Annotated in this window: 59 protein-coding genes (1 of these 59 only partly in view); 32 read left to right on the forward strand and 27 right to left on the reverse strand. The window is 62.5% G+C overall.

The annotated features are described in order from the left end of the window. Positions 1–118 precede the first annotated feature (118 nt). The 3 genes from C0V76_RS10150 to C0V76_RS10160 form a co-directional block, all read right to left on the reverse strand. Complete coding sequence (locus C0V76_RS10150) at positions 119–1,333, reverse strand: 4Fe-4S binding protein (RefSeq protein WP_101942297.1); 1,215 nt, start codon at positions 1,331–1,333, stop codon at positions 119–121. A gap of 92 nt (positions 1,334–1,425) precedes the next feature. Further along, on the reverse strand, positions 1,426–1,974 hold the full coding sequence (locus C0V76_RS10155) for an EF-hand domain-containing protein (protein ID WP_158239206.1): 549 nt from the start codon (positions 1,972–1,974) through the stop codon (positions 1,426–1,428). Positions 1,975–2,310: 336 nt separating this feature from the next. Then, positions 2,311–2,904, reverse strand: coding sequence for a TetR/AcrR family transcriptional regulator (locus C0V76_RS10160; protein ID WP_101942299.1), 594 nt, complete (start codon positions 2,902–2,904; stop codon positions 2,311–2,313). 115 nt (positions 2,905–3,019) lie between these two features. Here C0V76_RS10160 and C0V76_RS10165 point away from each other — a divergent pair, with 115 nt between their 5' ends. The 3 genes from C0V76_RS10165 to C0V76_RS10175 are packed head-to-tail and all read left to right on the forward strand — an operon-like array spanning position 3,020 to position 5,003. Beyond that, complete coding sequence (locus C0V76_RS10165; protein WP_101942300.1) at positions 3,020–3,781, forward strand: electron transfer flavoprotein subunit beta/FixA family protein; 762 nt, start codon at positions 3,020–3,022, stop codon at positions 3,779–3,781. Next, positions 3,778–4,713, forward strand: a complete 936-nt coding sequence (locus tag C0V76_RS10170; protein ID WP_101942301.1) for an electron transfer flavoprotein subunit alpha/FixB family protein — start codon at positions 3,778–3,780, stop codon at positions 4,711–4,713. The genes C0V76_RS10165 and C0V76_RS10170 overlap by 4 nt, the downstream gene beginning before the upstream one ends. Beyond that, positions 4,710–5,003, forward strand: coding sequence for a hypothetical protein (locus tag C0V76_RS10175; protein WP_101942302.1), 294 nt, complete (start codon positions 4,710–4,712; stop codon positions 5,001–5,003). Before C0V76_RS10170 ends, C0V76_RS10175 begins: the two co-directional genes overlap by 4 nt. Positions 5,004–5,051: 48 nt before the next feature. On the opposite strand, the gene C0V76_RS10180 is transcribed toward C0V76_RS10175, so the two are convergent. After that, positions 5,052–7,967 (reverse strand): PAS domain-containing protein, encoded by a 2,916-nt coding sequence (locus C0V76_RS10180; RefSeq protein ID WP_158239207.1) that lies wholly within the window; start codon positions 7,965–7,967, stop codon positions 5,052–5,054. Between the two features lie 96 nt (positions 7,968–8,063). Beyond that, positions 8,064–8,504: a ferric iron uptake transcriptional regulator gene (gene fur, locus C0V76_RS10185; RefSeq protein ID WP_101942304.1), complete on the reverse strand. Its 441-nt coding sequence runs from the start codon at positions 8,502–8,504 to the stop codon at positions 8,064–8,066. Positions 8,505–8,621: 117 nt separating this feature from the next. On the opposite strand from fur, the gene C0V76_RS10190 reads away from it, so the two are divergent. The 3 genes from C0V76_RS10190 to motD all read left to right on the forward strand — a co-directional run bounded on the left by C0V76_RS10190 (position 8,622) and on the right by motD (position 10,881). Next, positions 8,622–9,014, forward strand: coding sequence for an outer membrane protein assembly factor BamE (locus C0V76_RS10190; RefSeq protein ID WP_101942305.1), 393 nt, complete (start codon positions 8,622–8,624; stop codon positions 9,012–9,014). A gap of 52 nt (positions 9,015–9,066) precedes the next feature. After that, positions 9,067–9,870: a 4-hydroxy-tetrahydrodipicolinate reductase gene (gene dapB, locus C0V76_RS10195; protein WP_101942306.1), complete on the forward strand. Its 804-nt coding sequence runs from the start codon at positions 9,067–9,069 to the stop codon at positions 9,868–9,870. 117 nt (positions 9,871–9,987) lie between these two features. Then, positions 9,988–10,881 (forward strand): flagellar motor protein MotD, encoded by an 894-nt coding sequence (motD, locus tag C0V76_RS10200; protein WP_101942307.1) that lies wholly within the window; start codon positions 9,988–9,990, stop codon positions 10,879–10,881. A 294-nt stretch (positions 10,882–11,175) separates the two neighbouring features. Here the strand turns inward: motD and C0V76_RS10205 are convergent, their stop codons facing one another. From C0V76_RS10205 to flgA, 3 genes are all read right to left on the reverse strand, one after another. After that, positions 11,176–11,655, reverse strand: coding sequence for a flagella synthesis protein FlgN (locus C0V76_RS10205; RefSeq protein ID WP_101942308.1), 480 nt, complete (start codon positions 11,653–11,655; stop codon positions 11,176–11,178). Then, a complete protein-coding gene (gene flgM, locus C0V76_RS10210) occupies positions 11,652–11,957 on the reverse strand; it encodes a flagellar biosynthesis anti-sigma factor FlgM (RefSeq protein ID WP_101942309.1) in 306 nt (101 codons plus the stop codon). Before flgM ends, C0V76_RS10205 begins: the two co-directional genes overlap by 4 nt. Before the next feature lie 197 nt (positions 11,958–12,154). Then, a complete protein-coding gene (gene flgA, locus C0V76_RS10215; protein WP_101942310.1) occupies positions 12,155–12,835 on the reverse strand; it encodes a flagellar basal body P-ring formation chaperone FlgA in 681 nt (226 codons plus the stop codon). A gap of 294 nt (positions 12,836–13,129) precedes the next feature. On the opposite strand from flgA, the gene flgB reads away from it, so the two are divergent. The 9 genes from flgB (at position 13,130) to flgJ (ending at position 20,399) form a co-directional block, all read left to right on the forward strand. Beyond that, a complete protein-coding gene (flgB, locus tag C0V76_RS10220) occupies positions 13,130–13,534 on the forward strand; it encodes a flagellar basal body rod protein FlgB (RefSeq protein ID WP_101942753.1) in 405 nt (134 codons plus the stop codon). Positions 13,535–13,548: 14 nt separating this feature from the next. Further along, on the forward strand, positions 13,549–13,953 hold the full coding sequence (gene flgC / locus C0V76_RS10225; RefSeq protein WP_101942311.1) for a flagellar basal body rod protein FlgC: 405 nt from the start codon (positions 13,549–13,551) through the stop codon (positions 13,951–13,953). 30 nt (positions 13,954–13,983) lie between these two features. Continuing rightward, positions 13,984–14,673, forward strand: a complete 690-nt coding sequence (locus C0V76_RS10230; RefSeq protein ID WP_101942312.1) for a flagellar hook assembly protein FlgD — start codon at positions 13,984–13,986, stop codon at positions 14,671–14,673. A gap of 14 nt (positions 14,674–14,687) precedes the next feature. After that, the gene (flgE, locus tag C0V76_RS10235; RefSeq protein ID WP_101942313.1) at positions 14,688–15,911 is read left to right on the forward strand and encodes a flagellar hook protein FlgE; all 1,224 of its coding nucleotides are present in this window, start codon (positions 14,688–14,690) and stop codon (positions 15,909–15,911) included. A gap of 32 nt (positions 15,912–15,943) precedes the next feature. After that, positions 15,944–16,684: a flagellar basal-body rod protein FlgF gene (flgF, locus tag C0V76_RS10240; protein ID WP_101942314.1), complete on the forward strand. Its 741-nt coding sequence runs from the start codon at positions 15,944–15,946 to the stop codon at positions 16,682–16,684. 89 nt (positions 16,685–16,773) lie between these two features. After that, on the forward strand, positions 16,774–17,556 hold the full coding sequence (gene flgG, locus C0V76_RS10245; RefSeq protein ID WP_101942315.1) for a flagellar basal-body rod protein FlgG: 783 nt from the start codon (positions 16,774–16,776) through the stop codon (positions 17,554–17,556). A 24-nt stretch (positions 17,557–17,580) separates the two neighbouring features. Further along, positions 17,581–18,240 (forward strand): flagellar basal body L-ring protein FlgH, encoded by a 660-nt coding sequence (locus tag C0V76_RS10250; protein ID WP_101942316.1) that lies wholly within the window; start codon positions 17,581–17,583, stop codon positions 18,238–18,240. Between the two features lie 34 nt (positions 18,241–18,274). Then, on the forward strand, positions 18,275–19,399 hold the full coding sequence (locus tag C0V76_RS10255; RefSeq protein ID WP_173893994.1) for a flagellar basal body P-ring protein FlgI: 1,125 nt from the start codon (positions 18,275–18,277) through the stop codon (positions 19,397–19,399). Between the two features lie 124 nt (positions 19,400–19,523). Continuing rightward, the gene (flgJ, locus tag C0V76_RS10260; protein WP_101942318.1) at positions 19,524–20,399 is read left to right on the forward strand and encodes a flagellar assembly peptidoglycan hydrolase FlgJ; all 876 of its coding nucleotides are present in this window, start codon (positions 19,524–19,526) and stop codon (positions 20,397–20,399) included. Between the two features lie 29 nt (positions 20,400–20,428). Here the strand turns inward: flgJ and C0V76_RS10265 are convergent, their stop codons facing one another. Both C0V76_RS10265 and C0V76_RS10270 read right to left on the reverse strand, forming a co-directional pair. Then, on the reverse strand, positions 20,429–22,342 hold the full coding sequence (locus C0V76_RS10265; protein ID WP_101942319.1) for a diguanylate cyclase: 1,914 nt from the start codon (positions 22,340–22,342) through the stop codon (positions 20,429–20,431). Positions 22,343–22,386: 44 nt separating this feature from the next. Further along, on the reverse strand, positions 22,387–25,107 hold the full coding sequence (locus C0V76_RS10270) for a diguanylate cyclase (RefSeq protein WP_158239208.1): 2,721 nt from the start codon (positions 25,105–25,107) through the stop codon (positions 22,387–22,389). A gap of 121 nt (positions 25,108–25,228) precedes the next feature. On the opposite strand from C0V76_RS10270, the gene mobB reads away from it, so the two are divergent. The 4 genes from mobB (at position 25,229) to moaE (ending at position 27,773) form a co-directional block, all read left to right on the forward strand. Then, positions 25,229–25,732 carry a molybdopterin-guanine dinucleotide biosynthesis protein B gene (gene mobB, locus C0V76_RS10275; protein WP_101942321.1) on the forward strand — a complete coding sequence of 168 codons (504 nt, stop codon included), beginning with the start codon at positions 25,229–25,231 and terminating at the stop codon, positions 25,730–25,732. A 64-nt stretch (positions 25,733–25,796) separates the two neighbouring features. Then, positions 25,797–26,984: a gephyrin-like molybdotransferase Glp gene (glp, locus tag C0V76_RS10280; RefSeq protein ID WP_101942322.1), complete on the forward strand. Its 1,188-nt coding sequence runs from the start codon at positions 25,797–25,799 to the stop codon at positions 26,982–26,984. Beyond that, on the forward strand, positions 26,981–27,235 hold the full coding sequence (gene moaD, locus C0V76_RS10285; protein WP_101942323.1) for a molybdopterin converting factor subunit 1: 255 nt from the start codon (positions 26,981–26,983) through the stop codon (positions 27,233–27,235). Before glp ends, moaD begins: the two co-directional genes overlap by 4 nt. A gap of 97 nt (positions 27,236–27,332) precedes the next feature. After that, positions 27,333–27,773: a molybdopterin synthase catalytic subunit MoaE gene (gene moaE, locus C0V76_RS10290; RefSeq protein WP_101942324.1), complete on the forward strand. Its 441-nt coding sequence runs from the start codon at positions 27,333–27,335 to the stop codon at positions 27,771–27,773. A gap of 63 nt (positions 27,774–27,836) precedes the next feature. On the opposite strand, the gene C0V76_RS10295 is transcribed toward moaE, so the two are convergent. The 3 genes from C0V76_RS10295 to C0V76_RS10305 all read right to left on the reverse strand — a co-directional run bounded on the left by C0V76_RS10295 (position 27,837) and on the right by C0V76_RS10305 (position 30,454). Then, the gene (locus C0V76_RS10295) at positions 27,837–28,769 is read right to left on the reverse strand and encodes a dihydroorotate oxidase (RefSeq protein ID WP_101942754.1); all 933 of its coding nucleotides are present in this window, start codon (positions 28,767–28,769) and stop codon (positions 27,837–27,839) included. Positions 28,770–28,895: 126 nt separating this feature from the next. Beyond that, positions 28,896–29,570 (reverse strand): glutathione binding-like protein, encoded by a 675-nt coding sequence (locus tag C0V76_RS10300; protein WP_101942325.1) that lies wholly within the window; start codon positions 29,568–29,570, stop codon positions 28,896–28,898. A 140-nt stretch (positions 29,571–29,710) separates the two neighbouring features. Then, positions 29,711–30,454 (reverse strand): SDR family oxidoreductase, encoded by a 744-nt coding sequence (locus C0V76_RS10305; protein ID WP_101942326.1) that lies wholly within the window; start codon positions 30,452–30,454, stop codon positions 29,711–29,713. A 121-nt stretch (positions 30,455–30,575) separates the two neighbouring features. Here C0V76_RS10305 and C0V76_RS10310 point away from each other — a divergent pair, with 121 nt between their 5' ends. Further along, positions 30,576–31,514, forward strand: coding sequence for a LysR family transcriptional regulator (locus C0V76_RS10310; RefSeq protein WP_101942327.1), 939 nt, complete (start codon positions 30,576–30,578; stop codon positions 31,512–31,514). Positions 31,515–31,550: 36 nt separating this feature from the next. On the opposite strand, the gene pelA is transcribed toward C0V76_RS10310, so the two are convergent. After that, positions 31,551–33,134, reverse strand: a complete 1,584-nt coding sequence (gene pelA / locus C0V76_RS10315; protein WP_101942328.1) for a pectate lyase — start codon at positions 33,132–33,134, stop codon at positions 31,551–31,553. A gap of 209 nt (positions 33,135–33,343) precedes the next feature. Between pelA and C0V76_RS10320 the strand changes: the two genes are divergently transcribed. Next, positions 33,344–35,113 (forward strand): M61 family metallopeptidase, encoded by a 1,770-nt coding sequence (locus C0V76_RS10320; RefSeq protein ID WP_101942329.1) that lies wholly within the window; start codon positions 33,344–33,346, stop codon positions 35,111–35,113. 6 nt (positions 35,114–35,119) lie between these two features. Here the strand turns inward: C0V76_RS10320 and murJ are convergent, their stop codons facing one another. Then, entirely contained in the window at positions 35,120–36,658 is a 1,539-nt protein-coding gene (gene murJ, locus C0V76_RS10325; RefSeq protein ID WP_101942330.1) for a murein biosynthesis integral membrane protein MurJ, read from the reverse strand. A gap of 157 nt (positions 36,659–36,815) precedes the next feature. Between murJ and rpsT the strand changes: the two genes are divergently transcribed. Together rpsT and argF are read left to right on the forward strand one after the other, a co-directional pair. Next, entirely contained in the window at positions 36,816–37,088 is a 273-nt protein-coding gene (gene rpsT, locus C0V76_RS10330) for a 30S ribosomal protein S20 (RefSeq protein WP_101942331.1), read from the forward strand. Between the two features lie 148 nt (positions 37,089–37,236). Continuing rightward, positions 37,237–38,163: an ornithine carbamoyltransferase gene (argF, locus tag C0V76_RS10335; RefSeq protein WP_101942332.1), complete on the forward strand. Its 927-nt coding sequence runs from the start codon at positions 37,237–37,239 to the stop codon at positions 38,161–38,163. A 64-nt stretch (positions 38,164–38,227) separates the two neighbouring features. On the opposite strand, the gene C0V76_RS10340 is transcribed toward argF, so the two are convergent. Then, positions 38,228–38,992 (reverse strand): hypothetical protein, encoded by a 765-nt coding sequence (locus C0V76_RS10340; RefSeq protein ID WP_101942333.1) that lies wholly within the window; start codon positions 38,990–38,992, stop codon positions 38,228–38,230. A gap of 155 nt (positions 38,993–39,147) precedes the next feature. Here C0V76_RS10340 and C0V76_RS10345 point away from each other — a divergent pair, with 155 nt between their 5' ends. The 6 genes from C0V76_RS10345 to C0V76_RS10370 all read left to right on the forward strand — a co-directional run bounded on the left by C0V76_RS10345 (position 39,148) and on the right by C0V76_RS10370 (position 43,120). Continuing rightward, positions 39,148–39,372 (forward strand): DUF2788 domain-containing protein, encoded by a 225-nt coding sequence (locus C0V76_RS10345; protein WP_101942334.1) that lies wholly within the window; start codon positions 39,148–39,150, stop codon positions 39,370–39,372. Between the two features lie 75 nt (positions 39,373–39,447). Continuing rightward, the gene (locus C0V76_RS10350) at positions 39,448–39,768 is read left to right on the forward strand and encodes a pyrimidine/purine nucleoside phosphorylase (RefSeq protein WP_101942335.1); all 321 of its coding nucleotides are present in this window, start codon (positions 39,448–39,450) and stop codon (positions 39,766–39,768) included. Between the two features lie 145 nt (positions 39,769–39,913). Then, entirely contained in the window at positions 39,914–40,408 is a 495-nt protein-coding gene (locus C0V76_RS10355) for a YajQ family cyclic di-GMP-binding protein (RefSeq protein ID WP_101942336.1), read from the forward strand. A gap of 66 nt (positions 40,409–40,474) precedes the next feature. After that, on the forward strand, positions 40,475–41,614 hold the full coding sequence (locus C0V76_RS10360; protein WP_101942337.1) for a hypothetical protein: 1,140 nt from the start codon (positions 40,475–40,477) through the stop codon (positions 41,612–41,614). A gap of 1 nt (position 41,615) precedes the next feature. Next, on the forward strand, positions 41,616–42,851 hold the full coding sequence (locus C0V76_RS10365; RefSeq protein WP_101942338.1) for a nucleoside recognition domain-containing protein: 1,236 nt from the start codon (positions 41,616–41,618) through the stop codon (positions 42,849–42,851). 83 nt (positions 42,852–42,934) lie between these two features. After that, positions 42,935–43,120 (forward strand): putative motility protein, encoded by a 186-nt coding sequence (locus C0V76_RS10370; RefSeq protein ID WP_158239209.1) that lies wholly within the window; start codon positions 42,935–42,937, stop codon positions 43,118–43,120. A gap of 194 nt (positions 43,121–43,314) precedes the next feature. On the opposite strand, the gene C0V76_RS10375 is transcribed toward C0V76_RS10370, so the two are convergent. The 6 genes from C0V76_RS10375 to C0V76_RS10400 all read right to left on the reverse strand — a co-directional run bounded on the left by C0V76_RS10375 (position 43,315) and on the right by C0V76_RS10400 (position 47,476). Beyond that, positions 43,315–44,265 (reverse strand): hydrolase, encoded by a 951-nt coding sequence (locus C0V76_RS10375; RefSeq protein ID WP_101942340.1) that lies wholly within the window; start codon positions 44,263–44,265, stop codon positions 43,315–43,317. Positions 44,266–44,312: 47 nt separating this feature from the next. Next, positions 44,313–44,765, reverse strand: a complete 453-nt coding sequence (locus C0V76_RS10380) for a nuclear transport factor 2 family protein (RefSeq protein WP_254048220.1) — start codon at positions 44,763–44,765, stop codon at positions 44,313–44,315. A 13-nt stretch (positions 44,766–44,778) separates the two neighbouring features. Beyond that, a complete protein-coding gene (locus C0V76_RS10385) occupies positions 44,779–45,222 on the reverse strand; it encodes a YiiD C-terminal domain-containing protein (RefSeq protein ID WP_101942341.1) in 444 nt (147 codons plus the stop codon). Next, entirely contained in the window at positions 45,219–46,211 is a 993-nt protein-coding gene (gene waaF / locus C0V76_RS10390; protein ID WP_101942342.1) for a lipopolysaccharide heptosyltransferase II, read from the reverse strand. The genes C0V76_RS10385 and waaF overlap by 4 nt, the downstream gene beginning before the upstream one ends. Before the next feature lie 47 nt (positions 46,212–46,258). After that, positions 46,259–46,456 carry a zinc-finger domain-containing protein gene (locus C0V76_RS10395; protein WP_101942343.1) on the reverse strand — a complete coding sequence of 66 codons (198 nt, stop codon included), beginning with the start codon at positions 46,454–46,456 and terminating at the stop codon, positions 46,259–46,261. Positions 46,457–46,555: 99 nt separating this feature from the next. Beyond that, positions 46,556–47,476, reverse strand: coding sequence for a branched-chain amino acid transaminase (locus C0V76_RS10400; RefSeq protein ID WP_101942344.1), 921 nt, complete (start codon positions 47,474–47,476; stop codon positions 46,556–46,558). Between the two features lie 133 nt (positions 47,477–47,609). Here C0V76_RS10400 and C0V76_RS10405 point away from each other — a divergent pair, with 133 nt between their 5' ends. The 3 genes from C0V76_RS10405 (at position 47,610) to C0V76_RS10415 (ending at position 50,272) form a co-directional block, all read left to right on the forward strand. Further along, entirely contained in the window at positions 47,610–48,059 is a 450-nt protein-coding gene (locus C0V76_RS10405; protein ID WP_101942345.1) for an NUDIX hydrolase, read from the forward strand. Between the two features lie 34 nt (positions 48,060–48,093). Further along, on the forward strand, positions 48,094–49,188 hold the full coding sequence (mnmA, locus tag C0V76_RS10410) for a tRNA 2-thiouridine(34) synthase MnmA (RefSeq protein WP_101942757.1): 1,095 nt from the start codon (positions 48,094–48,096) through the stop codon (positions 49,186–49,188). Positions 49,189–49,339: 151 nt separating this feature from the next. Continuing rightward, the gene (locus C0V76_RS10415; protein WP_101942346.1) at positions 49,340–50,272 is read left to right on the forward strand and encodes a DMT family transporter; all 933 of its coding nucleotides are present in this window, start codon (positions 49,340–49,342) and stop codon (positions 50,270–50,272) included. A gap of 34 nt (positions 50,273–50,306) precedes the next feature. Here C0V76_RS10415 and C0V76_RS10420 read toward each other — a convergent pair whose 3' ends face one another. The 5 genes in view from C0V76_RS10420 to C0V76_RS10440 are tightly spaced (at most 25 nt apart) and all read right to left on the reverse strand, a layout consistent with a single transcriptional unit that may run on beyond the window. Further along, complete coding sequence (locus C0V76_RS10420) at positions 50,307–51,548, reverse strand: EAL domain-containing protein (RefSeq protein ID WP_101942347.1); 1,242 nt, start codon at positions 51,546–51,548, stop codon at positions 50,307–50,309. A gap of 12 nt (positions 51,549–51,560) precedes the next feature. After that, on the reverse strand, positions 51,561–52,670 hold the full coding sequence (locus C0V76_RS10425) for a chemotaxis response regulator protein-glutamate methylesterase (RefSeq protein ID WP_101942758.1): 1,110 nt from the start codon (positions 52,668–52,670) through the stop codon (positions 51,561–51,563). A 22-nt stretch (positions 52,671–52,692) separates the two neighbouring features. Next, positions 52,693–53,514: a protein-glutamate O-methyltransferase CheR gene (locus C0V76_RS10430; protein WP_101942760.1), complete on the reverse strand. Its 822-nt coding sequence runs from the start codon at positions 53,512–53,514 to the stop codon at positions 52,693–52,695. Between the two features lie 25 nt (positions 53,515–53,539). Next, positions 53,540–54,055, reverse strand: coding sequence for a chemotaxis protein CheW (locus tag C0V76_RS10435; protein ID WP_101942348.1), 516 nt, complete (start codon positions 54,053–54,055; stop codon positions 53,540–53,542). Between the two features lie 8 nt (positions 54,056–54,063). Next, positions 54,064–54,122, reverse strand: partial view of a methyl-accepting chemotaxis protein gene (locus tag C0V76_RS10440; RefSeq protein WP_254048221.1) — the 3' portion only. The gene runs 1,567 nt beyond the window's last position; the window shows 59 of its 1,626 coding nt (coding positions 1,568–1,626); its start codon lies off the right edge, out of view; the stop codon is at positions 54,064–54,066.

Below are 54,122 nucleotides of genomic sequence, written 5' to 3' on the forward strand. Positions count from 1 at the left end.
TTTCCGGCGGAGGCTGGATTCTAGCCCGGATTGCGTGTGTGGGCTTGCCGCAGGTGCGGGAGTGAGACGCAAAAGACGGGCTGCCGAGAATCGGCAACCCGCACCACATTGAACGGGTCTAGTTGTGCTGGGGGTCTTGCAGCCGGCTTACCGCATCGCGCACGTTCTGAGTGTCGAATTCCGCTCCGGAATCGCCTAGCAGTGTGCGGATTTCCTTGCATCTGGTTGTGGCTGGAACCTGTTGTTCGGAGAAGCCAAGTTCTCGGTAAAGCTTGCCGAGTTCCACGCTATAGGTTTTTGCAATCTCTTCCAGCGTCATGTAGCCGCGGATGGCTTGCGCATCGAGTCGTCCTTCGCTGGTAAGGGCAGCGCTGATCGAAGCCGGTTGGGTACGCCAGTAGCCGGCGAATTGTGCCGTAGCGATCATGCCCAGGAAGATGACCAGTCCGGCCCAGCCGATGACAGCCGGGCAGATCTGTTTGCCGGCGATTGCGGGCAGCAGGAAGGTTTGGCCCTCATGCTCGGTGCCACGCTTGCCGGTGGGGCAGGTGGTGGTGCAGGTGAGGCAACCGATGCATTCTGCCGAGCGCACGGCTGGCGCCGCCATGATGGGGATCGTGACCGGACAGGTTTTCTCGCACTTGTTGCAGGCGAGACAGCTTTCGCCATTGCGCTTGATGCTGAACAGGCCCAGCTTGCTGACGATGCCGAGAAAGGCGCCGAGCGGGCACAGGTAGCGGCAGAAAACGCGATCAACAAAGAGGCCGATCAGCAGGGACGCAAAGAGAATGCTGCTGCCGACTGCAAACTCGCTCCACATTTCGTTCCAACCCGCGAAGCCGTGGGCGTAGGCGGCCCAGGGGTCATAGGGGCGGATGATCAGGCTGCCTGTCTTCCAGGTGAAGACCAGCGCCCAGGCCAGCACGACGTATTTCAACCAGCGCAGGGGCTTGTCGAGCATGGTGGGAACGCTGAGCTGGACTTTGCGGAACAGTTTCTGGCCGATCTTGCGGGCCAGCTCCTGGAGGGTGCCGAGCGGGCAGATCCAGCCGCAGAAATAGCGCCCGAGCACGAGGGCCAGCGCGACGGTGCCGGCCAGCAGCACAAAGTCAGAGGTATTCAGGCGCTGGATGAATTCGCCGCTGCTGACGAATTTGAACAGAGCTTCGAGCCCGCCGAAAGGGCACAGGGCATCGACGGATACCGCGCCGTCCGGGCCGCCTCCCAGTTTTTGATGGCGCCAGGCTGCAAAACTGGCGAAGGCCAGAAAACCAAGCTGGGCGATGAGGCGTGCGGGCTGCACCCAGGGACTGTGCTGGTAGTGTTTTTTCATGATTCAACTCCCCCGATGGTATGTGGATCGGTCTCTGCTGGAGTTGCGGGTGCGCGGGCAGCTTCCGGGCTGGGGGCTGCCCGTGATGAGGCTTAGCGGCGCGGGCCGCGGCCGGCTGCTTGCTCTTCGGCCGAGAGCTTGCCGTCCTTGTTGGTGTCGAGCGTGTCGAAGCGGTTCAGGGCCTGGGTGGTGAGGTACTTCTCGGCTTCAGCTCGGGTGATGACGCCGTCTTTGTCGGTGTCGGCGTTGAGCAGCATGCCGCCCTGAGATCCTTGCCCACGGTAGCTTGCCTTGTGCATGCCGCCGCGAGCCCCCATGCCTCCTTGTGCGCCGGAGCTTCGGGCATTGTTGCGGAAGGTCTGGAATTCTTCGGTGGTGATCTTGCCGTCCTGATTGGTGTCCAGCGCGGCGAAACGCTCACCGAGCCCTGGCATGCCCTTGCTGGCTTCGTCTTTGTTCAGCGCACCGTCCTTGTCGGTATCGGCGGCCTGGAAGCGTTCAAGGGCGCGGCCCTGCATGGTGGCTGTGGCAGGCTGCATGCCTCCGCGGCCGGGGCCGGTCTGGGCAATGGCGCCGGCACTGGCAAAAACGGCGGCGATCAGGCTGGCTAGCGTGAGCAGATTGCGGGTGGTGGTTTTCATGGTGACACTCCTCTTGGGATGATTGAGTGGGCGGGGCGTGTGCTCCGTCCGCACTTGCATCCTAGGCCGGGGTGTCGCGCGAGATGTTTCGCAGCGGAAAGCGTGTGTAAGCGGATGTAACAAGGGCCGCCGGCCGGTCACCGGTGGCGGCCCTCAGAAGCTGTTCCCGATCTTACTGCGAGGCCGTTCATTGATCACTGAGAGGGCTCGCGCGCTGCTCGGAATACTCATTTAGCAACATAAACTCCGGTCCCTGCGTTGCTCTTCACCCTGCTGACGCCCTCTCGCTACAGATCGTGAACAGCTTGTCAGAACCCTCGCAGAAGGGCGGCCGGGTTAGCGGGTGATCAGGGTGGCGATGGCCGTGTGGCGCGAAGCGATATCGGTTGAGATGCTTTCTTCAAACATCATCATCGACAGGCCGAACACATGAGTGAAGGTCAGTAGCGCCCGGGTATAGGCTTCTTCGGCGCTGAAACCGGCCAGTTCGAAAAGGCGGGTGGAGTTGCGCAGGCGGGCCTGATCCACGGCTTCCACGGCGGCGGCGACCAACGCGTCGCGACGGGCCCAGTCCCGAATGGCCAGTTCCATGCGCATGCGGATCTGGTTGGGCTGGGTCGCGTACTGGTTGATGACCGCGTGAATCTGCTCACGGGCCTGCTGTGGCGCGATGCTGGCCTGAGCTTCCACTTCGGCGATGCGCAAGTCGCGCCAATGTGCAGCGACGGCATTGAGGAGCGCCTGCCGGTCCTTGAAGTGCCAGTAAAAACTGCCCTTGGTCACATTCAAGCGGCGCGCCAGCACTTCCACACGCAAGCCTTCGAGGCCATCTTCGGCCAGTACTGAGAGGGCGAAGTTGATCCAGGCGTCACGATCGAGTGGCTGACGGGGCTGGGCGGTGCCGGTGGCGGGCGATTTCGTTGTGTTCATGTGGGCGATGCGGTGTTGGGCTGGGTGGCGTCGTATTATCCGGCCTTGGCGTAATTGGACAAGTCGCACCGCAAGGTGCTGACCTGATCGTTCGAGCTTTGCGGGAGTTGGCAGCGTGAAAATCCTGGTTCCGGTGAAACGGGTCGTGGACCATCAGCTCAGGGTGCGAGTGAGGCCCGATGGCAGTGGCCTCGAAACGGAAGGCCTCAAAAGAGTCATCAATGCTTTCGACGAAATAGCCCTTGAAGAGGCGGTGCGTTTGCGCGAAGCGGGGCTGGCAAGCGAGGTGCTGGTGGCAAGTTGTGGTCCGGCCGCCTGCCAGGAGAATCTGCGCAACGCACTGGCGTTGGGGGCGGATCGTGCCGTATTGCTTGAGACCGACGAGTGCCTCCAGCCGCTTGGCGTGGCGAAATTGCTCAAGGCTCTGGCCTTGCGTGAGTCGCCGGATCTGGTGCTGATGGGCAAACAGGCGACGGATGATGATGCGGGCCAGGTCGGTCCGATGCTGGCGGCGATGCTGGGCTGGCCGCAGGCCTGCTTTGCTTCCAAGCTGGTGCTGGGTAAGGCAGCGCTGCAAGTCAGTTGCGAGGTGGAAGGCGGGCTGGAAGTGCTGGAGCTGAGCTTGCCGGCACTGGTGACAGCGGACCTGCGCCTCAATGAACCGCGTTTCGTGAGCCTGATGAATCTCATGCAGGCCCGCAAGAAACCGGTGGAGGTCTTGCCGGCAACCGGCCTGGGCGTGGACTTCAGTCCGCGCCTGAAAACCCTGCATTACGCGGAGCCGCCGGTGCGTGCGGCTGGTCGGCAGGTGGCGAGCGCTGGCGAGTTGGCAGACGCCCTACGTGCGCGCCTCGCTGCAGAGGGAGCCGAGGCATGAGGATTCTGGTCCTGGCTGAACATGACAACATTCGCCTCAAACCGCTGACCGCGCGCCTTTTGGGGGCTGCGCAGCAGTTGGGGGCGGCTGCGGATCTATTGGTGATTGGTGCCGCATGCCAAGCCGTTGCCGAGCAGGGCGCCCTGTTGGCCGGGGTTGCGCGGGTGCGCCAGCTCGATGCACCGCACTATGCGCACTTCTCAGTCGAAAACCTGGCCATGGTGTTGGCCCAACTGGCAGGCAGTTATACCCATGTGCTGTTGCCGGCGACGCCCTTTGGCAAGGCCTTGGCGCCAAGGGTAGCGGCGATGCTGGATGTGGCGCCGGTGTCAGGCGTGACGGCGATTGTCGCGGGGGACTGCTTTGTGCGTCCGACGCATGCTGGCAATGTGCTCGAGACGGTGCTGTGTCCGGAACCGGTCAAGGTACTGACCCTGCGTCCCGCTGCTTTTGCGGCGGCAGGCCAGCAGCTACCGGCGGTGATCGAGAGTCTGGCGCCCGGGCCGGAAATGGGCGTGAGCCGGCAGGTGGCGCAGCAGCGGACGAATAGCGCGCGGCCGGAACTGGCGACGGCGCGGGTGGTGGTGGCCGGTGGGCGTGGTCTGGGCAGTGCAGATGCCTTTCGTGATCTGCTTGAGCCTCTGGCCGATTGCCTCGGTGCTGCGCTGGCGGCAACGCGTGCGGCGGTGGATGCGAACTACGCGTCGAATGATCTGCAAGTCGGGCAGACCGGTTGTGCCGTAGCGCCAGAGCTCTACATTGCGATTGGCATTTCTGGCGCACAGCAGCATCTGGCGGGTATGCGCGATGCGAAATGGATTGTTGCGATCAACACTGATCCGGAGGCGACGATCTTCAAGGTGGCCGATCTGGCGCTGGTGGGGGATGCCCACGAAATTGTGCCGCAGCTGGTTGCTGCACTACGCGGATGACGGTGTTCGTGTTCGACAGTGAGGCCGCCAGCCTTGCCGTCTGCGCTGATCCGGCAGCGGCCCTGCAGGGGCGTGCTGTGGCGGATTTGCGGGCGCAGCGCTGGTTATTCTTTGGTGTGGATGGCGAGCCTTTGCGGGTCGATTGTCTTGCTGACGGGACGAGCCAGCTGCGCCCATGGGCATCCTGTGCGTCCTGCCGACTGGTTCAGGTGCTGCCGTGGGTGGAGCATTTTGAGGCTACTCCGGAGTGGCCGGATCTGCAGCGCGTGCGCGAGAGCCTGGGGGAGTGAGCCGGGTGGGCCGGCTCAACGCCGCTTCATCATCTTGCGCACAAGCATTCAGCCTGTGGGTTGGTAGCGGGCCAGTGCGGTGTGCAACTGCTGCTCATCGATCGGTTTGGTGAGGAAGTCGTTCATCCCGGCGGCGAGGTAGTCGTCACGGTCTTCCACGCTGGCGTTGGCGGTCAGTGCGATGATCGGAATCTGCGGCTGGCGTACCGGATGCTCGGGCAGGCCGCCGGCACGAATTGCCCGCGTGGCTTCCGGGCCATCCATTTCGGGCATGCGCCCATCCATCAAGACCAGATCGAATTCTTCGCGGGCCAGGGTGCGGACGGCTTCGAGCCCGTTTTCGGCGAATACCGGGCGATGCCCCATTTCTTCGAGCAGGGCGCGCAGGATCAGACGGTTGGTGCTGGAGTCCTCGGCACAGAGAATGCGCAAGGCATGCCGGGCCGCAGGCAGCGGCATGCTTGCGGTGGCCTGATCGAAGCCTTGCTGTGGCAGGGTGAGGGGCAGGGTGAAGCGGAAGGTGCTGCCCTCCTGCTCGCGGCTTTCTACGCCGATGCTGCCGCCCATGGCTTCGACGAGTTGGCGGCAGATCGCCAGGCCGAGGCCGGTGCCACCGAATTTGCGCGAGGTGGAGGCATCGGCTTGCTGGAATTTATGGAACAGGCGGCCCAGCGCTTCAGGCGGGATGCCCAGTCCGGTGTCCTTTACGGCGAAAAGCAGGCTGGCCTGTCCGCCCACCTCCTGATCGCAGTCGACCTGGACCGAGATCTTGCCTTGCTGGGTGAACTTGATCGCGTTGCCGATCAGGTTGGTGAGTACCTGACGGATGCGCACCGGGTCGCCGCTGATCCAGCGCGGCACCCGTGGCCCCATGTCGAGGGTGAAGCGCAGCCCTTTGTTCTGCGCGTTGTGGCGCATGATCTGCACGGTGTCGTCGAGAAGCCGGTGAAGATCCAGGGAAACACTTTCGATCTTCAGCTCCCCGGCTTCGATCTTCGAGAAATCGAGGATGTCGTTGATGATGCCGAGGAGCGATTCGGCGCTTGACAGGCCGGTGGCGACGAAATCCCGTACCGGGCCGGTGAGTTGCTTGTCACGCATGGCCAGCCGCAGTGTGCCGATCACGCCGGAGATCGGGGTGCGGATCTCGTGACTCATGTTGGCGAGGAACAGGGATTTGGCCGCGCTGGCGCGCTCGGCCTCTTCCTTGGCCTGCTGCCAGCGGGCTTCAGTCTCGCGCAGGGATGTGATATCCGAGAGCACGCCGATGCGCACCGGCTCACCGTCCGCACCCTTGCCGAGCGTGTCCAGCAGCACGTAATGGTGCAGGCTACCGCCCTGCGGGCGCAGGCTCAGCGGGCGCTGCAGGATCTGCTGTTCCTGGCTGGCGTCAGCCATGCCCGGTACCGGAGGCAGGCCGAAAGCCCGTGGCTGCTGGCCGATCAGGGCCACTGGATCACGTGCGAACATGCGCCCCAGGGCGCGGTTGACCATCACGAAGCTGCCGTTTGCGTCCTCTACAAAAAGCGGAGTAGGCAGGGCATCAAACACTTCCTGGAGGAAGGCCAGCAACTGCGTCTGGCTCTGGAGTGCGATCTGCAGTGCGGCTTCGGCGGTGCGCCAGGGCGTGATGTCGAAATTGGTACCGACGATCACTGCCTGTCCGTCCACGCCGGCGCAGGAAGTTTTCGCAATCATGCGGAAGGCTTCCTTGCCGGTATAGGGATGGGTGATGTGTTCTTCCTTGTGAATCTGGAGGGTGCCTTCCAGTACCTGGCGATCTTCCTCACGGACCAGACTGACGTAGTCCGCCCCGGCCCCCAGCTCGGCCGGCCCACAGCCGATCAGCTCGGCTGCGCTGCGGCCGGAGTCCTTGGCCATGGCCGTATTGACCAGCAGATAGCGGCTGTCGGCATCCTTCACGTACACCGGTTGCGGAATCACGTCGATCAGGCGCTGAGTGAATTCCCGGGTGCGCTGCAGGAGTGCCTGTTCGCGTTCCACCGCCGCCTGCAAGGCGCGTTCGGCGAGCTTCCACTTGGTGATGTAAAAATGCGCGCCGAGTACCAGCACCTTGCCGTCGGTATTCTCCAGACGACGCTTGCGCACGATCCGGAAGCATTCCTCACCCCGTGCGTTGGTCGTGTGCTGTTCCTTGTCGATCTCGCCGCCGGCCAGCACCTGATCATCTTCTTTGGCGGCCAGAGCGGCCGAGCCGGGGTCGCTGGCGAGATCGTAGGAGGTCAGGCCCAACAATTCCTCGCGTGGCCGGCCACGCTCCTCGGCGAAAGCCTCGTTCACCATCACAAAGTGGCGCTGCTCATCCTTGAGGTAGACCGGATCAGGAATCACGTCGATGAGGCGCTGGATGAAGGCCTGGATGCGTCGGCGACGGGCTTTTTCCTCTTCCAGCGCCTGCTCGCTGCTGCGCCAGCGAGTGATATTGATATTGGCACCGACGATGACGGGCTGGCCGTCGAACCAGTCGATGCGCTCCTTGTTGACGAGTTGGTGGCGCTCCTCTCCGGTGACAGGATGCGGGCCATGCTCGTCTTTGAAGATTTTCTGCCCGGCAAGGATCAAGCCGTCTTCGGTGCGCACCATGGCGCCGTACTCGGTGCCGAAAACTTCCTCTGGGGTGCGGCCGATCACCTGTTCGCGCTCCAGTCGGTTGGAACGCAGGAAGGCGCGGTTTATCAGCAGGTAACGGCTCTGCCCATCCTTGATGTAAAAGGGTTCGGGCAGTACGTCGAGCAGGTTCTGGATCAGCGCTTCGAGATTGGCTGGCGGTGCCGTGCTGCGTGGGGACATGGAGGCGAGACTGCCAGTGAGGCAGCCCGCCAGCGCCAGGATGGCCAGGCCAAACCCTTCCTGCCCGAGAGACCATGCCAGCAGCACGCCCAGCAGCGTGCCGAGAGCGGGAAGGACGTGTCGGAATAGGTCTGGTTTCACAGGGCGGGCCACCAACAGGGGACAATCCTCTCCGGCTAACGGCCAGCTACGGCCGCTACTTGATGGCGGACGGGAGGATTGCCCGCAGGTGTGCCGCCGCTGGTGGGATCAAGCCTTCTTGCGGCCCTTGCGGTTTTCGCAGTCGGTTTTGGTGCATTCGGCGTAGAGATACATGGCGTGTTCGCGCACCTTGAATCCCTTTTCGATCGCGATGGCGTTCTGACGCGCCTCGATTTCCGGATCGAAGAACTCCTCGATGCGGCCGCAGTCCATGCACACGATGTGATCGTGATGGTCGCCCTTGTTGAGCTCGAACACGGCCTTGCCGGTTTCAAAGTGATGGCGTTGCAGCAGGCCGGCTTGCTCGAACTGGGTTAGCACGCGGTAGATGGTGGCCAGGCCAACATCCATTTCTTCAGCCAGCAAAAGGCGATAGACGTCTTCGGCGGAGAGATGGCGCTCGCTGGTACGCTGGAACAGGTCGAGGATCTTCAGGCGCGGCAAGGTTGTCTTGAGCCCTGACTCCTTGAGGCTATGGGGTGGCGGCATCGCGGTCTCCGGTCAGTAAGGCCCGTATGATATAGTCCGGGCGGTGTTCTTGGAATCTTCCGGGGCCGGGCCGATGGCCGGGCCTCGTCCCTGTTGATGTCACGAGAGTTTGTCCGAATGATCCTGCGTAGCGGCTTCCTGACCCTTGCTGTCTGCCTGCTGGCAGCCTGTTCCTTCAAGCCGTACCGGATCGATGTACGTCAGGGCAATGCCATCACTCAGGAGATGGTGGCGCGCCTCACGCCCGGCATGAGCCGCGATCAGGTGCGCCTTGTGATGGGCTCGCCGATGCTGGTGGATGTCTTCCATGCAGATCGCTGGGACTATGTTTACCAGTTCTCCAGTGGCTACAAGACGCCCGAGCGTCGTAAGCTGACCGTCTTCTTCGAAGGTGACAAGCTCGCGCGCCTCGACGGCGATGTGGTGCCCGCTTCTGGTGAGATGCCGGTGCTACCGGTTACGCCGCGCATGATCGACATCACTGGCCCGGCGCCCGCCGCCAAACCCTGATTTCAATCGCGGCCGCAAATCCTGCGGCCAGCCGCTTTCCCGAGGATCGAACATGACTGTGAAGGTCGCCATTGCCGGGGCTTCCGGCCGTATGGGGCGCATGCTCATTGAAGCCGCCCAGCAGATGCCCGAAGTGCAGTTTGTGGCGGCGCTTGATCGCGCCGACAGCCCTTTCATTGGTCGCGACGCCGGTGAGCTGGTTGGCAACGCCTGTGGCGTTCCGGTCACCAGCGACATCGAGGCGGCACTGACGCTGGCTGATTGCCTGATCGATTTCACCCGCCCCGAAGGTACGCTGGAACACTTAAAGATCGCTCGCCGCGTGAAATGCGCAGTGGTGATCGGCACGACCGGCTTCAAGCCGGAAGAGAAGGCCCAGATCGGTGAAGCAGCCACTGAAATTCCGGTGACTTTTGCGTCCAACATGTCGGTGGGCGTGAATGTCGTGTTCAAGCTGCTTGATGTCGCGGCGCGGCTGCTGGAAACGGGCTACGACGTTGAGGTTTTCGAGGCTCACCATCGTTTCAAGGTCGATGCCCCCTCCGGTACCGCGCTCAGCATGGGAGAAGTGGTGGCCCAGGCGCTTGGGCGTGACCTCAAGGAATGTGCCGTGTATGGCCGTGAAGGTGTGACTGGTGAGCGCAAGCCCGAGACCATCGGTTTTGCCACGGTGCGCGGGGGCGATGTAATCGGTGATCACACCGTGATGTTCTGCGGTCTGGGCGAGCGCGTTGAAATTTCCCACAAGGCCAGCAGTCGCATGCCTTATGCCACCGGTGCCCTGCGTGCTGCGGCTTTCCTGCAAGGCAAGGGAAGTGGCCTGTACGACATGCAGGATGTGCTGGGCCTGAAGTAGTCAGGCACTTCAGCCAGATCAAAGGCCGGGCTTGCCCGGCCTTTTGTTTGCCTGCCTCAAGGGCGGAGGGCTACCTGCCGTAAACCAAGGGAGTCGTTCACCCTTTCCGGAGCAGGCATGGCCCGCCGTCAGCACGAAGAAGAGCATGAGAATCACGAGCGCTGGCTGGTGTCCTATGCGGACTTCATCACCTTGCTGTTCGCCTTTTTCGTCGTGATGTATGCAATCAGCTCGGTGAATGAGGGCAAGTACCGGGTCTTGTCCAGCTCCATGGTGCAGGCCTTTCGCAGTGCGACCAACGAGCAGGCAGCAGCCATCGTGGCGCCGCCGCAGGCGACTGGCACGCCGATCATGCCCGTAGTGACCCGGCAGAGCCGCTCGGATACGCAGGCCGAAGCGCGGCGTACCGAGTATCGGCAGAAGATGCGCAGCATGGCCGAGGAGGTCAAACGGGTGCTTGAGCCCTTGGTGCGCGGTGGTCAGGTGCGGGTCACCGAGGGTGTGAACGGCATTGCCATTGAAATCAATGCCAGCGCTCTCTTCAACCCGGCAGAGGCTCAGTTAGGGCCAGAGGCCGTTCGCGCTTTGCGAGCGGTAGCCGAAGTGATTGCCGTGGGCAGTTTTCCGATCAAGGTCGAAGGGCATACCGACAACCTCCCGATCTCTACCGCGTTGTTCCCTTCCAACTGGGAGCTGTCTGCGGTGCGTGCTTCATCCGTGGTGCGCCTGTTTGTGGCTTCCGGTGTCAGTGCTGAACGCATGACGGCGGCAGGCTATGGCGATCAGAGACCCGTGGCGGATAATTCCACCCCGGACGGGCGGGCCCGCAATCGGCGAGTCACCATCCAGATTGAATCGATGGCGCCCGAAGTGGCTGAAGCACCGGTGACCACGACAGAAGTGCTCGGCGCGCCGCGGCAGCCCGAAGGTGTGCGCCAGGTGCCGGATGCGGATGGAGCGCTGGGAACGCCGGAGAACATACGTCTGGTGCCGGGCGGGAAGGCTCCATGAATGCGCTTGGCTCAGAGGCCCGCTGGAATCTGTAAAACGACATAAAAAAACAGGCGTTGCTGATACGGATCTCGCAAAAATGGCAGGCTGCTTCGCCTTCGGATGGCTGCCATCTGCCGAAAAATGTCGGTGTGTGGCTGAAGCTACTGCTGTAGAGGCGCTCGGTCAGTGCACGAGCAGATCTGTGCAGCAATCTTTGATGCGGCCGGTGTTCAGGCAAGAGCGCGTACGTTGATCAGCAGACGTGCCGTTCAGGTGGGGCTGAGCGGTGCCGGGCGAGATGGTCCGGTGAACTTAGTAGCTACCCAGCAGGCGTGAGCCAGGGCGGGTGCGGGCGGCACCGTCCGGTCCATAGACTGTGGGCTGGTCGGAGTGCGCCATAAGAATGGCAAGGGCTTGATGATTGTGGGCGAGGCGCTCGGTGAGCAAGGCACCGTTGGCTTGATTCAGGGCACGGGCCTCGGCGACAGCCTTCAGGTAGTTGTTCCAGACCGGATTGGCTGGATCGCCAAGCAGACTTTCCACGCCGCTCTTGTCATGCTTCAGCGCAGCCTGGCCGAGCAGGCTGGTGCGGGCGTCGGCGCTTTGCTGGAGCAGACGGGCGTAGCGGTTCTTGTGTTCCGAGAGGGCAAACAATGGCTCGACGTCGCGCTCGCCCAGGATCTTTCTTTCCTGTTCAAGAACGGCGACGAAATCCCGTACCTGCTGGGTTTCAGCAATCAGCAGGGCGAGTAGGCGCTGGCGCAGCGCGCTATGGTCGGTAGCTAGGCTCACGCGCTACGGGGTTGGGCGGCGAGCATCTGGCGCACGCTGTCGAGCAGACCATCGGCGACCTTGTCCGGATTGACCTTGAACTGCCCTTGAGCAATGGCGTTCTTGATCTCGTCGACTTTGCCGCTATCGACAACCGGTGTTTCGGCAATGGCTTGCTCCAGCTTTTGCAGATTGCTGGCAAGGTTGGAAAGTTGCACCTGCGACGGGCTGGCCGAAGCGGAGCTGGTGGAAGATTCGCGGGTAGATCGGGGTTTTGAGGTGCTGACCGATCCTGGCGAAGTGACTGAATTCTCGATTTTCACGGCGTTTCCCTTCGGCTCGAGGCATGTGCGGTGCACTGGCAGGGCACGCAAGCCACTGATTTTTTAACAGGCATTCGTGATGCCATGACTGCCTTATCGGGCCTCTGGGAAAAAACTTTAGATTTTTTTGCAATCCACGGCAAGGGGCTGCCGGCGCTCCGGGGCAGAGCACAGCAGGCCTGACGGCAGGAATCGGGTCAGCGCTGAACTTCGACCAAGCCGGCCTCGCTCGCTATCCCACGCACGATTTTGCCGTTGGGCAGGCGGACGCGCAGCGTTTTGCCGCGGCCGGCGCTGCTGATGGCAATCCCCTGGTTGCTCACCTGCAGGCTGCCGGCACGGATTTCCACGCGGACTTCCTGACCCGCATCGATGATGGCTTCGCTGCGCAGCAGGCTGCGTTGCAAGGGCCGGCCGGCGGCGATGCTGGCCCGACTGGTGCGCCCGAGGGCCTCAGTTGGCGTGCTGAGCACATCTGCGGCCTGGTTGCTCAGCTCCCCTTCGATGAGCTTCATATCGTGCTCGGTGAGCGTTGCGCCGAGCGGAATCTGGCGGGCAGCTACCAGCATCTGGCCTTCCACCTTGATTCGGGAGGGGATGTAAAGGGCTTGTTGGGGCCCGGCCTGGCAGCGGGCCCCAACCGAGATGCGTCCCCAGGGGCGGCTGCCTTCGGGCAGGAGGAGTTCCCAGCGCTGGCAGGCGATGAGTTTCTCGCTCAGTGGATAGCGCCCGATTTCAATCGTGACCTTGCCGGGCAGGCTGGCGCTGCGGGCTTCGAGAAAGCGCTGCAGTGCCGGGCCGAGTTGGTCCTCTGCGTGGGCGACACAGGGGGTAAAACAACTAAGTAGCAGGAGGAGGCCGGGAAGGAGGGAGCGCATGGTGCTGCCAGATGGGTGATGGCCGATTCAAGCACAGCGCGCGCCAGCTGATGGGTCAAACAGGCGGGTGCTTGCGGGGCTATTCCGGGGAGTTTCAGCCTGCCGGCAAACATTGCCGCAGGTTGGGTGATGGCTGCCGGGAAAGCCGGTGGTTTTGCCGCTTTATCGCCGTCTGCGGACCCTAATACGGGGCTTAGGATGGTTGGCATAGAAGCTGCAATGAGTTCGTCGAGTGGCCGATGTGTGCCGGGAGCGACGGATATGTTTGAAGAGATCATGAACGGAGTTGAAGAGATGAACGTCCAGCTCGATAACGCCCTGCGCTTTCACCAGACCGCCCTCAACCTGCGCGCCGATCGCCAGGAGCTGATAGCAGGCAACATGGCCAACGCGGATACCCCCAACTACAAGGCGCGCGACATCGATTTCGGCTCTGCGCTGAGCGGTGCGCTACTGGGGCGTGCAGGCAAGCCAATTGCGCTCAGCACGACGGCCAGCCGTCACCTGAATGCGAGTGGCTCGAGCACTTTCCCGCAGCAGATGTATCGCACGGAAACGCAATCGAGCGTAGATGGCAATACGGTGAACATGGATGCCGAGCGCGCGGCTTTTGCCGAAAACTCGGTGCAGTACGAGGCCAGCATTACGTTCATCAACGGCTTGTTGCGCACCATGCAGCAGGCCGTGTCGGGCCAGTGAGCAGGGGCTGAATCATGAGCATGTTCAATGTTCTGAATATCGCTAGTTCGGCGCTCAGCGCGCAGTCCCAGCGCCTGAACACCACCGCCAGCAATCTGGCCAATGCCGAGAGCGCGGTGGGGGCCGATGGCAAGCCTTACAAGGCCAAGCAGGTCGTTTTCCAGGCCGTGAATATGGGCCAGAGCGGGCAAGGCGTGAAGGTTCAGCAGGTGGTGGAGAGCGCGGCCCCTGGCCGCATGCTCTACGACCCGAAGAGCCCGCTGGCCGACGAGAAGGGTTACGTCACCATGCCCAATGTGGATGTGGTGGAAGAGATGGTGAACATGATTTCGGCTTCGCGTTCCTACCAGACGAACGCGGAGGTGATGAATACGGCCCGCACGTTGTTGCAGCGCACGTTGGCCATTGGACAGAGCTGAGCAATCGGCGGGTAAGACAGGAGCAGGCACATGACTACCGTCAGCAGCAGTACCAGCGCGCAGGATATTTATTCCTCGCTGAACAAGACGAGCACGACGTCCACGAGCACGGTCGAGGATCAGCAATCGCGCTTTCTGAAGCTGCTGACGACCCAGCTCAAGAATCAGGACCCGCTCAACCCGATGGACAACGCCCAGACCACTTCGCAGCTTGCCCAGATCAGTACTGTGGATGGTATCGAGCGGCTCAATGAAACGCTCAAGACCATGATGGGCAACATGCAGTCCTCCGAAGCACTGCAGGCGGCCAATCTGGTGGGGCACGCGGTGCTGGTGCCGGGCAGCGGCATGATCGTCACCGAAGGCATCGGGATGGGCGGCGTGCAGCTTGATGCGGTGGCGGACAAGGTCACCGTGAGCATCAGCGACAAGAACGGCCTGGAGGTCAAGCGCATGGATCTTGGCGCGCTTGAGGCCGGTGTGCATGACTTCGTGTGGGACGGCAAGAACGATGCCGGCACTGCCGTGGCCGATGGCAGCTATACCGTGAAGGTGACGGCCTACAAGGGCGACGTCAAGGTGGGCGCCACCGCACTCGAACTGGGCACGGTGACCGGCGTGGTCACCAGTGGCAGTGACGTGAAGGTCGATGTGAACAAGTTCGGCGATTCTGCCCAGCTTGGTCGCGTTTCGATGGGCGACATCAAGCTCATTCTGTAATCCGGGAGCAGATCATGGCATTCCAGCAAGGCCTCAGCGGCCTCAACGCATCCTCCAAGGCGCTCGACGTCATCAGCAACAACGTGGCCAACGCCAGCAACGTGGGCTTCAAGCTTTCGGGTACCCAGTTTGCGGATGTGTACGCCTCTGCGCTCAATGGCGCGTCTGCCGGGGTGTCGATCGGGATTGGTACCCAGATTGGCAAGGTGGCGCAGGTTTTCAACCAGGGCAACATTACGCCGACCAACAATCCGCTGGATGTGGCCATCAATGGCTCCGGTTTCTTCCGCATGGATAACGGTGGCTCGGTGGCCTACACCCGCAACGGCCAGTTCCAGATCGACAAGAACGGCTACATCATCAACTCGCAGGGCTACCAGCTCACGGGCTATCCGGCGAGCTCTACCGGCCAGATTTTGCCGGCCAGTCCGAGCAGCATCTATATCGACACTGCCGACCTGATGCCGGCGCAGAGCTCGGAGGTCGCCATGGGGCTAAACCTCGATTCGCGCTCCACTGTGCCGACCAATGCCTGGGTGGCGGGCAGTGCCAGTCCGGATCCGAGCACCTACAACTCGTCGACCTCGGTCACCCTGTACGACAGCCTGGGCAACTCCCACATCATGACGATGTATTTCCGCACGGCGGGCAGCGGTAATTGGGACATGTATACCGCGCTTGATGGTGGTGCGACCGGAGCGGCGACTGCCGTGACCTTTGATACCTCCGGTCAGCTCACCACCGCCATGCCCGTGACCATTGCGGGCCTGGCTGTAACGACTGGCGCCGTCACGCCCTTCAGCGTTGATTTCGATTTGACCGGCAGCACCCAGTACGGCAGTTCCTTCGGGGTGAATCGCCAGACTCAGGACGGTTTTGCCTCGGGTCGCCTCTCCGGGATCACCATTGGTGACGATGGTGTGATCCAGGGCCGCTATTCGAATGGCCAGACGCGCAACCTTGGTCAGGTCGTGCTGGCGAATTTCGCCAACCCGCAAGGTCTGCTTTCCCTGGGCAATAACCTGTGGGGCGAATCGCCCACTTCCGGTCAGCCGCTGGTGGGGGCACCCGGCACCGGCAGTCTGGGGCAGCTCACGGCTGGTTCGGTGGAAGAGTCCAACGTTGATCTCACGGCTGAGCTGGTCAACATGATCACAGCTCAGCGCAACTATCAGGCTAACGCCCAGTCGATCAAGACTCAGGATCAGGTGCTGCAGACCCTGGTGAACCTGAGGTAACAGGCGTTTGAGTCTGAGCGAACGATACTGACATGGATAAGCTGATCTATACCGCGATGACCGGGGCCAAGGCCACCATGGGCCAGCAGGCTTCGGTGGCCCACAACCTTGCAAATGCCAGCACGGTTGGCTTTCGCGCTGAGTTGCATCGTCTGCGCGCGGTGCAGGTGCAGAGCGAGGCTCAGCCCACCCGGGCTTTCGTGGTGGATGCCTCGGTCGGAAGCGATTTTTCGTCTGGCCCGCTCAATCACACCGCTCGTTCACTGGATGCTGCGGTCAACGGTCAGGGCTGGTTTACGGTGCTGCAACCGGATGGTAGCGAAGCCTATACACGGGCGGGTGCTTTCAAGATCGACGACAACGGCGTGCTGCGCACGCAGGGTGGTCTCGAGGTAGCGGGAGATGGTGGCCAGCTCGCGATCCCCCCGGAAAACGCAGTGGAAATTGGGCCTGACGGAACTATTACGGCGGTACCGCTGAATGGCACCTTGGCCGCGACCAATACCGTGGGCCGCCTGAAGCTCGTCAACCCGCCTGAAGAAGAGCTGGTTCGCGGTGATGACGGCCTGTTTCGCCTCAAGAGTGGCCAGCCCGCCAATCAGGACGAGAACGTGCGTGTAAGTGGCGGCTATCTCGAAGGTAGCAATGTGAATCCGGTCGACCAGATGGTGAACATGATTTCGCTGGCGCGCAGTTACGAGACCCAGCTCAAGCTGATCTCCAGCGCACAGGACAATGACAAGAGTGCCAACCAGGTGATCGCTGCCCGTTAAGGGGGGCGGATTGCGGGGTTTTTGATGCGCTGATTGACGGACTGGTCGATGACTGAGCGACCTATCCTCGCAACACAAGGAGAAGCAAAATGATCCGTGCCCTGTGGATTGCCCGTACCGGCCTCGATGCGCAGCAGACGCATCTCGACGTGATTTCCAACAACTTGGCCAACGTCAGCACCAATGGCTACAAGCGTGGGCGTGCGGTGTTCGAGGATCTGCTCTATCAGACGCTGCGCCAGCCCGGAGCCCAGAGCTCACAGAGCACCCAGATTCCTTCGGGTTTGCAGATCGGTACCGGTGTGCGCACGGTAGCCACCGAGCGCATCCATACCCAGGGGAATTTGCAACAGACCGGCAACTCGCTGGATCTGGCCATTCAGGGCTCGGGTTACTTTCAGGTCCAGATGCCGGACGGCACTTTGGCCTATACCCGAGATGGTGCTTTCCAGAAGGATTCGCAAGGCCAGATGGTGACCTCTAGCGGCTACCCGGTGGAGCCGGCGATCACTATCCCTGCGGATGCGCTGTCGGTCACGGTCGGCAAAGATGGCACGGTTAGCGTGCTGCAGGCGGGGCAGGTCAATCCGGCTCAGATCGGCTCGATCCAGATCGCCAACTTCGTCAATCCGGGTGGCTTGCAGAGCATGGGTGAGAACCTCTTTCTCGAAACCGCTTCCAGCGGCACGCCCACGCCCACCACTCCCGGCACCAATGGCACGGGTGTGATTAATCAGACCTACCTGGAAACGTCCAATGTGAACGTTGCAGAGGAGCTGGTCAGCATGATCGAAACCCAGCGTGCCTATGAACTCAACTCACGTGCAGTGAGTACGGCGGACCAGATGCTCTCGCGTCTGACCCAGCTCTGATCCGGTTCTGAACGGAGGCTGATCATGTCCATCCGCCTTGTCCTGTTGCTGCTCGTCGGTTTGCTCAGTGGTTGCAGCTTGCTGCAGCAGACCACTGCCGTACATCAGCCGATGACGGCGCGGCCAATGCCGGCGCGCACCGAAACTGCCGGCAGCATCTTCGGCAGCAGTCCGCGTTCGTTGTTCGAAGATCGCCGTGCGCGCTATGTGGGCGACACCCTGACGATCAACATCGTCGAGAAGAATGCCGCCAGCAAATCCTCCAATACCAATGCCACGCGTGCTTCCAGCACCGAAATGGAAGCACCTTTGATCGCCGGGGTGATGGGCAAGAATATCGCGGCCAAGATGAGCGCGTCGGCTGCAGCAGACCAGAGCTTTGCCGGCAAGGGCACGGCGGCGGCCAACAATTCCTTCACCGGTACGGTGACGGTGACGGTGATCGAAGTCTTCCCCAACGGCAACCTGCTGGTTTCCGGCGAAAAGCAGGTGGCGATCAATCAGGGCCAGGAGTTCATTCGTTTCTCCGGCGTAGTGAATCAGAACAACGTGAGCAGCTCGAATACCGTGCAATCCACTCAGGTGGCCGATGCCCGGCTCGAATACAAAGCCAATGGCTATCTCGACGAAGCCCAGACCATGGGCTGGATGCAGCGCATCTTCATGAACGTGCTGCCGTTCTGATCGTCAAGCAGGTGCGGAAAGGTCAGGTGGCATGATGGACAGGACAGGAAAATCTCTCCGGGGAGGGTGGCGTGTGGCGCTCTTGTTGGCGTGCCTGCTGCTTGCAGCTCCGGCGCATGCCGAACGCATCAAGGATCTGGCAAACATTGCCGGCGTGCGCAGCAACCAGCTGGTTGGCTATGGCATCGTGGTCGGCCTGGATGGCACTGGCGACCAGACTTCGCAGGCGCCTTTCACCACCCAGAGCCTGATCAACATGCTGGGCAATCTGGGTATCACGATTCCGCCCGGCACCACCTTGCAGCTCAAGAACGTGGCCGCCGTGATGGTCACCCTGCAATTGCCGGCCTTTGCACAGCCCGGCCAGCAGATCGACGTGACCGTTTCGTCGATGGCCAACGCCAAGAGCCTCAAGGGCGGTACTTTGCTGATGACACCGTTGAAGGGCGCGGACGGGCAGATCTACGCGGTGGCGCAGGGCAATCTGATTGTCGGCGGGGCCGGTGGCTCGGCCGGTGGCACCAAAGTCACGGTGAATCATCTGTCAGCGGGTCGGATCCCCGGTGGGGCTACGGTCGAGCGCTCTGTGCCGACGGCGGTAGGCGGCGCGGACTCGGTGCAGCTCGAGCTGGCCCAGGCCGATTTTGGCACTGCGCAACGTGTGGTGGAGGCCATCAACAAGAGCTTCGGCGAGCAGGTGGCCTGGCCGCTGGATGGGCGCCGGATCCAGGTGCGGGCACCCGAGTCGGCGGCCGAGCGGGTGGGCTTCCTTGGCCGGCTCGAGAATATCGATGTCACACCGATGGCTGGCGCGGCGCGGGTGATCGTCAATTCACGCACCGGCTCGATCGTCATGAACCAGTCTGTGACCTTGCAGGAGTGCGCTGTGGCGCACGGCAACATCACAGTGACGGTGAATACCGAGACCCAGATCAGTCAGCCCAATCCACTCTCCCAGGGGCAGACCGCCGCCGTGCAGAATGCTCAGGTCGACGTCAAACAGGATCAGGCCAGCCTGATGCGTTTCAAGCCTGGTGTGACCCTGACCGAAGTGGTCAAGGCGCTCAATGCGGTGGGCGCCACGCCGCTGGATCTGGTGAACATCTTGCAGGCCATGAAGTCAGCCGGCGCACTGCGGGCCGAGCTGGAAGTTATCTGAGCGGCGCTGAAAAAATGCTGCGCCTATTGCGATCGCATCTGAATGCACCTCGTGCCTTGCCGGGAATGGTCGGGTACGTTCTTGCGACGGTGCCGAATTTTTCGCGCACGCCGAGGCCTTGCCCATGAACAGTGTGCAGCCCAACGTACTCGACCCTTCCAGTCTGGCTGGCCTCAAGCTGCAGACGCGGGAAGGCTCACCCGAGGCCAACAAGGCAGTGGCACAGCAGTTCGAGGCGATGTTCCTGCAGATCGTGCTGAAGACCATGCGCGAATCAATTCCGCAGGACGGGATGCTTGAAAGCGAAGGGACCAAGCTCTTCCAGGGCATGCATGATCAGCAACTGGCCCAGCTGATGTCCCGCACTGGGGGCATCGGGCTGGCTCAGGTGGTCGAGCGTCAGCTCAATGGCACAAGCATTCCGCGCCTGCCGACCTACGATCTCAAGGGGCCGGCACAAGCGGGGGCTACGGCGGCAAGTGCCGCCGGTGTGGCGCCGCAACTGGGCACACCCTACAGCGGAGCGGCGCAGGGGTTCGTCACGCAGGTCTGGCCACAGGCCCAGCAGGCCGCTGCCAGCCTTGGTGTGCCGCCGCATTTTCTGGTGGCCCAGGCGGCGCTTGAAACTGGCTGGGGCAAATCGGTGATCCAGCGTGCGGATGGCAGCACGAGCTACAACCTCTTCAACATCAAGGCCGGTCGTGACTGGCAGGGCGAGGTGGTGGAGGCACGCACCACCGAATATGAAAATGGCCGGGCGGTTGAGCGGGTGGAGCGTTTTCGCGCCTACGGCTCATACGCCGAATCCTTTCAGGATTACACCCGCCTGATCGGCCAGAACTCGCGCTATGCCGGCGTACGTGGCCAGAGTGATGGCGACGCTTTTGCACGTGCGCTGCAGCAGGGGGGCTATGCCACTGATCCGGCCTATGCCGACAAGCTCAGCCGCATCATCAATGGCAACACCCTGCGTCAGGGCTTGCAGGCTTCAGCGCGCTGAGGCGGCTCCCGGATCTGCGGGCGCGTCCGTCAGTAAACCGTCGCCCGACAGTCCATGTCCGCCGGGCGGGCCTCCGCCAGCACCCGGTTGCGCCCCTCGTTCTTGGCTACATACAGCGCGCTGTCTGCACGCGCGATGAAAGACTCCAGCCCTTCGCCGATGCGGCGCTGAGCCACTCCGGCACTGAGAGTGATGGCCAGTTGGCGGCCTTCGATCTGCAGCAAGGAGTCACCCACTGCGGCACGCAGGCGTTCGGCGACCTGTACCGCTTCGGCCAGTTCTGTGTGCGGCAGCAGGATGATGAATTCTTCACCCCCCCAGCGGCCGGGGAAATCGGCACGGCGGAGGCCTTCACGCAGGCGGTGAACGGTTTCGACCAGTACCAGATCTCCGGCGTGGTGGCCGTAGAGATCGTTGATCTGTTTGAAGTGGTCCAGATCAATCAGGATCAGTGAGAGGGCTTGCTGGTAGCGCTGGGCAAGATCGATGGCGCGTTCCGCTTCATGATGGAAGTGGCGCCGGTTGGCCAGGCCGGTGAGGCCGTCTTCCTGTGCGAGTTGCTGCAACTCGCGCTCGGCCACGCGCCAGCGGGTGATGTTGTGGTCGATACCGATCACCACCGGACGACCATCGAAGAACACGCTGCGCCGCTTGCGTACGATGCGGAAGACCTCCTCGCCAGTGCCTTTGCGGATGGTGTGCTCTTCCTTCACGACTTCCTGGCCGCCGAGTACGGCCTGATCTTCCCGTTCGGATTGAGCGCGGGCCGGTGTGGTCGGGCCGTGAACGGGGAAGTCAGGCCCCAGGATGAAGTCGCGGTCGAGCTGGCGGTATTCGGCAAAGGCCTCGTTGACCAGCAGGTAGCGGCTATTGAAATCCTTGATGTAGACCGGGTCCGGGATCACGTCGACCAGGCGTTGCAGGAAGGCTTCGGTACGCTGACGCAAGCCGGTTTCGCGTTCCAGGGCCTCCTGCAGGTGGCGCTGGGCCTGGCGCAGTTCGGTGATATCCACATGCGCACCGACGATCACGGTATTGCCGCGTTCGTCTGTACACACGCCTTTGGTGATGATGCGGAATACCTCCGCGCCGGTTCGCGCGTGCGCACGATGCTCTTCCTTGCGCAGCGGCTCACCGCGCAGCACTTTGGCATCCTCAGTCAGCACCTGCGCCAGCCGGTCCGGGTGGACGGGCCCAACGCCGGTACGACCGATCAGTTCAGCCCCTGGCAGCCCCTTGTCCTTCTCGAAGGCCTGATTGACCAGCTGGTAGTGGCTGTCTGCGTCCTTGACGTAGATCGGGTAGGGGATCACGTCGATCAGGCGTTGCAGCCAGGCACGGGTCTCAAGCTGTTGGGCCTGCTCGCGCTGGAGTACGGCCTGTAGTGCCTGTTCGGCTTCGCGCCAGTGCGTGATGTCGAAATTGGCGCCCACGATGACGGGCTCGCCCTCAGCATTGAGGCAGGTGCCTTTCATGATCAGGCGATCGCGAGGCTTGCCGCTGAGCGGGTCAGTATCGTGCAGTTCAGCGGTGATGCGCGCACCGCTCAATGCGGCGGCATCTTCCTGACGGGTGTGGGTAATCAGTTCCGGATCGCTGAGAAAGCTGCAGGAATCGCAACCGATCAGCTCGGCCGGTTCGCGGCCCAGGCGGTTGGCAAGGCTCTGGTTGACCATCAGATAGCGGGCCGCAGAATCCTTGACGTAAACCGGCTGTGGAATCACATCGATCAGACGCTGCATGAAGGCCTGTTGGCGCTCGCTTTGAACAGCGTGCTGGCGGCGTAGCTGGGTCAGGCGCAGCAGGGCTGACAGCAGGGCAGTGAGCAGCAGCAGAGGCAGGGCCAGCGCGGTGGGCCAGGCGAAAAACAGGGCGAGTGCGACCAGCAGCGCAGGCAGGGCGGCCAGAACTGCGATTTCCCGGATGCTGCTGAGCAGATTCATGCTGGCCGATATTCCGTTGCAATACGCCGGCGTATTCTATCTGTTCACACCCGAGTGCCTGTGTTTTCTGCCTGCGCGGGCAGGATGCGATTGCGGCCGCCTTCCTTGGCAAGGTAGAGCGCGGCATCGGCATGTGAGACGAGCTGATCGAGTGACTCCCCGGCTTGCCATTGAGCCACGCCACCGCTGATCGTGACGGCAATTGCGCCGTTGCCAGTAGTGATCGGGGTGAGCGCCAGCTCCTCGCGCAGGCGTTCGGCGACCTGACAGGCTTCCGCGAGTCGCGTGTGGGGTAGCAGGGCGATGAACTCCTCGCCGCCCCAGCGGGCCAGCAGATCGGTGCTGCGCAGCCCGCCGAGGCAGCGCTGCACGGTTTGTTTGAGTACCTCGTCACCGATGTTGTGGCCTTGGCTGTCGTTGATGTGCTTGAAGTGGTCAATATCCAGCATCAATAAGCTCAGGGCTTCGTCATAACGACTGCTGCGGGCAATCGCGCGTTCGGCTTCGTCGCGGAAGTGGCGGCGGTTGGCCAGGCCGGTCAGGACATCTTCGCGCGCCAGGCGCTGTAGTTCGCGTTCGGCTATCCGCCAGCGGGTGATGTGGTTATCGAAACCGACAATTACTGGGTCGCCGTCGAAATAAGTGCTGCGGCGCTTGCTGATGATGCGGAAGACCTCTTCGCCGCTGGCCTGGCGAATCGTGTGCTCTTCCTTTTCGATTTCGGCGCCCCTCAACACGGCCTCGTCTTCCTGTAGCGAGAGCTTGCGCGTTTCCTCGTTTTCGTAGGGCAGGGCATTCGGAGCCTTGACTACTTCGGCGCGGCAACGCTGGTGGTAGCGCAGGAAGGCTTCATTGACCAGCACATAAAGGCCGCCGGCTTTCTTCACATAGACCGGGTCCGGGATCAAATCCACCAGACGCTGCACGAATTCGAAGGTGTTGCGGCGCAGCTCGGTTTCACGCTCGAGTGCTTCCTTGATCTGCAGTTCGGCCTGGCGCCATTTGGTGATATGGCGATCGATGCCGACCACCACCGGCATGCCATCGATATAGAGGCAGGCGCGTTTGCTTACCACGCGGTACACCTCCTCGCCGGTGGCACGGCGCCGGGTGTGCTCCTCGCGCAGGATCTCGGCGCCATCCAGTACGGCCAGGTCCTCTTCCAGCGAGCGTTGCCGGCTGGCATCGGAGAGATGCGGGAAGTCCTGATCCGGGTCCAGCAACTCGGCCTTGCTGCGGTTCTGGTAATCGGCAAAGGCATCGTTGATGAGGAGGTAGTGGCCGTCCTTCTTCACGTAGACCGGATCTGGAATTACGTCGATGAGGCGTTGCACGAAGGCTTCTGTGCGCTCGCGCAGGGCCGTTTCTCGCTGCAAGGAGGCCTTCAGCTCGCGCTCGGCTACGCGCAGGTCGGTCAGGTCGATGCTGCTGCCGACGATTACCGGCTCGCCCAGGGCGTTGATGCAAGTGCCCTTGGACAGGATGCGGAAAACTTCGCGGCCGGTATGCGGATGCGGCAGTTGCTCCTCGCGCAGGATGCGCTCGCCGGCCAGCACGCTGCCGTCTTCTTCAAAGAGCTGGCGCATGCGCTCGGGGCTGGCACTTTCTTTCAGACCCATATGCTCGATCAGCTCTTCACGGGGCATGAAGGCGTCGCGCGCCATGGCTTCGTTGACCATCAGATAGCGGCTCTGTGCATCCTTCACGTAGACCGGGTAGGGCAAGAGATCCAGCACCCGTTGCACGAATTCGAGCGTGGCATTGTGATGCTCGCGTTCCCGCTGTAGCACCGTAGCCAGCTGGGCTTCGGATTCGCGCAGTACGGTCACGTCGATATTGATGCCAACGATGGCGAGCTCGCCTTCCGGGGCCGGGCAACTGCCCTTGATCACGATCTGATGGCAGCGCTCGCCGGTGATCGGCCGGGTTGCACTCTCTTCCTTCTGTATCCGTTCGCCGGCGAGCACCCGGCTATCTTCTTCAAGCGACGTATGCGATTGCGGGCGATCAGGCATCAGCTCCCGATGGCTGTGCCCCAGAATCTGGTCACGACTCAATTGGTAGCGCTCGATCAGCGCGCTATTCACCCAGCGGTAGCGGCTCTGCGAATCGCGGATGTAGAAGGGGTAGGGGATGACGTCAATCAGGTGCTGAATGAAGTCTCGCGTGCGTTGCGCGACAGCTGTCTGCTCCTCCAGTGCTGCCTGCAGGCGCAGTTCGGCATGGCGTATGCGGGAAATGTCGAAATTTGCGCCGACGATTACGCGCGTGCCCGTCGCATCCAGGCAGGTTCCCTTGGTTACGATGCGAAAGCGCGCCTCGTGGCTGACGGGGTGAAGCACTTCTTCTTCCTTGTAGACCATCAGCCCTTGCAGGACTTCGGCATCTTCGGCGGCGATCAGTGCGGCGGTAGCAGGATCTGGCGCCAGATCACGGGCGCTGCGACCCAGGATGGCTGCACGCGGCTGGCCCCGCTGGAGCGCGAAGGCCTCATTGATCATGATGTAACGGCCGGCAGCATCCTTGACGTAAACCGGCTCTGGGATCACATCGACCAGACGCTGCACGAAGTTCTGTACCTGTTCGTGGCGTTGTTGCTCACGCTCACGCTCGCGCAACAGCCAGAAGCCGGGCAGCAACATGCCTGCTGCCGCCGTGAGCCAGACTGCCAGCTCGGCCGGCAAATCGGCAAGCGGGCACAGCAGCGCCACGAGTGGGGCTGCGGCGAGCGTGCCAGCTGTTTTCAGGAGAGTGGAACGCGTCAAAGGGACTCCTTGCTGACTTCCGGTAATAACGGCCTCGACGGCAGGAAGCTTGATGATTCGGCGCAAAAACCTCACCGTCAGGGTGGATAGGTTCTGCTTCTGGCCGGCATACAATCCGCGCATGAATTCCGCAAAAACCTTCGGTATTTCCGGCTGGTCAGGTTCCGGCAAGACGACCCTGATCGAAGCCCTGATTCCGCTCTTCACTGCGCGCGGCCTGCGTGTGTCGCTGATCAAGCATACCCACCACGGCTTTGATATCGACAAGCCCGGCAAGGATTCCTTCCGCTTTCGCGCGGCCGGAGCCAGTGAGGTGATGCTGGCCGGCGAGCAGCGCTGGGCGCTGATGCGTGAGTTGCGTGAGGAGCCGCAAGCCTCGCTGACCGAGTTGCTGGCCCGGCTCTCTCCGTGTGATCTGGTTCTGGTGGAGGGTTTCAAATCCGCCGAGCTGGCCAAGATAGAAGTCCATCGTCCTGCGCTGGGCAAGCCCTTCTTCCACGCCGAATTTCCCGAGGTGGTAGCGATTGCCAGCGATGCGTCGCTCGAAAGCGACTTGCCGGTGCTGGCGCTGAACGATCCACCGGCCATTGCAGAGTGGATCCTGCAGTTCCTGAAACTGGCCTGAATCAAGGCCGCTGCCGGTCTGCGCGTTTCACACTCCCTCGTCTTCCGTCTTCCTACTACCGAAAATGCTTAGCTACGAACAAGCCCTCCAAACCCTGCTGGCCGCGGCAACTCCAGTCGTCGGGCGCGAAACTGTAGATCTGCTGGCGGCTGCCGGTCGGGTACTGGCTAGCCCGATACGGGCCAGCCTCGATGTACCACCGGCGGACAACTCTGCCATGGATGGCTATGCCTTACGTGTGGAGGATGTGGCGCCTGGCGCCTTGCTTGAGGTGAGTCAGCGCATCCCGGCCGGCAGCGCCCCGGTGGCATTGCGTCCGGGTACGGCTGCCCGCATCTTTACGGGGGCGCCGATTCCGCTTGGTGCCAATGCCGTCGTGATGCAGGAGAAATGCATTGCTGAGGGCGAGGCGGTGCGCGTCGAGCATGCCCCTGGCGTGGGTGAGAACATTCGCCGTGCCGGCGAGGATATTGCCAGCGGCAGCGTCGTGCTTTCCGCCGGTACCCGCCTGGGGGCTGCGCACCTGGGGCTGCTGGCTTCCATTGGCGTGGCGCAGGTTGAGGTGTTTGCCCGTCTGAGGATTGCGGTGTTCTTCACCGGTGATGAGTTGGTGACGCCGGGCGCACCGCTGCGGTCCGGCCAGATCTATAACTCCAACCGCTACGTGTTGCACGGTCTGCTGGGCGCCTTGGGCTGTGTGGTGACGGATCTGGGCATCGTACCGGATGATCTGGGGGCGACACGCTCGGCCTTGCGCGAGGCGGCAGCGGGCCACGATCTGGTGCTGACCTGTGGCGGCGTGTCGGTGGGCGAGGAGGATCACGTCAAGGCGGCTGTCATAACTGAAGGCGCGCTGGAGACCTGGAAGATTGCCATCAAGCCCGGCAAGCCTTTCGCGCTGGGGCGTGTGGGCGAGACGCCCTTTATCGGGCTGCCGGGCAACCCGGTGTCGAGCTATGCCACCTTCCTGATGCTGGCGCGACCCTATATCCGTCGCCGCCAGGGCGAAACCGAGGTGCTGCCGCAGGCTGTGCAGGCGCGTGCAGACTTCAGCTGGCCAAAGGCTGGCGGGCTGCGCGAGTTTCTGCGCGTGCGGCGCAATCAGGCGGGCGGGCTGGAGCTGTTTCCGAAGCAGGGCAGTGGCGTGCTCAGCTCCTGTGCCTGGGCCGATGGCTTGGTCAGCAATCCGCCGGGGCAGATTATCCAGCCGGGTGATCTGGTGTCCTACATCCCTCTTGGAGACGGTCTGTGAGTGTGACGATCCTGTATTTTGCGAGCCTGCGCGAGGCGCTCGGCCGCAGCGAGGAACACTTTGATCTGCCGCCGGGCGTGGTGACCGTGGGCGCCCTGCGCGAGAGCTTGTGCGCACGTGGCGGTGACTGGACTGCGCTGGCACCCGGCAAGGCGGTGCGTGCGGCGGTGAATCAGGAGCTTGCGCAGGCCGGCGCGGCGATCAAGGATGGTGACGAGATCGCCTTCTTCCCGCCTGTAACGGGCGGCTGAAAACAAGTGTAGCCCAGATGAAACGTAGTGAAATCAGGGGCTTTGGGGAGGGATCCCGGATTGCGTTTCGCTGCATTCTGGCTACGGAGAAAGCACGATGACAGTCAGCGTTCAAGAGCAGGATTTTGATCTCGGTGCCGAGTGCGTCGCGCTCACCGCCGGGCGCAGCGATGTGGGCGCCGTGGCGACTTTCGTTGGCCATGTGCGCGGCGACGGCGGCCTCGTGGCGATGAGCCTGGAGCATTATCCGGCGATGACCGAGAAGGCGCTGGCCGGCATCGTGGACGAGGCCTGCGCGCGCTGGCCGCTGCTCGGCGTGCGCGTGATCCATCGCGTGGGACGGCTCTTGCCGGGCGAGCGCATCGTCTTCGTGGGCGTGGCCAGCAGTCACCGCCAGGCGGCTTTCGAGGCCTGTGCGTTCGTCATGGATTATCTCAAAACCCGCGCACCCTTTTGGAAGAAGGAAGAAACTCCGGCTGGTAGCCGCTGGGTGGATGCGCGTGAGAGCGATGAAGCGGCGCTGACGCGCTGGGCGTGATGTTTCTCGTTGGAGCGAGGCGCGCCTCGCTCCAACAATAGATAGCGCCGTGCAGACCGGCGCTTACAGTGTCTTCAGCTTGCCGCGCAGCGCTTCGATGCTGCGATAGCCCTTGCGCTCCATGATGGCGCTCAGTTCGCGGTTCAGGCGCGCAAAGATGCGCGGGCTGTCTTCATGCAGGGCCGTGCCGACCTGAACCAGCGAAGCGCCGGCCAGCAGATGCATGAATACCTGTTCGCCACTTCTCACACCGCCGCAGCCGATCACCTGCTTGTCGGGGCAGCGCCGGTAGAAGGCATTCACGTTGGCCAGCGCGGTGGGGAGCACGTAATCCCCGCCGATGCCGCCGAAGCCATCTTTGGGCTTGATCACCACGCTCTCGTTCTCGATATCGATCACCAATGCGTTGCCGATCGAGTTGATGCAGGTGACGAAGGCCACCAGCGGGTATTTGTTGAGGATCGCTGCGGCGGCGTCGAAGTGGGCGATATCGAAATAGGGCGGCATCTTCACGCCGAAAGGCAGCGCATATTCAGCGCTTACGGCGGCCAGCATGCGGTCCATGGCTTCGAAGTCGTAGGCGATCTGCGGCTTGCCCGGCACGTTGGGGCAGGAGAGATTGAGCTCGACGATGGCCGGAATATAGGCGTCGCGTATGGCTGCCATCATCGTCAGATTGTCTTCCAGGGACAGGCCTGCCACTGAGAAGAACAGCGGCTTGGCAGCGTAGTTGTGGCGCCGGGCGTAGTCGAGGTAGTAGGCATAGCCCTGGTTGGGCAGGCCCATGGAGTTGATGCTGCCCAGCGCTGTAGCGGCGTAGCGTGGCTCGGGGTTGCCCTCGCGCTCGAGCAGGGTGCAGCTTTTTGTGATCAGGCTGCCGGCGGCGCTGGCGGCCAGCGCGTCGAGTTCATCGGTGTAGCGGCAGTGCACGCCGGAGGCGTTGAGGAGCGGATTGGCAAACTTGATGCCAAGCAGTGAGGCAGACAACAGGCTCATGGATTCGGCTTCCAGCTTTTTTTTGAGGGGGAAGCCGGATTCTAGACGGTTCGCCGCAAGTGCCTTCTGGGACACATCAAGACTTGCAGAGGCCCGGGCGGGCCTCTGCTCCGCTGGCTGAGGATTTCAGGCCTGCTTCAGCAGCGTCTGCAGACGCTCTTCGGTGAGGCTGGCGTCCCAGTCGAATTTTGCGCCTTCGGCATAGGCGCGCTGCACCGCCGGGCGAGCCGCCATGCGTTCCAGATAGGCGACGATGTGGGGGAACTGCGTTATATCCATCTGCTGGCGTTCGTGCAGCAGCACCCAGGGGTAGATCGCCATGTCGGCAATCGAGTAGTCGCCCGCCACGTAATCGCGGCCGTCCAGTTGCTTGTTCAGCACGCCGTAGAGGCGCGCGGTCTCATCCGTGTAGCGCTTCATCGCATACGGAATCTTCTCCGGTGCGAACTGGTTGAAGTGGTGGTTCTGGCCAGCCATTGGGCCGAGCCCGCCCATCTGCCAGTTGAGCCACTGCAGCACCTGGGCGCGGGCATGGCCCGCGGAGGGCAGAAACTTGCCGTGCGTTTCGGCCAGCACGGTAAGGATGGCGCCGGACTCCATCAGGTTCAGCGGGCCACCGGGGAAGTCAGGGTCACGAATGGCCGGGATGCGGTTGTTAGGCGCAATTGCCAGAAAGCTCGGCAGGAACTGGTCATTCTTGCGGATGTTGATCGGGATGATGCGATACGGCAGGCCCAGCTCCTCGAGCAGGATGGTGATCTTGTGGCCGTTGGGCGTAGGGGCGTAGAACAGGTCGATCATCGGGCGTCTCCGGAGATGAAAAGGCATGCCCGGTCAGGGCCGGGCAGAAGAGGCTGCACCCGGGGCGGGCCCGGGTGCGAAGAAGCGTCATTGCACTGCGAAAAGCGCGCTCAGGCAAGCGGCGCCGGGAGGCGTCCCGTTCAGAACTCCTGCACCGTGGGGCGCAGCACGATCTCGTTGATGTCCACGTCCGCCGGCTGCTCGATGGCATAGGCAATCGCGCGCGCCACGGCGTCGGCCGGAATGGCGATCTTGTAGAAATCCTTCACGAAGGCCGAGCTTTGTTCGTGGGAGCTGCCCAGCTTGAGTTCGGAATCCACCGCGCCCGGCTCGATGGTGGTGGTGCGGATGCTGCCGCCGACTTCATGGCGCAGGCCTTCGGAGATGGCGCGCACGGCGAACTTGGTGCCGCTATACACCGTGCCGCCGGGGCTGAACACCTTGAGGCCGGCCACCGAGGCGACGTTGATGAAATGGCCGCTGCCTTGCTGCTGGAAGACGGGCAGGGCGGCGGCGATGCCGTAGAGCACGCCCTTGATGTTGATGTCGATCATGCGTTCCCACTCGTCGACTTTCAGCTCGGTGAGCGGGGCGATGGACATCAGCCCGGCGTTGTTGATCAACACGTCCACCCGGCCGAACACCCGTTGCGCGGTGGCGACGAGGGCTTGCAGATCGTCGGCGCGGGTCACGTCGGTGACCACCGCTTCGGCCTTGCCGCCGGCATTGCGGATCTCGGTGGCGAGGGCTTCGAGCTTGTCGGCCCGGCGGGCGGCGAGCACCACGGCTGCGCCGCGCGAGGCGAGGAGGCGGGCGGTGACCGCGCCGATGCCGGAGCTGGCGCCGGTGATGATGACAACCTTGGATTCGATGTTCTGGCTCATGTTCATATCCTTTCGGGGGCAGAGGGAAAAGCGGAAGCGATGGAGACAGTATGCAAAGACTCTTTGTGCCGATAAATGGAAACGTTAAGATTTCAGAATTCCAATTTCAGGAATTGAAACCATGCTCAACCGGCTCGAAATGCTGCGCATCTTTGTGGCAGCGGCGGAGGCCACCAGCTTCAAGGAGGCGGCGGTGCGCATGGGCATTTCGCCGCAGGTGGTGACCCGGGCGGTGAAAGAGCTGGAAGAGTCGCTGGGCGAGCTGCTGTTTCATCGCAGCACGCGGCAGGTGCGGATCACGGCTTTTGGCGAGGCCTTCGTCGCGCGCGCCCGCGAAGGCGTGCAGCAGGTGGATCAGCTCTTTCCGCAGCGCGGCGAGGCGGCTGAAGGCGAGATCGCGGGCAGAGTGCGGATTGCGGCGCCACTGGCCCTGGGGCGCTTGCGCCTGATGCCGGCGCTGGCGCAGCTGTCTGCAGAACATCCCGGTTTGAGCTTCGATCTGCGTCTGTCGGACCAGATCGCGGATGTGGTGGACGAGCAGATCGATGTGGGCGTGCGCATTGGTTTTCGACGCGACAACCGTTTCATCGCACGACCGGTGTCGCAGCTTTCCTTCCATGTGGTGGCTACGCCGGCGCTGATCGCGCGGGTCGGGCGTCCGCAGCGGATCGAGGATCTGCATGCGCTGCCGACCAGTGCGATGCTCGACAAGGGGAGCGGCCGGCCCTGGCCCTGGCTGTTTGCCGGCGGGCAGCAGTTTCATCCGGAGCGCACCGCTTTCATTTGCGACGATGCGGAAACCGAGGCCCAGGCGGTGCTGGCCGGCATGGCTTTCGGTCAGGTTCCGGGCTTGCTGGCCGAGCCGCATGTAGCGGCGGGCCGGCTCGAAGAGGTCTTGCTCGAAGTCGCGCCCGAGCCCTGGAACATCTACGTTTATCGTCCCCAGCGTGGACCGGTGCCGGCGCGCATCCGGCGGGTCTTCGATGTGCTGGTGACGGCTTTGTCAGCGCCGGGCGAGCCTGCCGGACCCGCGGAGGAACGGGTCCGGCAGCCGCTGTGACAGGGCTGGCCGTTGCAGCGGCCAGCCTGAGGACGCTCAGTTGCGCTTGGTGAGCACCGATTTCAGGCCATTGCGTTGCACCCAGGCCGGATATTCCTGTTTGAGCAGCGGTGCGGCCTCGGTGGTGAACCAGTTGTACTTCACGCGGCGCTCGTAGCTCACTTCTTCGAAACGGCTGCGCGGTTTGCTGTCGCGCGCCGAGAACAGCGGCTTGCCCTGTTGCAGGTCGTAGAAGCGGGCCCAGGTCACGTCGTCGCTGTTGCCTTTTTCCATCACGAAGTCAAAGCCGTACTCAAGCGTCCGGTCTTCGCGGCGCGCGCGCTTGAGGCCGCTGAGCTTGGCGCTGTCCAGCCATGCCACCGCATCCTGAACGGCCTGCACGATCTCCGGCGCGGGTTTTTCGACACTCATCAGGAAGCGCACCACATTCACGCTTTCACCACCGCTGATCGAGGGCAGCTCGAAAGCACGCCCCATGGCCGGCTGCAGATTTTCGACGTCGTACTGTGCGCACCAGCCGGTGCGCTTGCTGCCGATGCGGATCTGCGTACGCAGGATCAGTAAAAGTCCCGTGTCATACGCAACGCTGGCGCGCTTGGCCTGTACCGGGCTGACGAAGGCGAAGTCGTCGCGCAACTGGGCCACGTCGCGCAACACTTCGAGCACATTTGCCATTGCATTGTCATTGAAGGTGATGTGCGACTTGTAGCCTTGCGGTGCCGGCCAGTACTGCTGCCAGCCGCCGCTGGGCTGCTGGGCGGAGAGCAGGTAGTCGAGGCCGCGATCAATGCTGGCTCGGATTACTTCGTCGGGATGGCTGCGGTAGGCCGCCGCCAGCGCCTTGAGTTGCTTGGTGGTGGCGTCGTTATCGATGGTGGATTTGGCTTTGAAGCCACTCAGGGCGGCGCGGTTGACCGGCACAGTGAGGCTGGCATCGCGTTCCAGTTTGGGCCAGCCGCCATCGGCGTTCTGATAGCCGATGATCACGCCGGCCACCTTGCGGCCCTCAGCGCTGGCCCAGAAGGCGGCATCCTGCTTGTCCAGATTGCCTTCGACGACCGGGCCACCCTTGGCCACACCGGCCACCTTGTTGCCGGCGGGCAGGATCAGGGAGGCTGTGTAGCGCTGGCGGGTCTTGTCCCACTTGGAGTAGGCACCGAACTGATCGAAGACCCAGTGCGCGGACACCCACAGATTGGCGTTACGCCACTGTGGAGCGATATCGGCCTGCACATCGGAGTTGCCAACGCGAACAGTCGTCTGCCCCGCCTTGAGCAGCAGCGTCTTGCCGTTGAGGGTGAAGCGGGCGGTCTGTTGCGCAGGATCCAGCTCCGCTTCGCCACCCAGGCCGAGGATGATGGCGTTCAGCGGCGCCAGCATGCGCTCGCCAGGGAGCAGCTCCGGTTGCGAGTAGAGGCCTTCTTCCAGTTCCTCGTAGCCACCATCGATCGAGTAGTTGGGCTCACCCATGATCAGGGCCACGGTCTTCAGCACACTGCCGGCGCGGGCAGGGGCGCTGCCGGTGGGCGGTGCATTGTTGCTGACCGGCGTCTGGGCAAGGCTCGCGGAAATGAACAGCGAGGACAGGATGATGAAACTTGTACGGCGGATGAGGTGCATGCGGCGAGGCTTTCTTGGAGGGTTGGAACGCTGGTAGGGGTAAACCCTAGATAATTGGTGTTGAAAGAGGACTAAATCCCGACGAACGGCTGTCGGAATGCCGTTCGTCGCCACTCGCTGCGGGATGAGCGGTTTTTTTGCTGGGCCTCTGTGATCAGCTACGATGGAGCGACTCCCGACTCCCGACTCCCGACTCCCGACTCCCGACTATGAGCATCGAATACCGCGTTGAAGCCCGCAATCCACAAGCCCATTTGTTCAGTGTCACGCTCACGCTGGCCGCGCCTCAGGTAACGGGCGAAATCCTCCGCCTGCCGGCCTGGATTCCCGGCAGCTACATGATTCGCGAGTTCGCCCGCAATATCGTTGAAATCCGGGCCAGTCAGGGCGGCAAGGCTGTGGCACTGGAGAAGCTGGACAAGCATTCCTGGCGCACTGCCAGGCTCGATCCGGATCTGGCGCTGGTGGTCGAGAGCGTGGTTTATGCTTGGGACCTGTCGGTGCGCTGCGCGCACCTGGATCAGAGTCACGGCTTCTTCAACGGCACCCAGCTTTTTCTGCAGGTGGCGGGGCGTGAAAAGCAGCCGCACCGGGTCGACATCCGCCGCCCGGAAGGTGCTGATTTTGAGCGCTGGAAAGTGGTCACTACCTTGCCCGTGGCGACGAAGCGCAGCGTAGATAAAGCCGGGTTTGGCCTGCGTGAAGCACCGGATTACGACACGCTGATTGATCACCCGGTTGAAATGGGGGCCTGGCAGTCGGTGAAGTTCGAAGCGGGGGGCGTGCCGCACGAGATGGTCATTACCGGGCGTGCCGTGTTCGATGCCCAGCGCCTTGCTTCAGACCTCAAAAAGGCTTGTGAAGCCGTGCTGGCCCATTTTGGCAAGCGCCCGCCTTTCAGCCAGTATCTGTTCATGACGCTGGTGGTGGGCGAGGGCTATGGTGGCCTGGAGCATCGCGACAGCACCGCACTGATCTGCTCGCGCAATGATCTGCCGGTGCCAGGCGAGCACAACATGAGCGAGGGCTACCGGACTTTCCTGGGACTATGCAGTCATGAGTATTTTCATGCCTGGAATGTCAAACGCATCAAGCCGGCGGTCTTTACACCTTACCGTCTGCAGGAAGAGAACTACACCCGCCTGCTGTGGGTGTTCGAGGGGTTTACTTCTTATTACGACGATCTCGCCCTGCTGCGTGCGGGGCTGATTACCCCGGCCGAGTATCTGGGGCTGATGGCGAAGAACATCACGGCGGTCGAACGCAATGGCGGGCGTCTTAAACAGAGCGTGGCCGACTCTTCCTTCGATGCCTGGACCAAGTATTACCGCCAGGACGAAAACAGCCCGAACGCCATTGTCAGTTACTACCAGAAGGGTGCGCTGGTCGCTTTTGGCCTGGATCTCACGATCCGCGCCAAGACCGGCGGCGCGAAATCGCTCGACGATGTGATGCGCCATCTGTGGCAGCACTACGGGGCGGACTCGGCCGGCGTGCCCGAGGGGGCCATGCCGGCCATCATCAAGGCTGCGACCGGCGTGGATGTGCGGCGTGAGGTGGCTCGTTGGGCTGAGGGCACGGAGGATGTGCCACTGGCGAAGCTGCTGAAGCCTTTCGGCATCAGCCTGAGCCGCAAGTCTGGTTCGCGCAGTGGCGGGCTGGGCCTGCGCACGCGTACCGAGGGTAATGTGCTGAAACTCGCCAATGTGCTCGATGGTGGCACGGCGCAAGCGGCAGGTCTGTCGGCGGGAGATGAGCTGGTCGCGCTGAACGGATTACGGGTGACTGGCAGCAATCTCGACAGCCTGCTCGCCCGCTGCAGCGTCGGCGACGCACTGGAGATCCTCGTTTTTCGTCGCGATGAGTTGCTGCGCTGTACTGTGTTGCTGGCCGCGCCGCGCGTCGACGAGTGCCAGTTGGCACTGGTACCCGGGGCGACGGACAACGCCCTGCTGCAGGGATGGCTGAAGCGCGCCTGAAGCTGTTCAGGCGCGGCGTTTGAAGTCTTGCAGGCGGAAACCAAGTGCGAACAGGGTGGCGAAATAGGCAAACATGCCGCCCCCCATTACCAGGGCCAGATGGCCCAGCCGCCACAGCGTGCTGTGGGTGAGCCAGTCGCTCTGCGCGCCCATGCCCAGTTGCAGGGTGCCGCCCAGGACCAGCAAGGCTAGTAGCAGCTTGGCACCGAAAACCGGCCAGCCAGCGCTGGGATGGAAGGCTTCACGGCGGCGCAGGCCACGATAGAGCAGAGCTGCGTTCAGTGTGGCAGCAAGGCTGATCGAGAGGGCGAGGCCTGCATGGCGTAAATCCAGTACGAAGATGAAGAGCAGGTTCATCAGCTGGGTAGCCGTTAGCGAGACCAACGCGTACTTGAGCGGAGCGCGGATGTCCTGGCGGGAATAGAAAGCAGGAGCAAGGATCTTCACGCAGATCAGGCCGATCAGGCCCACGCTGTAGGTTAGCAAGGCATCACGCGTCTGCAGGGTGTCTGCGGCTGTGAAGGCGCCGTGCTGGAACAGGGTCGCCGCAAGGGGCACGGCCAGCAGCATCATGCCTACGGCCGCCGGCGCGGTGAGCAACAAGGCAACGCGCAGGCCCCAGTCCAGGGTGGCTGAAAAACCGGCTGCGTCGTTCTGCGCCTTCATTTTCGACAGGCTGGGCAGCAGGATGGTGCCCAGCGCTGCACCAAGCAGGCCCAGCGGGAACTCCATCAGGCGATCAGCGTAATTGAGCCAGGAGACACTGCCGGTCGGCAGCCAGGAAGCGAAGGCTGTATTGATCAGCAAGCTCACCTGTGCCACGGATACGCCCAGCGTGGCGGGCCCCATCAGCTTGAGAATGCGCATTACGCCCGGATCCTTGGTCGATAGAGCGAAGCGCGGCAGCATGCCGATCTTTGCAAGGGCCGGTATCTGTAGCGCGAGTTGCAGGCAACCACCAATGAAGGCCCCCCAAGCTAGCGCCTCTACCGGCTGGTCGAAATGCGGGGCGGCAAAGAGGGCCATGCCGATGAAAGAGAGATTCAGTAGTACCGGCGTGAAGGCCGGGATCGAGAAGCGGCTCCAGGTGTTCAGAACGCCCGCGGAGAGCGCCACCATGGCCATGAAGAAGATATAAGGGAAGGTGATCCGGGTCAGCTCGACCGTCAGCGCAAATTTTTCCGGGTTGCGCGCGAAGCCGCCGGCTGTGGCGTGGATGATCCAGGGCGACGCGATCACGCCGAGAATGGACACCACGAGTACGATCAGTCCGAGCAGGCTGGCGACATGATTGATCAGAGCATGTGTTTCCGCTTCGCCACGCTGGCTGCGGTACTCGGCCAGAATGGGCACGAAAGCCTGCGAAAACGCCCCCTCGGCAAACAGGCGGCGCAGCAGGTTGGGCAGGCGGAAAGCAACATTGAAGGCGTCAGTGAGCATGCCAGCGCCAAAAAGATTGGCGACCAGCATTTCGCGGACCAGGCCGAGGACACGCGAAAGCAGGGTGAGGCCACTGACGGTGGCAAGCGCCTTGAGCAGGTTCATGGCAGGGGAAAGGTCGGCGGGTACAGGCCGGCAGGTGCGCTGGAAGCGGCGAATAATAGCACCGCACCTGCGCGCGAGGAGCTCAAGGGGCTTGCAAGGCAAAGAGCTTCCGGCTATAGTCCGCCTTTCCGCGTAATTCTTACCGAAGACAGAACAAATGGCCAATTCCGCTCAAGCCCGCAAGCGCGCACGTCAGGCACTCGTGGCCCGCGCTCACAACGCCAGCCTGCGTTCACGTCTGCGTACCGCTGTGAAGGCCGTGCGCAAGGCTGTGGATGCCGGCGACAAGGCAGCCGCTCAACAAGTGTTCCAGCAGTCTGTCAGCATCATCGACAGCATCGCTGACAAGGACATCGTGCACAAGAACGTAGCTGCTCGTCACAAGAGCCGCCTGTCCGCCGCCATCAAGGCGATGGGCGCTGCTGCCTGATTGTGTCCTGCCACTTCGGTGGCAGGGATCAAAAAGGGGTGTGACGCGAGTCGCGCCCCTTTTTCGTTTGTCTCTCCGTTTCCTGTTTCGCTAGACATTGAGCCCCTGACCCTTTGGCAGCGCCGAGCCCTGCCCGAGAAAGAGCATCATGAACCAAGCGCCCAGACATTTTCTGCAGTTCAAGGACCTCTCCCGCGAAGAAATCGACTACGTCTTTGCCCGCGCCAAGTGGATCAAGGACCGGTTCAAGCGTTACGAGACCTATCACCCGTTGTTCGATCGTACCCTGGTCATGATCTTCGAGAAGGCCAGCACGCGTACGCGCCTGTCTTTCGAGGCCGGCATGTTCCAGCTCGGTGGCTCCGCCATCTATCTGAATACGCGCGACTCCCAGCTGGGGCGTGGCGAGCCGGTGGAGGATGCGGCCCAGGTCATCTCGCGCATGAGCGACGTGGTGATGATCCGCACCTTCGAACAGACCATCGTCGAGCGCTTCGCAGCCAATTCACGCGTGCCGGTGATCAATGGTCTGACCAACGAGTTTCACCCCTGCCAGATCCTCGCCGACATCTTCACCTGGATCGAGCGCAATGGCTCCATTCAGGGCAAGACCGTGGCTTGGATCGGTGACACCAACAACATGTGCAACACCTGGTTGCAGGCAGCCGAGCTGCTGGACTTCAAGGTGCACGTGAGCTCGCCGAAGGGTTACGAGGTGGATCAGGCCAAGGCCAACATCACGGGATCGGCGCACTACGAGCAGTTCGCCGATCCGATGGATGCTGCGCGTGGTGCTCACATCATCACCACTGATGTGTGGACCTCGATGGGCTTTGAAGCCGAGAACGAGGCGCGCCTGCGCGACTTCGCCGACTATCAGGTCGATGGCGACATGATGCGGGTGGCCGACAAGGAGGCCGTGTTCATGCACTGCCTGCCGGCACACCGTGGCGAAGAGGTAACCTCGGAGGTTATTGACGGCCCGCAGAGTGTGGTGTGGGAAGAGGCTGAGAACCGCCTGCATGCACAGAAAGCGCTGCTGGAGTTTCTGGTGGTTGGCCGCGTGCAGGGCTAAAGCCGGCCTGCCTGAACAACAAGAAACCCGCCTCGGCGGGTTTTTTGTTGCTTGCAAAGAGCCCTTAGGGCTTCATTCCAACTTCCCGCGCGGTCTGCGGACCGATCAGGCATTCGGCGAGCGCGTGCGGCATTTCGAGTTCGGTTTCCGAGATGGGGGTGCGTCCGGCCATGATTTCACAAAGGTGCTGCGGATAGCGCGGGTTCGCGTCTGGCTCTGCAAAGCCGGCGGGGTATTGTGGTCGCAGGTCGAATCCGTATTTGTCCGTTGCGCCCATGGTGTGCAGGATTTCGTGGGCGATCACCACGTTGTTGCTGCGTTGCATGGTGCGGGCGGAATGCACGTTGCTGAGGGCAATTTGCCCTTTGGCGAGCCCGTGTGAATCCGGCACCCGGCCACCATTGGCGTCTGAATCCCAGAAGATGACGAAGGCCCGGATGTTGGCGCGTGGCATGCCGTCCGGCTGCTGCCAGGCCCAGTAGCGCAGCTTCAGGCTCCATAGCAACACATCCAGCCCGCTGCGTTGAGCGGGGGCGGAAGGGGGCAGGGCGTTCAGTGCGGGTTGCAGGCTGACCCGCAGCGGGCGTGGGTTGCTCACGCCGTGGGCCTGGGCCTGTTCGGTGAAAAAGCCCTCAATATCCTTGAAGTCGTCTTCCTGCAGACGGGCGATGCGTGCGGCGGCTGCTGGACTGCCATCGCCGTTGAGGGGGAAGATCGAGACTTGCAGGGTCTTGCTCCAGTCACGTGTCTGCTTGTGAGCGCGCCAGGCATTGAGGCCAACCGTGGCAAGAATGAAGAGCAGGATGGCGATACGCAGTTTTTTCCACATAGCGAGACTCTAGCGTGTTCCTGTGCGCTCTGGACGCCCGAAAAGTCTGCTGGCGAAAGGGTTTTTGTTTTGTGTTGAGCCACGTAGCATTCGGGTTTTGCACGGCGAGCGGCAGTCGTGCAGGCCCATAACATGCCGCCGGAAGCCCCGCCAACATGAATCAAGCAATGATCTTCGGTTTGAGCGAACCAGAATTCGCCGAACTGTGCCTCAAATTCCTGCTCTCTGGCCTGATTGCCTGGATGGTGTTCATCATCTGGAACCTTGCCCGCGAATCTAAAGCTGGCAAATACGGCATGCTATGGATGTTCATGGGCCTGGGGCTTGGCATGTTCGGTTTCATTGCCAAGGAATTGATTATCAAGATGCTGGCGCAGTAATCCGTCTCTCGGCTAGCGCAGGGGCTCCGGCTATAATCCGGAGCCTTTTCTTTTTCCTTTTCGGGAATTCCTGCAATGAGCCAAACCCAGTTCGACGCCGTTTCGGTCGTCACCAAAGCCAATGTGTATTTCGACGGCAAGTGCGTCAGCCACAGCATCGTGCTGGCCGACGGCACCAAAAAGTCGGTCGGCGTGATCCTGCCCGCGAAGCTGACCTTCAACACCGGCGCCGCCGAAATCATGGAAACCGTGGCCGGCTCCTGCCGCGTGCTGCTCAAGGGCGAAACCGAGTGGAAGAGCTATGGTGAAGGCCAGTGCTTCGATGTGCCGGCCAACTCCAGCTTCGAGATCGAAGTCAGCGGCGAGGCCTATCACTACATCTGCCACTTTGCCTGAAATCCCTTGCCGCGCTAGTGCGCGAAGCGCTGGCTGCGTTGGCGTGCTCGACGTACTCGCTGTACGTCTGTGCGCGCCGCCTTGCCAGCGCTCCGCTCGCAACGCGCCTCAAGGAATTCCGAGCTACTGAGATTGGGAGCACAACATGCCTTCATTTGATTTCACTTCCGAAGCCGATATGGTCGCCCTGAAGAACGCGATCGACGTGGCCGCGCGCCAGATCGACAACCGTTACGACTTCAAGGGCACCAGCGCCAAGATCGACTTCAACGAGAAGGACAAGCAGATCACTCTGTTTGGCGACTCGGATTTCCAGCTCGACCAGATCAAGGATATCCTCTTCCCCGCACTGGAGAAGAAGGAAGCCGAGAGTTCCAAGCGCCTTGATGGCGAGAAGATCGAGACGATCTCGGGCAACAAGGTCAAGCAGGTCTTCAAGATCAAAAGTGGCATCGAGAGCGAACTGGCCAAGAAGATCGTGAAGATGATCAAGGATGCCAAGCTCAAGGTTCAGGCGGCCATTCAGGGTGATGCGGTGCGGGTGACTGGCGCCAAACGCGATGATCTGCAGGAATGCATCGCCTTGATTCGCAAGTCGGTGACGGATTTCCCGGTCAAGGCCGGCAACTTCCGCGACTGAGCTTTTATTGCGGCTCCGCTTGAGCGGAGCCCTTAGCGCTTGGAGCTGTGCTCAGGGAGTAGTTGGGTGGCAAAAATCCTGTATCGGGCGCGAGATGCGGCGGGCAACAAGAAGCAAGGCTATATCGAGGCTGCTACGCTGGAGGCTGCGCGCGAAGCCTTGCTTGCCAAGGGCTTGAGTGATCCGCAGTTTTTCAATGAACCTGGGGTGGCGGCTCTGCGCGAGGATCTTGCCAGCCTTTCACCGGCTCAGGCGCAGCAGCAAGCGGCATTCGAGTTGCGCATCCGTGAGCGGCCGGGCTATTCGACCTTCATTCGCGAGCTGCTGCGGCGCCAGCGCTGGCTTCTGGCCATCGATGCTGTGCTGTTGCTGTGGGGTCTGTGGTCGGGTGATGGCTGGCTGTGTCTGGCGGCTGTACTGTTATTCGCGGGCAGCGTGCTGTGGCCGATCTGGAAATTCCGTGATGTGCAGCGCTACAACGACATGCTGCGCAGTTTCGCACTGGGCGAATGGTCGCGGGCGCTGGCGCTGATCAGCGAACTCAAAGCGGGTGGGGGCAAGCCACTTCTCATGCGCAGTGATTTCGCCTTCCGCGAGGCTTATATCCACATCCGCTCGGGTGAGACGACTCTGGCCCGGGAAACCGAACGGCTGGACCGCCTGCACGCTGAACTCGAGGCGAGCGCTCCCGGCATGTTTGACATGCGCTATGCCTCCCTGTGTGCAGCGGCCAACGATGGTGCCGGGGTGGTGGCGGCCATGCGTCGGGCGCTGCTACTGAACTCGTCGGATTCGTCGCGCCTGGTCGATGTGGCCAACAGCGAGGCGCGCTTCGGTTCAATCGAGCAGGCGGAAGCAGTGCTCAAGAAGGCGCAGGATTGCGTGCAGCAGGAAATGGCTCAGCCCTTCATCGACTGGACCCGTGGCCTGATCGCGCTGCGTCGCAACCAGTCCGAAGCCGAAACCCACCTGGCTGAAGCCATGCGCGGCTTCATGGTGTATGCCGCCAATCCGGCCGTGCTGGGGGCGGTTGGCCTGTGCGGCGGCGCCTACGCGATTGCCCTGGCGCGCAATGGGCGGCGCAAGGAAGCCCGTGATGTGGTGCGCCAGGTGTCGCCGGTGCTCAAGGCGCATGGTGACCATGCCCTGATGACCCTGCTGCGCTTTGAGATGAAGAAGGCTGAGGGCGCAAAGGCAGAGGTCTGAGGTGGTCCTCAACGTCGTCTGGCTGTTCTTCTTTTTCGCGGCTTTCGCGGCCTGCCTCGTGCAATGCGTTTGGTTGGGTGACACCGCCATCTTCTCGCGAGTGCTGCAGGAATCCTTCGTGATGTCGAAGACGGCCTTCGAGATTGGCCTCGGGCTCACCGGCGTGCTCACCTTCTGGCTCGGCATCATGAAGGTTGGCGAGCAAGCAGGCGCGGTGGCGCTGTTGGCACGCCTCGTCGATCCGCTCTTCCGGCGCCTGTTTCCAGGCGTGCCGGCGGGCCATCCTGCGCAAGGGGCGATGCTGCTGAACATCGGCGCCAACATGCTGGGGCTGGACAATGCAGCCACCCCGATGGGCCTCAAGGCCATGCGCGCGCTGCAGGAACTCAATCCTGATCCTGATCGCGCCAGCGATGCGCAGATCCTGTTCATCGTGCTCAACGCCAGCGGGCTGACCCTGATCCCGGTAAGCATCATGACTTACCGTGCCCAGCTCGGCGCAGCCAACCCGGCCGATGTGTTCCTGCCGATTTTACTGGCGACCTTTTTTTCGACCCTCTTCGGCTTGCTGGCGGTGGCTTGGGTGCAGAAGATCCGCCTCGCGCATCCGGTGGTGCTGGCCTGGCTGTTGGGCATGGGCGCGGCGGTGGGCGGCACCCTACTGCATTTCGCGCGCCTGACGGCGGAGCAGATGGCAGCCCAGTCGGCCTTCGTTTCCGGCTTCACGCTGTTTGCGATCATCGTGGCCTTTCTGGGGCTCGCGGCATGGAAGAAGGTGCAGGCCTTCGAGGCTTTCATTGAAGGCGCGAAGGAAGGCTTCAGCACTGCGGTGATGGTGATTCCGTATCTGGTGGCGATCCTCGTCGGCATCGCCGTGTTCCGCGCCAGCGGTGGCATGGACTTCCTGATGCGTGGCATGGCCTGGTTGCTGAGCCTGCTTGGTGTGCCGGAAGACATCGTACCGGCCTTGCCCACTGCGCTGATGAAGCCGCTCTCTGGTAGCGGTGCGCGCGGCATGATGATTGATGCGATGAAGACTTACGGTGCGGACAGCTTCGCCGGGCGCCTCGCCTGCATGTTCCAGGGCGCGGCGGATACGACTTTCTATGTCGTGGCGGTGTATTTTGGCGCCGTCGGCGTGCGCAATACGCGGCATGCCGTGCCTTGCTGCCTGATCGCGGATCTGGCCGGTGTGGTCGCGGCGGTGCTGCTGGCTTTCCTATTCTTCCCGGCCTGAACGCCTGTCGTACCCGTGCGCGGTACGGGCGAGGCGGCTAAAGTGGACACATCACAGCAGATTGAGCAGGAGGCCCTATGGCCGTGTCGTCCGTTTCCCCGAATGTGCAGACCCAGGTGCAGATCGAGGTCTTGAAGAAAGCCAACGAGATGCAGGCCCAGCAGACTCGCCAGCTCGTCGAGGCGCAGGTCCAGCAGCAGAAGGAAGCCCAGGCTGAGCCGCCGCCCGAGCCCGGAAAGGCCGGCAGCGTCATCAACACCTACGCCTAGAGCACGGCTCCATGTACTGCGTGGACCAATCCTGAAGCTCCGGTGCTCAGCGTATTCACATACGCTTCCGCTCCTCGCTTCAGCCTTGACCCGCTCGCTACGATGGCTGCCGCACTCTGCCTTGCACTGAATAAAGTGTTGTTTAGTAAAAACGCCAGCATGTGTGCTGGCGTTTTCTTTTCAGCTTTGTGTGCTTACTTTGCGTGCTCGAAATAGCGCAGCAGGCGCTTGGGCATCCAGTCCAACCGGCCCGGGAAGGGGCCAGTGACGAAGCCGACGTGGCCGCCCTCGGGCGGGAAGTCCAGACGCACATGCGGCGAGATCTCGCGCTGAGAGGGCAGGGCTTCGATGGGCATGAAGGGATCGTTAAGCGCATGCAGCATTAAGGTGGGCACGGCGATGCTCGCCAGCAGCGGGCGCGAGGATGCGCGCTTCCAGTAGTCTTCAACGCCTTTGAAACCGTGCAGCGGTGCGGTGAAGGCATCGTCGAACTGCGCCAGGTTGCGGGCCTTGATGGCTTTGCTGGCATCGAAACGGCCTGGGAATTGTTCAGCTTTCTGACGCGCGCGCGGGCGCATGGTGGATAGAAAGTAGCGCGTGTAAATCTTGTTGAAGCCCTGGCCGAGGTGATAGCCCGCTGCCAGCATATCCACTGGCGCCGAAACCGAAGCGGCCTTGTTGATCAATCCGCGCGCTTCTTCGCGCCGGCTGCCCAGCCAGCATAGCAAGGCATTGCCACCGAGCGAGACGCCGGCAGCGTAGCGTGGCACTTCCGGATATTTGCGTGCAAAGCGGCGCAGGATCCAGTCCACTTCATTCGCGTCGCCCGAGTGGTAGGCGCGCGGCAGGCGGTTGGGCTCGCCGGAGCAGCCGCGGAAATGCACGACAGCCCCATTCCAGCCGCGCGCATGCACTTCGCGCATCAGGGAGCGGGCATAGTGACTGCGGCTGGAGCCTTCCAGGCCGTGGAACAGGATCACGATCGGCTGGCCTTCACGTGAGGGCAGAAAATCGAGGTCGATGAAATCTTCGTCCGGAGTTTTCCAGCGCTTGCGTCGCAAAGGTGGCAAGTCGCCCTTGATGGCGAGCGGCCAGATCGTCTGCGCGTGCGCGCCACGCAGCCAGACAGGTGCGGTGTACTTCATGTGCTTCCCCGGATTTATTGCTTGTTTAGGGGAAGTATAGGGGCTGCCTAATGCACCGTGCGCGGCGATTCCTGCATCATCAGACCGCTGGTGTCCGGCGCCGGCGAAGTGTGGTGGACCAACAGTTGCCAGCCACGCGGGCCGCGGGTGTAAACGTTGGTCGTGATCAAGGGAGGGGTCATGGTGTCATCCCCCTCCACGCTGACATGCTGGAGCAGGCTGTGTACCGCTACCAGGGCTGAATGGGTCTTCACCACGCTGCTGGTGCGTACCTGGAATTTCATGCCGGTGTCGAAGAGCTGCTTCCATGATTCGCGGATGGCAGCCAGGCCGGTGAAGCGCGAGCCCCCCGGATGCACGCAGACGGTTTCTTCGTCTTCGCTCCAGACACTCATCATCGCCTCCAGATCGCTGTGCGCGAAGGCGTCGTAGAACGCCTGTTCGGCGTCGTCTGGACTCGGGTAGGTGGAGGTTGGCGCGCTCATGGTCGGGGTGGTCATGGAATGCGCAATCCTACACCGTCAGGGCGACGAACACGCCATCCAGACGAGCGGCGACAGCTCCGTCGCTGAGCACCTCGACCTGCAGGCTCAGCTTGGCCTTGCCGCGCTCGGCCAGTTTCGCCTGGAAACCGGGCCAGTCGGCATCTGCCGGGAAATGCACCCGGGCTGAAAAAGCGCCCGGGATTGGCCGCATGAACTCCATGGTGTTGCGCTGGATAACCAGATGAGGCAAGGGCTCCATGCCATCGAGGCGCACGCGTAGCAGGCTCCAGCCGGCCAGGGTGGCGAGTGTGGCAATGCTGCCGCCGAAGGCGGTGCCGCGATGATTCACGTTGGGCGCGAGCGGCGCATGCAACTCGATGTATTCCGGCGTGGCTTCGCGCACCTCGACCTGCATCGCGGCCGAGAGCGGGATATGGGTGTGCAAGTAGGTCTGCAGTTCTGTGTTGTTCATCGCAGCGTGCTGGCCACGCGCTCGGGCGTGATCTTGTTGAGGCAGTCGAGGTGGCCCAGCGGACATTCGCGCTGGAAGCAGGGACTGCATTCGAGTTTGAGGGAAATGACCTGCGCCTTCTCCGACAGTGGCGGCGTATAGCCGGGGCTGGAAGAGCCGAATAGGGCGGTGAGCGGTGTGCCCAGCGCGGCAGCCACATGCATCAGCCCGGAGTCGTTGGTGACGACGTGACGGGCGATCGAGATCAGTTCCACCGCCTCGGCAAGATTGGTGACACCGCACAGATTGCGGGCTGCGCCTGCCGACAGGCGCAGGATCTCCTCGCCGACAGCCGCGTCCTTCTTTGAGCCTAGCAGCCACACCGGGATACCTTGCTCGAACAGGCTGCGGGCCAGTGCGGCGAAGTGTTTTTCAGGCCAGCGCTTGGCCGGACCGAATTCTGCGCCGGGGCAGAACACCACGGGGGCCGGTACCGCGCTCAGATCTAGGCGTTGCAGCGTGGCGGCGACGGAGCCGGCGCGGAGTCGGGGTAAGGGATAGGGGCGGGGCAGGGGCTTGCCCGGCGGCTCGGCGAGGATGGCGTAGCGTTCGACCTGCAGCGGCGTGGTAACGCTATCCAGAGTGTGGCGAACATTGATCAGGCCATAGCGCGACTCGCCGGTGAAACCCACGCGCCGGGGGATTCCGGCAAAGAAGGGGATCAACGCGGATTTAAGCGAGTTGGGCAGTACGTAAGCCGCGTCATGAGCGCGCTGCTTGAGCTCTCGTGCCAGCCTCCAGCGCTCCTTCAGCCGCAATTGACCGTGGGCGAAGGGGTTGTCGATGACCGCGCCATTGATCTCAGGCATGGCACGCAGCACGGCGGCTACCCAGGGCGGCGCCAGCACGTCGATCACTGCGTACTGGTGGTACTCGCGCAGGCGCATGAAGAGGGTCTGGGCGGCGACGGTATCGCCGATCCACGATGGAGCAATGATCAGAATGCGCATGAGGCGATCAAATGAAAACGGGCCCGGAGGCCCGTTATGGTGAAAGCTCAGTGGCCCTTGGGGGCTTCGCCGTGCAGCACGTAATGGGCTCCGCAGTAGGGGCACTTGGCTTCGCCGCTATGTGCCACGTCGAGGAACACGCGCGGATGGCGTGCCCACAGCGGGGCATCCGGTTGCGGGCAGGCGAGTGGCAGGTCTTTCGCTTCGACGGCGATGGGCTGGTCTTTGTGGGTGTTCTCGGCCATGGGAATCTCCTGTAATGGGTCAGGTCCGTAGCCTGGATGAAGGCTGCAAGCTGGAATCCGGGGCGCTCCCGGACTCCGCAGCGCTGCATCCGGGCTACATCACACGTAGTGCAGCCAGTTGTCGTGCTCGGGCAGCTTGCCGCCGACCAGATCGAAGAAGCGGGCCTGCACGGCGGCGGTAACCGGGCCGCGCTTGCCTTCGCCGATGGCGCGGTTGTCCAGCTCGCGCACCGGGGTGATTTCAGCGGCGGTGCCGGTGAAGAAGGCTTCGTCGGCGATGTAGATGTCGTCGCGGGTCATGCGGCGGGTGCGCACTTCGTAGCCGAGTTCGCGGGCCAGGGTGTGTACCGTGTCGCGGGTGATGCCGGTCAGTGCCGAGGCGATCTCGGGTTCGTAGATCACGCCGTTCTTGACGATGAACAGGTTCTCACCGGCGCCTTCGGCCACGAAGCCTTCGGTGTCGAGCAGCAGGGCTTCGTCGTAGCCGTCCTGGGTGGCTTCGAGGTTGGCGAGGATCGAGTTGGCGTAGGTGCTGGCAACCTTGGCGCGGGCCATGGTCACGTTCACGTGGTGGCGGGCGAAGGAGGAGGTCTTGACGCGGATGCCCTTCTCCAGACCTTCAGCGCCCAGGTAGGCGCCCCAGGGCCAGGCGGCGATCGCCACATGCACGGTGGCGCCGCGCGTGGAGATGCCCATCTTTTCGGAGCCGTAGAAAGCGATCGGGCGCAGGTAGCAGGATTCGAGCTTGTTGGCGCGCACGACTTCCTTCTGGGCTTCGTTGATCGTTTCCTTATCAAACGGCATCTTCATCATGTAGATGTGTGCCGAGGTGAACAGGCGGTCGGTGTGTTCCTTGAGGCGGAAGATCGCGGTGCCACGTTCGGTCTTGTAGGCGCGCACGCCTTCGAAGACGGACACGCCGTAGTGCAGGGAATGGGTCAGCACGTGGGTGGTGGCGTCGCGCCAGGGCACCAGCTTGCCGTCCATCCAGATGAAGCCATCGCGATCAGCCATCGACATGTCAGGAACTCCGAAAACCGTTGAGGGAAGCGGCGGATTTTAGCTCAAGCCGCTCCTGCTGCCCACCGTTCCCCGGCTGACCCCGCACTGATCCGGGCTACAATCCGGCCTTTGCTGCACTGCATTGGCTGCCATGTCGATCTGGAAACCGCACGTTACCGTAGCCGCCATCGTCGAGCGCGAAGGGCGCTTCCTGCTGGTGGAAGAGCACACCGCTGATGGCGTGCGCCTGAATCAGCCGGCCGGCCATCTGGATGAAGGTGAATCGCTGGAGGCTGCCTGCGTGCGCGAGGCGCTGGAGGAGACGGCCCACCATGTTGCCGTTGACGCGCTGGTGGGCATTTACCAATGGACGCGCCCGAGTGGCGACATCACCTATCTGCGTTTCGCGTTTGCCGCGCGGGCGACCGGTTTCGAGGACGGACGTGCGCTGGACGAAGGCATTATCCGCGCTGTGTGGCTGACGCCCGAGGAACTGGCGGCGCAGCCCGAGCGCTGGCGCAGTCCGTTGGTGATGCAGTGCATTCAGGATTATCTGGCCGGCCAGCGCTATCCGCTGGAAGTGATCCGGCATTACGGTTGAAGGATTGGAATCCATGAAGATCGATGGAGAAGGCATGAAGGTCGTCGTTGGCATGTCCGGCGGGGTGGATTCGGCGGTGGCGGCTTTGTTGCTGAAGCAACAGGGTTACGAAGTGACCGGCCTGTTCATGAAGAACTGGGAGGACGATGACGACGACGAGTATTGCTCGACGCGGCAGGATCTGATCGACGTGGTGTCGGTGTGCGATGTGCTGGGCATCGACCTGGAGGTCGTGAACTTCAGTAAGGAGTACAAGGATCGCGTGTTCGCGGATTTCCTGCGCGAATACGAGGCTGGTCGCACGCCGAATCCGGACATCCTGTGCAACAGCGAAATCAAGTTCAAGGCTTTCCTCGACCACGCTGTGGATCTGGGCGCGGACAAGATCGCCACCGGTCACTATGCCGGCGTGCGCGCCTTCGAGAACGACGGGCGTACCGAGTTCCAGCTCCTGAAGGCTGATGACGGCACCAAGGATCAGAGCTACTTTTTGTATCGCCTGAACCAGGCGCAGCTGTCGAAAGCCATCTTCCCGCTGGGCAACATCTACAAGCGCGAGGTGCGCGAGATCGCCGAGCGCGCTGGCCTGCACGTGGCGACCAAGAAGGATTCCACTGGCATCTGCTTCATCGGTGAGCGCCCCTTCCGCGAATTCCTGATGCGCTATCTGCCGACCAAGCCTGGCGAAATCCGCGCACTGGATGACAATCGCCTGATCGGCGAGCATCAGGGCCTGATGTATCACACCATTGGCCAGCGCAAGGGCCTCAACATCGGCGGCATCAAGGGCAATGACGTGGCGGGCGAGCACGAGGCCTGGTATGTGGCCGCCAAGGACATGCAGGCCAATGTCCTGTACGCCGTACAGGGCCACGATCACCCTGCGCTGCAGCGCGAGCGCCTGATCGCGGCCGATCTGAACTGGATCTCCGGGCGAGAGCCGCGCACGCAATGGGTGTATGCCGCCAAGCCGCGCTATCGCACCTCGGATCAGCCCTGCAGCATCGATGCGCTGGCCGATGGCTGCGCCGAGATCGGCTTTGCCGCGCCGCAGTGGGCGGTGACGCCGGGCCAGTCGGTGGTCGTGTACGAGAGCCGTGTCTGTCTCGGTGGCGGCATCATTCTCTGACGCTACCGAATAAAGCTGCTGCGCGCCCCGATCTCGCGACTCTGTTACTCGCCGCACTGCAGTACGGCTGCGTTGCTCCTTGTGACCTCGGAGCACTCACGACGCTTTCTTCCGCAGCGTCGGCCTCGTGATTTCTTTCTGGTGAAAATGCATGAGCACTTCCAGTTTCTTCACCCGCCGCTCCGTCGTTTTCGCGCTCGCGACACTCTGTTGCCTCTTGTGGGGCAGCGCCTATCCGGCGATCAAGAATGGCTATGCGCTGCTGCACATCGCGGCGGATGACATTCCCGGCAAGCTGCTGTTTGCGGGCTGGCGCTTCTTATGGGCTGGCCTCTTGCTGCTGGTGTTTGCGCATTTCTCGGGCAAGTCGCTGCGCCTTGCTTCCGCCCGCGCGGCGGGCGAGGTGTGTCTGCTGGGGCTAACCCAGACTGCGCTGCAATATGTGTTCTTCTACCTCGGGCTGGCCTACACCACTGGCGTGAAGGGCTCGATCATGAATGCCACCGGCACCTTTTTCTCAGTGCTGCTGGCGCACTTCATCTATCACAACGACAAGCTCAGTGCGCCGCGCATCACCGGCTGCCTGATCGGTTTTGCCGGCGTGCTGGTGGTGAACTTCAGCCCCGCGCTGCTGGACTTCCATTTCAGCCTGCTGGGCGAGGGCAGCGTGGTGCTGGCGGCCTTCATCCTCTCGGCCGCCTCGATCTACGGCAAAAAATTGTCGCAGCGCATCGATTCGGTGGTGCTCACGGGCTGGCAGCTCTTCATTGGCGGGCTGGCTCTGCTGGCGGCGGGCTGGTCTTTCGGCGGGCAGCTCGAAGCGTTTTCGCCGGCTGCACTGGCCCTGATGGCCTACATGGTGCTGCTGTCGTCGGTGGCCTTTGCGCTGTGGACCATCCTGCTCAAGTACAACCGTGTCGGTCTGGTGACGGTGTTCAACTTTCTGGTGCCGATCTTTGGTGCAGGCTTGTCGGCGCTGTTCCTTGACGAGCGAATCCTTGAGTGGAAGAACCTGCTGGCCTTGCTGCTGGTATGCGGCGGGATCTGGCTGGTAACCCGCGAAGCATCAGCCAGCAAGGCTTGATCCGCTGAGGATGATTTGAACGCTGCGGCTAGCCTCACTCGCCAGTAATCAGCGCCACGATGCGGGCCTCTTCAGCCTGCCACCAGGGCAGCACGGCTTCGCCCGGCATCGGCCTGCCGAGCAGAAAGCCTTGCACTTGCTGGCAGGACAGGCTTTGCAGCAGACGGAGCTGCTCCACGGTTTCCACGCCTTCGGCCAGCGTGCTGAGCCCCAGATCCAGGCTCATGCTGATCATCGAGGCGAGGATGGTGCGCAAGCTGGGTTTGCCCGGCGCATCGGCCACGAAGGAGCGGTCGATCTTCAGTTCGGTCAGTGGCAGGCGCGAGAGTTGCTGGGCGGTGGAAAATCCGGTGCCGTAATCGTCCATCGACAGGCGGAATCCCTTCAAACGCAAGCGCCCAAGGGCGCCGAGGCCGGCGCCCAGATCGCTCATCAGGGAGGATTCGGTGATTTCCAGAATCAGGCGATCGGGTGGAATGCCTGCGCTCTGGGTGCGGCGGATCAGGTCATCACAGAAGTAGCGGTCTGCCAGGGAGCGGGTGGAGAGGTTAACCGCTACATGCGGATGGAAGCCTTCTGCCTGCCATTGCTGCATGCGGGTCAGCACGGCATCGAACATCGCCCGGGTGAGGTCATCAATCAGGCCATGCGCTTCGGCCACCGGGATGAAGGCCACCGGTGGAATCGGCCCGAAGTGTGGGCTGGTCCAGCGGGCGAGCGATTCGAAGCCTTCCAGTTTGCCGCTCACGAGATTGAGCTTGGGCTGGAAGTGCGGAAGGATTTCCTGGCGGGCGAGTGCGTCAGCGAGGACTTCTGGTGAAACCTTGAGGCCCGCATCGATCGCCGGATGCTCGCGGATCTCGACCATTCGGCTGAAGCCTTCCAGCCCCTGTTGAAGCTGGATCCGGGTGAGTGGCTTGGAGAAGGCGCCGAGAATCGGCAGGCCCAGTTCCTGGCACATTGTTTCGATCGAGCTGAGCAGGTTCGGCTGCTGGCCGCTGACGATCAGGAAGGGCGGGCGATAGTTCTCGTTGGCCAGTGCCTGCAGCATTTCGATGCCGTCCATGCCGGGCATTTCGAGGTCGACGATGAGAAAGGCGGGGGGTGGCGTCTGGTTGCGGATCAGATCGAGCCCGGCGCGACCATCCGCCGCTTCGAGCACCCGCGGCACTCCTGCGCTCTGCAGCATGTCTACGGCATTCATGCGCTGCACGCTGCTGTCATCGACAACCAGCGCGCCGTAGAGTTTGATCGGGCGGGGCAGGCCGTTGCGCATGGGGTGTCTTGTTCAGCGTCCGAAAGACTGCATCACGGTGGGCAGGGCTTCGAGGCCCATCACGTCGCGCGCGCCGCCGTGCTTGATGGCTTCCTTGGGCATGCCGAACACCACGCAGCTGGCTTCATCCTGGGCAATGGTACGGGCGCCGGCATCGAACATCTCTTTCAGGCCGCGCGCGCCATCGTCTCCCATACCGGTCATGATGATGCCAAGGGCATTGGCGCCGGCAGATTTGGCGACCGAGCGGAAGAGCACGTCCACTGAGGGGCGGTGGCGCGACACGAGCGGTCCGTCGACGACCTCCACATCGTATTGCGCGCCATTACGCCGCACCACCAGATGCTTGCCGCCCGGGGCGATCAGGGCGTGGCCGGCCAGGATGCGATCACCCGTTTCGGCCTCCTTGATCTTCATCGGCGAGCGTTCGTTGAGCCGGGCCGCGAAGCTCTTGGTGTACATCGGCGGCATGTGCTGCACCACGACGATACCGGGGGTGGTGGCCGGAAGGCAGCCAAAGAGATATTCGAGCGCCTGGGTGCCGCCGGTGGAGGTACCCACGGCGATGAACTGGTCGGTGGTGCGGGCCATGGCGCTGCGCCCGGAGGGCGGTGCCAGTACGGCATCGGCAGTGAGTTTTTCGTTGGCACGCTCGGCGCTCAGACTGGCCCGCGCGGCCGGGGTGCTGAAAGGCGGTGTGGGCGGTGGCGTGGGGCGACGCAGGGCTTGTGGGCGCAGGCGGGCGCCGGCGGCTTCGCGGATTGCGGTGAGAAACTCGTCCTCGTAATCACGCAGGAATTCGGTGAGTTTCACCGTGGGCTTGGTGATGATGCTCACCGCGCCGGCTTCCATGGCCTGGATGGTGGTTTCGGCCCCGGCTTCGGTGAGCGAGGAGCAGATCACTGTGGGCGTGGGGTGCTCGGCCATGATTTTCTTCAGGAAGGTGATGCCGTCCATGCGTGGCATTTCCACGTCCAGCACGATCACATCGGGCCACTGCGTCTGCATGCGTTGCAGGGCGAATATGGGGTCAGGCGCGGCGCCGATGACTTGGATGCCGTGATGCTTCTGCAGGATTTCCTGCAGTACCGAGCGGACGACCGCCGAGTCGTCGATGATCATGACTTTGATCACAGTGCTCTCCTCATTTTGTGGGCTGGGTGCGACGGAAGACTGCGGTACCGGTCTGTTGCATGCCGGCTGGCAGGGCGGTAAGGGTTTCGGATTCGCCCAGATAGAGGTAGCCGCCGGGCTGCAGGCGGGCGACGACATGGGCGAGGATGCGGCTACGCCGGGGGGCGTCGAAGTAGATCAGTACGTTGCGCAGAAACACGACATCAAATTCGCCCAGGGCGCTGGCAGGCTCCAGCAGGTTGTGCTGCTGGAAGCGCACGCGCTGGCGCAAGGCGGGGGCGATCAGGAACTGCCCGTGGTAACGCTCCAGACCCTTGCGACACCAACGGTGCAGCGTGTGCTCGGGCATGTTCTGCAGGCGCTCAAGCGGATACAGGCCGCGCGCGGCATGCTCCAGCACCTGGGTGGAAATGTCGCTACCGGTGAGCTCCCAGCCATGCAGGCCGAAGTGCTCAGCCAGCTGCATGGCCAGGCTCCAGGTTTCTTCGCCGCTGGAGCAGGCGGCACTCCACACTTTCACCGGCTTGCGCTTGAAGCCGGGCAGGGCGGTCTGTGCAAAGTGCTCGTGCTGGCGTGGCTCGCGGAAGAAATAGGTTTCGTGGGTGGTGAGGGCGTCGAGCATTTTTTGTCGCTCGGCTTCTTCGGCAGGATCGCGCAGCAGTGCGCAGTAGGCCTCGAAACCCGGCAAGCGACGGGCTTCGAGGCGTTTCTGCAGCCGGCTGATGACCAGCATCTTCTTTTCGGGGCGCAGCCGGATGCCGCTGGCTTGTTCGAAGTAAGCCTGCAGCCAGGCAAAGCTCTGATCGGAGAGCGGGTGGGGAAGCCGGGGCATGTGCATGTCCACGCGCTTCTCCCGCTCAGGCGCTGGCAGGCTCGGCTTGCGGGTTCATCTCGGTCTGGTCGATGAGGCGGCGCAACTCGTGCGAGTTGAGCACCTTGTCGATATCCAGCACCACCACGAACTTGCCGTTGCGGTTGATCATGCCAGCCACGAATTCTGTGCGCAGCACGGTACCAAATTCGGGGCGTGGCTCAACCTGGGCGGGGTCAACGTCCAGGACGTCGTGCACCGTGTCGACCATGATGCCGAGAAGCTGATGGAGGCTGTCTTCGCTGCTCGCCTCGAACACGATCACGCAGGTGCGCCAGGTGATCTCCGAGGGGCCGCGGCCGAAGCGCGCGGCGATGTCGATGAGGGGCACCACCGAGCCGCGCAGGTTGATCACGCCGCGCAGGAATTCGGGGGCCAGCGGGATTTCGGTGACGGCCGGATACTCGATGATTTCGCGGATCGGCCCCACCGGCACCGCGAACACCTCCTTGTGTAGCGTGAAGGTGAGGTAGCGGCGCGGACTCTGGTCATTGCTGCTCATGATGCACCTCAGAATCCAGTGAACAGAGATTCATCGACTTCGCCGGGTTTGACTCTCCTGCTGAGGT

Origin of the sequence: Uliginosibacterium sp. TH139, from assembly GCF_002855595.1 — a bacterium.
GTDB classification, from domain to species: domain Bacteria; phylum Pseudomonadota; class Gammaproteobacteria; order Burkholderiales; family Rhodocyclaceae; genus Uliginosibacterium; species Uliginosibacterium aquaticum.

What these genes read in the sequence shown, in the direction of transcription:
- C0V76_RS10150 (WP_101942297.1), bottom strand. Translation starts at nt 1,333, where the DNA reads ATGAAAAAACACTACCAGCACAGTCCCTGGGTGCAGCCCGCACGCCTC.
- C0V76_RS10155 (WP_158239206.1), bottom strand. Translation starts at nt 1,974, where the DNA reads ATGAAAACCACCACCCGCAATCTGCTCACGCTAGCCAGCCTGATCGCC.
- C0V76_RS10160 (WP_101942299.1), bottom strand. Translation starts at nt 2,904, where the DNA reads ATGAACACAACGAAATCGCCCGCCACCGGCACCGCCCAGCCCCGTCAG.
- C0V76_RS10170 (WP_101942301.1), top strand. Translation starts at nt 3,778, where the DNA reads ATGAGGATTCTGGTCCTGGCTGAACATGACAACATTCGCCTCAAACCG.
- C0V76_RS10175 (WP_101942302.1), top strand. Translation starts at nt 4,710, where the DNA reads ATGACGGTGTTCGTGTTCGACAGTGAGGCCGCCAGCCTTGCCGTCTGC.
- fur (WP_101942304.1), bottom strand. Translation starts at nt 8,504, where the DNA reads ATGCCGCCACCCCATAGCCTCAAGGAGTCAGGGCTCAAGACAACCTTG.
- C0V76_RS10190 (WP_101942305.1), top strand. Translation starts at nt 8,622, where the DNA reads ATGATCCTGCGTAGCGGCTTCCTGACCCTTGCTGTCTGCCTGCTGGCA.
- dapB (WP_101942306.1), top strand. Translation starts at nt 9,067, where the DNA reads ATGACTGTGAAGGTCGCCATTGCCGGGGCTTCCGGCCGTATGGGGCGC.
- motD (WP_101942307.1), top strand. Translation starts at nt 9,988, where the DNA reads ATGGCCCGCCGTCAGCACGAAGAAGAGCATGAGAATCACGAGCGCTGG.
- flgA (WP_101942310.1), bottom strand. Translation starts at nt 12,835, where the DNA reads ATGCGCTCCCTCCTTCCCGGCCTCCTCCTGCTACTTAGTTGTTTTACC.
- flgB (WP_101942753.1), top strand. Translation starts at nt 13,130, where the DNA reads ATGAACGTCCAGCTCGATAACGCCCTGCGCTTTCACCAGACCGCCCTC.
- flgC (WP_101942311.1), top strand. Translation starts at nt 13,549, where the DNA reads ATGAGCATGTTCAATGTTCTGAATATCGCTAGTTCGGCGCTCAGCGCG.
- C0V76_RS10230 (WP_101942312.1), top strand. Translation starts at nt 13,984, where the DNA reads ATGACTACCGTCAGCAGCAGTACCAGCGCGCAGGATATTTATTCCTCG.
- flgE (WP_101942313.1), top strand. Translation starts at nt 14,688, where the DNA reads ATGGCATTCCAGCAAGGCCTCAGCGGCCTCAACGCATCCTCCAAGGCG.
- flgF (WP_101942314.1), top strand. Translation starts at nt 15,944, where the DNA reads ATGGATAAGCTGATCTATACCGCGATGACCGGGGCCAAGGCCACCATG.
- flgG (WP_101942315.1), top strand. Translation starts at nt 16,774, where the DNA reads ATGATCCGTGCCCTGTGGATTGCCCGTACCGGCCTCGATGCGCAGCAG.
- C0V76_RS10250 (WP_101942316.1), top strand. Translation starts at nt 17,581, where the DNA reads ATGTCCATCCGCCTTGTCCTGTTGCTGCTCGTCGGTTTGCTCAGTGGT.
- C0V76_RS10255 (WP_173893994.1), top strand. Translation starts at nt 18,275, where the DNA reads ATGGACAGGACAGGAAAATCTCTCCGGGGAGGGTGGCGTGTGGCGCTC.
- flgJ (WP_101942318.1), top strand. Translation starts at nt 19,524, where the DNA reads ATGAACAGTGTGCAGCCCAACGTACTCGACCCTTCCAGTCTGGCTGGC.
- C0V76_RS10265 (WP_101942319.1), bottom strand. Translation starts at nt 22,342, where the DNA reads ATGAATCTGCTCAGCAGCATCCGGGAAATCGCAGTTCTGGCCGCCCTG.
- mobB (WP_101942321.1), top strand. Translation starts at nt 25,229, where the DNA reads ATGAATTCCGCAAAAACCTTCGGTATTTCCGGCTGGTCAGGTTCCGGC.
- glp (WP_101942322.1), top strand. Translation starts at nt 25,797, where the DNA reads ATGCTTAGCTACGAACAAGCCCTCCAAACCCTGCTGGCCGCGGCAACT.
- moaE (WP_101942324.1), top strand. Translation starts at nt 27,333, where the DNA reads ATGACAGTCAGCGTTCAAGAGCAGGATTTTGATCTCGGTGCCGAGTGC.
- C0V76_RS10295 (WP_101942754.1), bottom strand. Translation starts at nt 28,769, where the DNA reads ATGAGCCTGTTGTCTGCCTCACTGCTTGGCATCAAGTTTGCCAATCCG.
- C0V76_RS10300 (WP_101942325.1), bottom strand. Translation starts at nt 29,570, where the DNA reads ATGATCGACCTGTTCTACGCCCCTACGCCCAACGGCCACAAGATCACC.
- C0V76_RS10305 (WP_101942326.1), bottom strand. Translation starts at nt 30,454, where the DNA reads ATGAGCCAGAACATCGAATCCAAGGTTGTCATCATCACCGGCGCCAGC.
- C0V76_RS10310 (WP_101942327.1), top strand. Translation starts at nt 30,576, where the DNA reads ATGCTCAACCGGCTCGAAATGCTGCGCATCTTTGTGGCAGCGGCGGAG.
- pelA (WP_101942328.1), bottom strand. Translation starts at nt 33,134, where the DNA reads ATGCACCTCATCCGCCGTACAAGTTTCATCATCCTGTCCTCGCTGTTC.
- C0V76_RS10320 (WP_101942329.1), top strand. Translation starts at nt 33,344, where the DNA reads ATGAGCATCGAATACCGCGTTGAAGCCCGCAATCCACAAGCCCATTTG.
- murJ (WP_101942330.1), bottom strand. Translation starts at nt 36,658, where the DNA reads ATGAACCTGCTCAAGGCGCTTGCCACCGTCAGTGGCCTCACCCTGCTT.
- rpsT (WP_101942331.1), top strand. Translation starts at nt 36,816, where the DNA reads ATGGCCAATTCCGCTCAAGCCCGCAAGCGCGCACGTCAGGCACTCGTG.
- argF (WP_101942332.1), top strand. Translation starts at nt 37,237, where the DNA reads ATGAACCAAGCGCCCAGACATTTTCTGCAGTTCAAGGACCTCTCCCGC.
- C0V76_RS10340 (WP_101942333.1), bottom strand. Translation starts at nt 38,992, where the DNA reads ATGTGGAAAAAACTGCGTATCGCCATCCTGCTCTTCATTCTTGCCACG.
- C0V76_RS10345 (WP_101942334.1), top strand. Translation starts at nt 39,148, where the DNA reads ATGAATCAAGCAATGATCTTCGGTTTGAGCGAACCAGAATTCGCCGAA.
- C0V76_RS10350 (WP_101942335.1), top strand. Translation starts at nt 39,448, where the DNA reads ATGAGCCAAACCCAGTTCGACGCCGTTTCGGTCGTCACCAAAGCCAAT.
- C0V76_RS10355 (WP_101942336.1), top strand. Translation starts at nt 39,914, where the DNA reads ATGCCTTCATTTGATTTCACTTCCGAAGCCGATATGGTCGCCCTGAAG.
- C0V76_RS10375 (WP_101942340.1), bottom strand. Translation starts at nt 44,265, where the DNA reads ATGAAGTACACCGCACCTGTCTGGCTGCGTGGCGCGCACGCGCAGACG.
- C0V76_RS10380 (WP_254048220.1), bottom strand. Translation starts at nt 44,765, where the DNA reads ATGACCACCCCGACCATGAGCGCGCCAACCTCCACCTACCCGAGTCCA.
- C0V76_RS10385 (WP_101942341.1), bottom strand. Translation starts at nt 45,222, where the DNA reads ATGAACAACACAGAACTGCAGACCTACTTGCACACCCATATCCCGCTC.
- waaF (WP_101942342.1), bottom strand. Translation starts at nt 46,211, where the DNA reads ATGCGCATTCTGATCATTGCTCCATCGTGGATCGGCGATACCGTCGCC.
- C0V76_RS10395 (WP_101942343.1), bottom strand. Translation starts at nt 46,456, where the DNA reads ATGGCCGAGAACACCCACAAAGACCAGCCCATCGCCGTCGAAGCGAAA.
- C0V76_RS10400 (WP_101942344.1), bottom strand. Translation starts at nt 47,476, where the DNA reads ATGTCGATGGCTGATCGCGATGGCTTCATCTGGATGGACGGCAAGCTG.
- C0V76_RS10405 (WP_101942345.1), top strand. Translation starts at nt 47,610, where the DNA reads ATGTCGATCTGGAAACCGCACGTTACCGTAGCCGCCATCGTCGAGCGC.
- mnmA (WP_101942757.1), top strand. Translation starts at nt 48,094, where the DNA reads ATGAAGGTCGTCGTTGGCATGTCCGGCGGGGTGGATTCGGCGGTGGCG.
- C0V76_RS10415 (WP_101942346.1), top strand. Translation starts at nt 49,340, where the DNA reads ATGAGCACTTCCAGTTTCTTCACCCGCCGCTCCGTCGTTTTCGCGCTC.
- C0V76_RS10420 (WP_101942347.1), bottom strand. Translation starts at nt 51,548, where the DNA reads ATGCGCAACGGCCTGCCCCGCCCGATCAAACTCTACGGCGCGCTGGTT.
- C0V76_RS10425 (WP_101942758.1), bottom strand. Translation starts at nt 52,670, where the DNA reads ATGATCATCGACGACTCGGCGGTCGTCCGCTCGGTACTGCAGGAAATC.
- C0V76_RS10430 (WP_101942760.1), bottom strand. Translation starts at nt 53,514, where the DNA reads ATGCCCCGGCTTCCCCACCCGCTCTCCGATCAGAGCTTTGCCTGGCTG.
- C0V76_RS10435 (WP_101942348.1), bottom strand. Translation starts at nt 54,055, where the DNA reads ATGAGCAGCAATGACCAGAGTCCGCGCCGCTACCTCACCTTCACGCTA.